Consider the following 57,671-nt stretch of genomic DNA (forward strand, 5'->3'; position numbering starts at 1 on the left):
GGACGGCGCCGATCGCCTCAAGGAAGGCATGACCGTCGAAGCCGTCGATCCGGCCGCACGTGCCGCCGCGGTGGTGCCGGCCAGCCAGCCGCGCGGGCGCGGCCGCCGCAACCGGGACGGCGGTGCCAGCGGCGCGCACGCCGACGCCAGTGGGGCCGCGGCCTCCGGCGCTTCCGGCGTGGCCGGCGAACATCGCCGCCACCGCGACGCCGGCGCCAGCGCGCCGGGCGCCGATGGCCCCCGCCGCCAGCCGCAGTAAGGACCGCGCATGAACCCCTCACGCCTCTTCATCGAGCGCCCGGTCGCCACGGCGCTGCTGATGCTGGCCATCCTGCTGTCCGGGCTGGTGGCGTACCGGCTGCTGCCGCTGTCAGCGCTGCCCGAGGTCGACTACCCGACCATCCAGGTCACCACGCTCTACCCCGGCGCCAGCCCGGACGTGATGACCTCGTCGGTGACCGCGCCGCTGGAGCGCCAGTTCGGCCAGATGCCGGGCCTGAAGCAGATGTCGTCGTCCTCGTCGGGCGGCGCTTCGGTGATCACGCTGCAGTTCGAGCTGACGCTGCCGCTGGACGTGGCCGAGCAGGAGGTGCAGGCCGCCATCAACGCTGGCAGCAACCTGCTGCCGTCAGACCTGCCGATGCCGCCGGTCTACAGCAAGGTCAACCCGGCCGACGCGCCGATCATGACCATCGCCATGACCTCGGACACCATGCCGCTGCCCAAGCTGCAGGACATGGTCGATACGCGCGTGGCGCAGAAGATCTCGCAGATCCAGGGCGTGGGGCTGGTCACCATCAGCGGCGGCCAGCGCCCCGCGGTGCGCATCCAGGCCAACCCGACCGCGCTGGCCTCGCTGGGCATGTCGATCGACGACCTGCGCACCGCCATCGGCGCCTCCAACGTGAACGGCGCCAAGGGCAGCTTCGACGGGCCGGCGCGCGCCTCCACCATCGACGCCAACGACCAGCTGCGCTCGGCCGACGAGTACCGCCAGATCATCCTGGCCTACAAGGACGGCGCGCCGATCCGCATCACCGACGTGGCCGAGATCGTCGACGGCCCCGAGAACAGCCGCCTGGCTGCCTGGGCCAACGACAAGCCCGCGATCGTGCTGAACATCCAGCGCCAGCCGGGCGCCAACGTGATCGAAGTGGTGGACCGCATCAAGGCGCTGCTGCCGCAGCTGCAGAATGCGCTGCCGGCCTCGGTCCACGTGCAGCTGCTGACCGACCGCACCACCACCATCCGCGCCTCGGTCGAGGACGTGCAGTTCGAGCTGCTGCTGGCGATCGCGCTGGTGGTGCTGGTGATCTTCCTGTTCCTGCGCAATATACCGGCCACCATCATCCCGGGCGTGGCGGTGCCGCTGTCGCTGGTGGGCACCTTCGGCGTGATGTACCTGGCCGGGTTCTCGATCAACAACCTGACGCTGATGGCGCTGACCATCGCCACCGGCTTCGTGGTCGATGATGCGATCGTGATGATCGAGAACATCATGCGCTACATCGAGAAAGGCGATTCGCCGATGGCGGCGGCGCTGAAGGGTTCTAAGCAGATTGGCTTCACCATCATCTCGCTGACCTTCTCGCTGGTGGCGGTGCTGATCCCGCTGCTGTTCATGGGCGATGTGGTCGGGCGCCTGTTCCGCGAGTTCGCCATTACGCTGGCGGTGTCGATCCTGATCTCGGCGGTGGTATCACTGACGCTTACGCCGATGATGTGCGCGCGCCTGCTGCACCACGTGCCGGATGAAAAGCTGTCGCGCTTTCACCGCGCCAGCGGCCGCTTCTTCGACAACGTGATCGACCGCTACGGCCGCGCGCTGGAGTGGGTGCTGGACCGCCAGAAGGCCACGCTGGTGGTGGCCGTGGCCACGCTGGTGCTAACCGTGCTGCTGTACCTGCTGGTGCCCAAAGGCTTCTTCCCGGTGCAGGACACCGGCGTGATCCAGGGCATCACCGAGGCCGCCCAGACCACCTCGTTCGACGCCATGGCGCGCCGGCAGCAGGCGGTGGCCAAGGTGGTGATGCAGGACCCGGCAGTGGCAAGCCTGTCGTCGTTCATCGGCGTGGACGGCACCAACACCACGCTCAATGCCGGGCGCATGCTGATCAACCTCAAGCCCAAGGGCGAGCGCGACCCCATCGAAGTGGTCACGCAGCGGCTGCAGCAGGCCGTGCACGAACTGGGCGGGGTGTCCCTGTACACGCAGCCGGTGCAGGACCTGACCATCGAGGACAAGGTCTCGCGCACGCAGTACCAGTTCACCGTCGAGGACCCCGATCCCGCCACGCTGGCCGCGTGGGTGCCCAAGCTGGTGGAACGCCTGCGCCAGGAGCCCGAGCTGCGCGAAGTCACCAGCGACCAGCAGAACAACGGCCTGCGCGCCTATGTCGATATCGACCGCGACGCCGCGGCGCGCTTCGGCATCACCACCGCGGTGATCGACAGCGCGCTGTACAGCGCCTTCGGCCAGCGCCTGGTGTCGACCATCTTCACGCAATCCAGCCAGTACCGCGTGGTGCTCGAGACCATGCCCGAGTTCCGCAAAAGCCCGCAGTCGCTGGCCGACCTGCGCCTGCCCTCCTCTTCCGGCGGCCAGGTGCCGCTGGGATCGTTCGCGCGCATCACGGAGCGCACCGGCCCGTTGGTGATCAACCACCAGGGGCAGTTCCCGGCGGCGACGATCTCGTTCAACCTGGCGCACGGCGAATCGCTGGGTGCCGCGGTCGACAAGATCACCAAGGTGGAACACGAACTGGGCCTGCCGATCTCGATGCAGACCAGCTTCCAGGGTGCCGCGCTGGCCTTCCGCGCCTCGCTGTCGAACACGCTGTGGCTGATCCTGGCGGCGGTGGTGACGATGTATATCGTGCTGGGCGTGCTGTATGAAAGCACCATCCACCCGGTCACCATCCTGTCGACGCTGCCGTCGGCCGGCGTGGGCGCGCTGCTGGCGCTGCTGGTGGCGGACCTGGACCTGGGCATCATCGCGATCATCGGCATCATCCTGCTGATCGGCATCGTCAAGAAGAACGCGATCATGATGATCGACTTCGCGCTCGAGGCCGAGCGCGAGGGCGGCATGCGCCCGCGCGACGCGATCTTCCAGGCCTGCCTGCTGCGCTTCCGCCCGATCATGATGACCACCATGGCGGCGCTGCTGGCGGCGCTGCCGCTGATGCTGGGCTCCGGCATCGGCAGCGAGCTGCGCCGGCCACTGGGCGTGACCATGGTGGGCGGCCTGCTGGTCAGCCAGGTGCTGACGCTGTTCACCACGCCGGTGATCTACCTGGCGTTCGACCGCGTCGCCACGCGCGTGAAGGGCTGGCGCAAGCGCCGCTTCGGCGATCCGGAAGAAGGCGGCACGGGCGAGGAGCCGGTCTAGCAATGAACCTCTCCGCTGCCTTTATCCACCGGCCGGTCGCGACCGCGCTGCTGACGCTCGGCATCCTGCTGGCCGGGCTGGCCGCGCTGCGGCTGCTGCCGGTGTCGCCGCTGCCGCAGGTGGACTTCCCCACCATCTCGGTGTCGGCGTCGCTGCCGGGCGCAAGCCCCGAGACCATGGCCGCCACCGTGGCCACGCCGCTGGAACGCGCGCTGGGCACCATCGCCGGCGTGACCGAGATCACCTCCAGCAGCTCGCTCGGCTCGACCCGGGTGACGCTGCAGTTCGACCTGTCGCGCAATATCGACGGCGCCGCGCGCGACGTGCAGGCGGCCATCAATGCCTCGCGCGCGACGCTGCCGACCAGCCTGCCCAACAACCCGACCTACCGCAAAGTCAACCCGGCCGACGCGCCGATCATGATCATCGCGCTGACCTCGCCGACCATGACGCGCGGGCAGTTGTACGACGCGGCCTCGACCATCCTGGCGCAGAAGCTGTCGCAGGTCGATGGCGTGGGCCAGGTCACCATCGGCGGGGCCTCGCTGCCGGCGGTGCGGGTGGAGCTGAACCCGACCGCGCTGAACAACTACGGCATCTCGCTGGAGGACGTGCGCAACACCATCAGCGCGACCAATGCCAACCGGCCGCTGGGCACGCTGGAGAACGCCGCCAGCAACTGGCAGGTCTACGCCAACGACCAGGCGATGAAGGCGGAAGACTACATGCCGCTGATCATCCGCTATGCCACGCCGGGAACCTTTTCGTCGACGTCGGCGGGCGCGCTGATTGCCAGCACCGCCAACGCCGCCGCCAGCGGCGGCGTCAGCACCAAGGTGGTCAACGGCGTGACCGTGACTACGCTGACCACCAGCAGCGGCACCACCACCATCACCAGCGGCGCCACCGGCGGCACCAGTGCCACCAGCGGGCCCAATTCGTTCGCGGTGCCGGTGCGGCTGCGCGACGTGGCCAACGTGGTGGATTCGGTGCAGGACATCCGCAACGCGGGCTCGGCCAACGGCAAGCCGTCGGTGCTGCTGGTGCTGAACCGCTCGCCCGGCGCCAACATCATCGAGACCGTGGACCGCGTCAACGAGATGCTGCCGCAGCTGCAGAAGATGATCCCGGCGGCAATCTCGATGGACGTGATGATGGACCGCACGCCCACCATCCGCGCCTCGCTGCGCGAGGTCGAGAACACGCTGATGATCTCGGTGGCGCTGGTGATCATGGTGGTGTTCGTGTTCCTGCGCAATGTGCGCGCCACCTTGATCCCCAGCGTGGCGGTGCCGGTGTCGCTGATCGGCACGTTCTCGGTGATGTACCTGGCCGGGTTCTCGCTGAACAACCTGTCGCTGATGGCGCTGACGATTGCCACGGGCTTTGTGGTCGACGATGCCATCGTGGTGCTGGAGAACATCTCGCGCCATATCGAGGAAGGCATGAAGCCGCTCGCCGCCGCGCTGCGCGGCGCGCGCGAGGTCGGCTTCACGGTGCTGTCGATGAGCCTGTCGCTGATCGCGGTGTTCATTCCGCTGTTGATGATGGGCGGCATTGTGGGCCGCCTGTTCCAGGAGTTCGCGATCACGCTGTCGGTGGCGATCCTGGTGTCGCTGGTGGTATCGCTGACCGCCACGCCGATGATGTGCGCGCGCCTGCTGCGCCCGCCCGAGCCGGAAAAGCAGGGCCGCTTCTTCCGCGCCACCGAGCGCATGTTCCAGTGGCTGCACGACGGCTATGCGCGCTCGCTGTCCACGGCGCTGCGCTTCAGCCCGCTGGTATGGCTGGTGCTGATCGCCACCATCGCGCTGAACGTGTACCTGTACGTGATCGTGCCCAAGGGCTTCTTCCCGCAGCAGGACACGGGCCGGCTGATCGGCTTTATCCGCGCCGACCAGGCCACCTCGTTCCAGGCCATGCGCGGCAAGCTCGACAACTTCATCACCATCGTGCGGTCGGATCCGGCGGTGGAGAACGTGACCGGCTTTACCGGCGGCTCGCAGCGCAATACCGGGCAGATGTTCGTCACGCTCAAGCCGCTGTCAGAGCGCAAGGAATCGGCCGACGCCATCATCGCGCGGCTGCGCGGCAAGCTGGCCAAGGAGCCGGGCGCGAGCCTGTTCCTGCAGTCGGTGCAGGATATCCGCATCGGCGGGCGGCAGAGCAGTTCGCAATACCAGTTCACGCTGCAGTCCGACGACCTGGAAGTGCTGCGCGCGTGGGAGCCCAAGGTGCGCGCCGCGCTGTCGAACCTGAAGGGGCTGGAGGACATCGACACCGATACCAACGACAAGGGCCTGCAGACCTCGGTGATCATCGACCGCGACGCGGCGTCGCGCCGGGGCGTGACCGCGCAGCAGGTGGATGCGGTGCTCAACGATGCCTTCGGCCAGCGGCTGGTGTCCACCATCTACCATCCGCTGAACCAGTACCGCGTGGTAATGGAGCTGAGCCAGGAGTACCTGCAGGGACCCGATGCGCTCAAGGACATCTACGTGGTCACCGGCAACGGCAACCGCGTGCCGCTGGCGGCGTTCGCGCGCGTGACGCCGACCAGCACGCCGCTGGGCGTGAACCACCAGGGCCAGTTCGCGGCCTCGACGATCTCGTTCAACCTGGCCGAGGGCACTTCGCTGTCGCAGGCGACCGACGCGATCACGCGCGAGATGGCGCGCATCGGCGTGCCGGAGACGCTGCGCGCCAACTTCCAGGGCGGCGCCAAGGCGTTCCAGGATTCGCTCAAGAGCCAGCCGATCCTGATCCTGGCGGCGCTGATCACGATCTATATCGTGCTGGGCGTGCTGTATGAAAGCTACGTGCATCCGCTGACGATCCTGTCGACGCTGCCGTCGGCGGGCGTGGGCGCGCTGCTGGCGCTGCTGGCATCGAAGACCGACTTCAGCATCATCGCGCTGATCGGCGTGATCCTGCTGATCGGCATCGTGAAAAAGAACGCGATCATGATGATCGACTTCGCCATCGATGCCGAACGGCGCGAAGGCCTGTCGCCGCGCGACGCCATCTACCGCGCCTGCCTGCTGCGCTTCCGCCCGATCCTGATGACTACCATGGCGGCGCTGCTGGGCGCGGTGCCGCTGGCGATCGGCCGCGGCGACGGCGCCGAGTTGCGCGCGCCGCTGGGCATCTCCATTGTCGGTGGCCTGGTGGTGAGCCAGTTGCTGACGCTGTACACCACGCCGGTGGTCTACCTGACGCTGGACCGCTGGCGCCTGAAGGTCAAGGCCTGGCGCCAGCGCCGCCGCGGTACCCGTACACCTGACCAGCCGGCCGCCGTCTAGATTTGCGAAGACTCGACATGACAGTTCTTTCCCGCTTCCTGACCCATACCCTGCCGGTGCCGCTGGCCTGCGCCCTGCTGCTGGCCGGCTGCGCCGTCGGCCCCGACTACCAGCGCCCCGACGCGCCGGTCTCCGCATCCTTCAAGGAGGCCGATGCCGCCACCCCCGCCTGGACCGGCGACTGGAAGCCCGCCGAGCCGCAGGATGCGCTGGCACGCGCCGACTGGTGGACCGTGTTCGGCGATGCGCAGCTCGACGCGCTGATGTCCGAGGTGCAGATCTCGAACCAGAACATCAAGGCCGCCGAGGCGCAGTACCGCCAGGCCGTGGCGTCGCTGCAGGCCGCGCGCGCCGGCTTCTTCCCGACCGTGGACGCACAGGCCGGCGCCTCGCGCGCGCGCGGCGCCAGCGGCAGCACGCTCAACGGGCAGAGCGCGACCCTGGGCGCAACCTGGGAAATCGACGTCTGGGGCCGCGTGCGGCGCCAGGTGGAAAGCAGCGAGGCCAGCGCACAGGCCAGCCAGGCCGACCTGGCGTCGACGCTGCTGTCGACGCAGGCGACGCTGGCGCAGAGCTACTTCCTGCTGCGCGTGGCCGATGCGCAGAAGGCCCTGCTGGACCGCACCGTGGCCGATTACCAGAAGTCGCTGCAGCTGGTGCAGAACCAGTATGCGGCGGGCACCGCGCAGCGCTCGGACGTGCTGCAGTCCGAGACCCAGCTCAAGAGCGCGCAGGCGCAGCAGATCGACATCCAGATCACGCGCGCGCAGCTGGAGCACGCCATCGCGGTGCTGGTGGGCAAGCCGCCCGCGGCGCTGACGCTGGCCGCCGACGACTTCCGCACCGCGCCGCCGCGCGTGCCGGCCGCGGTGCCGTCGCAGTTGCTGGAGCGCCGCCCCGACATCGGCGCGGCCGAGCGCCGCATGGCCTCGGCCAATGCGCAGATCGGCGTGGCGCAGGCGGCCTACTACCCGACCCTGTCGCTGTCGGCCAGCGGCGGCCTGACCGCCAGCACGCTTGCGCGCTGGATGTCGCTGCCGGACCGGATCTGGTCGATCGGCGGCGGGCTGGCCGGCACGCTGTTCGACGGCGGCCTGCGCAGCGCGGCCAAGGCGCAGGCGGTGGCGGCCTACGACCAGACCGTGGCCAACTACCGCCAGACCGTGCTGGGCGCGTTCCAGGAAGTCGAGGACAACCTCGCCGCGCAACGGCTGCTGGAACAGGAAGCGGTGGTGCAGAACGACGCGCTGCGCTCGGCGCGCGAGGCGCTGACGCTGGTGAACAACCGCTACCGCGCCGGCACCGCTGGCCTGCTCGACGTGCTGACAGCGCAGACCAGCGCCTATACCGCCGAGCGCACCGCACTGTCGATCGCCGGCCGCCAGTACACGGCGGCGGTGGTGCTGATCAAGGCGCTGGGCGGCGGCTGGCATGCGCCCGGCGCGGAGGCTGCGCCGGCACAGGCCGCTACCAACCAGGCCGTCAGCCAGCGCTAGCCGCAGGCGCGCGCGGCAGCGGCTGCCGGCAGATGCGCTCGCGCAGCCAGGTGGCGGCCTTGCCCAGCGGCCGCTGCTTGTGCCAGACCAGTTCCATCGCCACCGGCCAGTCCTGCTGCTGGAACGCCAGCGGCGGCGTCACCAGCTGCGCCGCGGCCGGCGAATTGGCCACCACGTGCCACGGCACGAAGGCCCAGCCCAGCCCGCGCTTGACCAGCTCCACGATCACCCACTGGCTTTCCACCCACCACACGTCGGCGGCCACGCGCAGGCGCATCTTCTCTTCGCTGTCTGAGCGGGTTGCGACCATCAGCTGGCGGTAGCGCTTCAGCTCCTCCCAGTCCACGCGCTGGCCAGCCAGCGGATGCTCGGGCGCGCACAGGATCTGCATCGGCACCCAGCCCAGCGCATGGAAGCCCAGCGCCGGCGGCAGCACCTCCTGCCGCCACATGATGCCCAGGTCGGCACCGCCCTCCAGCACCAGCCGGCTGACGTCCTCCATCAACGGAAACAGCAGCTCAAGCTCCACCGCCGGGAAGCGGCTGGAGAATTCCACCAGCAGCATGCCCAGCGTCTCTTCCGGATAAAGCTCGTCCACCGCCAGCACCAGCCGCGTCTCCACGCCTTCGCCCAGGCTCTTGGCCACGCCGCGGAAGTGCTCGCAGCGCTCCAGGATCACGCGCGCCTCGGCCAGCAGCCGCTCGCCCGCGGGGGTCAGTACCGGGTAACGGCCGGAGCGGTCGAACAGCGCGTTGCCGGCGTCGATTTCCAGGTTGGACACTGCCGCGCTGACCACCGACTGCGCCTTGCCCAGCCGGCGCGCCGCGGCCGAGAACGAACCGGTGTCAGCCGCCGCGACGAATGCCTGCAATTGCTCGATGGAGAGGCTCATAAATAACTTTCAACCTTTGTCTATCTGTTTTGCAGATAGTATCCAACTTGGCAATCCCTACGCAGCAGATAGACTAGCTCCCATCGCGTTTGACACGCAAGGAGAACAACGATGCGCAAGACCTGGGACCGGATTCGCCACGCCATCGGCTTCGAGGTGGTCGGCCTGCTGATTTTCGCGCCGCTGGCCAGCTGGGCCTTCGGCTATGAACTGCACGAGATGGGCGTGATCGGCGCGGTCGCCTCGCTGATCGCCACCGGCTGGAATTACCTGTACAACGTGCTGTTCGACAAGGGCATGCTGCGGTTCACCGGCCAGCTGCGCAAGTCGGTGCCGGTGCGCGTGCTGCATGCCGTGCTGTTCGAACTGGGCCTGCTGGTGGTGTTCCTGCCGTCGCTGGCCTGGTACCTGGGCATCAGCCTGGTCGACGCACTCATCATGGACATCGCCGTGGCCGGCTTCTACATGGTCTACGCGCTGGTGTACAACTGGCTGTACGACATTGTCTTCCCGGTGCCTTCGCTGAAGGCACAACCCAAGCCGGAAGGCGCCGCGCTCGGTTGAGCGCGGGTTTTTCCTGACCCCGGAGACGTCACTCCGGGGTCTTCCCCGTCTTGCCGCAACCGGTCGAATTGTTATACTCAATAACAAATTCAATTCGACCGGAGGCAACGCGCGCGCGCTTGCGTACCGGCGCATCCTGCACGCGGGGGAGACACCATGAAGATCGCAATCGCCGGTGGCGGCATCGGCGGACTGACGCTGGCGCTGCTGTGCCACCGCCACGGCATCGAGGCCGAGGTCTGGGAGGCCAGCGAAACGCTGCGCCCGCTGGGCGTGGGCATCAACCTGCTGCCGCACGCCGTGCGCATCCTGTCCGAGCTGGGACTGCGCGACGCGCTGGCGGATATCGCCATCGAGACCTCGTCGCTCTCCTACTACAACAAGCGCGGCCAGCGCATCTGGCATGAGCCGCGCGGGCTGGCGGCCGGCTATGACTGGCCGCAGTTCTCGATCCATCGCGGCGAATTCCAGATGCTGCTGCACCGTACCGTGGTGGAGCGCCTGGGCGCCGGCGCCGTGCATGCCGGCCATAGCTTCGAGACCGTGCTGGACACCGGCGCGGGCGGACAGGTGCGCTTTGGCCTGCGCCGCCGCAGCGACAATGCCGAGGTCGAGGCCAGCGCCGATGTGCTGGTCGGCGCCGACGGCATCCACTCGGCGGTGCGCCGCCACTTCTACCCCACCGGCGACCTGCCGCGCTTTTCGCGCCGCCTGCTGTGGCGCGCGGTTACCGAGGCGCCGCCCTACCTGGACGGGCGCTCGATGTTCATGGCGGGACACCAGGACCAGAAGTTCGTGGCTTATCCGATCTCGGAACCGCTGCGCCGCCAGGGCCGCTCGCTGGTCAACTGGATTGCCGAGCTGCGCGTGCCCGACAGCGTGCCCGACACCCCGCCGCGCAGCGACTGGAACAAGCAGGTCGACAAGTCCGTGTTCTGCGCCGCGTTTGCCGACTGGCGGTGGGACTGGATCGACATCCCCGCGCTGATCGACGGTGCCGGGGCGATCTACGAATTCCCGATGGTCGACAAGGACCCGCTGCCGCGCTGGACCATCAACCGCGTCACGCTGCTGGGCGACGCCGCGCACCCGATGTACCCGATCGGCTCGAACGGCAGCGCCCAGGCCATCCTGGATGCGCGCTACCTGGTCGACAGCCTGCTCGGCACGCCCGACACCGCCTACGCGCTGCGCGAATACGAGGCCGAGCGCCTGCCGCGCACCGCCGGCATCGTGCTGCGCAACCGCATGAACGGGCCCGAGCAGGTAATGCAGTTGGCCGAGGAACGCGCGCCGCAGGGCTTTGCCGATATCGAACAGGTGATCCCGCACGCGGAGCTGGAGGCGATTTCGCTGCGGTACAAACAGCTGGCGGGATTCGACCGGCAGTCGATGCAGGGCAGCCGGTAAGATCCGGCAAGGCTCGAGCTACAACAAGACCATCGAGAGAGGAGACACCATGGCGCCCCTGACCACCACCAAGCTGGCCCGCCTCGCACTGGCCGCGGCCCTCGCCTTCAGCGCCGGCAGCGCGCTGGCCGACATCACCGTCGGCGTCAGCCTGTCCACCACCGGCCCGTCGGCGTCGCTGGGCATCCCGCAGAAGAACTCGCTGGCCTACCTCCCGCAGAAGATCGACGGCGAGGCGGTGCGCTACATCGTGCTGGACGATGCCTCGGACCCCACGCAGGGCGCCAGGGTGGCGCGCCGCTTTGTCTCCGAGGACAAGGTCGACATCATCCTGGGCTCGTCCGCGGTGGCGCCGTCGATCGCCATTGCCGAGGTGGCCGATGAAGCCCAGACCGTGCAACTGGCGTTCTCGCCGATCGAACTCAAACCCGGGCGCGGCGCCTGGACCTTCCGGCTGGCGCAGCCGGTGCGGCTGATGGCCAATGCCGTGGCCGCCACTGCCAAGACCAACGGCGTCAAGACCATCGGCTTTATCGGCTTTGCCGATGCCTACGGCGAGACCTGGCTGAAGGACTTCACCGCCGCCGCCAGTGCCAACGGCATCCGCCTGATCGCCACCGAGCGCTACGGCCGCGCCGATACCAGCGTGACCGCGCAGGCCATCAAGCTGATTGCCGCCAGGCCCGATGCCATCCTGATCGCCGGCGCCGGCACCGGCGCCGCGCTGCCGCACACCACGCTGCGCGAGCGCGGCTACGGCGGCACCATCTACCACACCCACGGCGCGGCCACCAAGGACCTGATCCGCATCGGCGGGCGCATGGTCAATGGCGCGATCCTGCCGGCCGGGCCGGTGATCGTGCCGGAGCAGTTGCCCGCGGGCGACCCGGTGCGCAAGCCGGGGCTGGACTATGTCACCCGGTATGAGAAGCAGTACGGGGCCGACAGCCGCACGCAGTTCGGCGCCCATGCCTACGACGCCGGGCTGGTGCTGGAGCGCATCGTGCCGGTGGCGCTCAGGCACGCCAGGCCGGGGACGCCGGCGTTCCGCCAGGCGCTGCGGCAGGCGCTGGAGACCGAGCGCGACATCGTGGTCTCGCACGGCGTGCTGAATTACAGTGGGCAAGACCACTATGGCTTCGACCAGCGCGGGCGGGTTATGCTGACCATCGACAACGGCAACTGGAAGCTGCTTAAATGAATCCCGACGCATCCGGCACACCGCCCGCCGCGCCCCCGCGCCCGGGCAGCACCACCGCCGCGTCCGCGCGGCGCAAGGCGCGCGACCCGCTTGCGCCGGATCCGGCCGCAAGCGGCGGTGCCGATGCCGGTTTCGACCCGCATGTGCCGAATATCGACTATGGCGTGCTCGACAACCTGATCGGCTACGCCATCCGCCGCGCGCAGATCCGTATCTATGAAGACTTCGTGCTGTCGCTGGCGCAATGGCAGATCACGCCGCCGCGGTTTTCTGCGCTGATCATCATCTCGCGCAACCCGCACCTGAAGCTGACCGAGCTGGCGCAGATCCTCGGCATCGCCCGCTCGGGGGCGGTGCTGCTGGTCGACGCGCTGGAAGAGATGAACCTGGTGGCGCGCCGCCCGGCAGCCGCGGATCGCCGCGCCTACAGCCTGGTGCTGACGGCAGCCGGCCGCCGCACGCTGGAAGCCGCCACGCAGGCGGTGGTGGCCCACGACGCGCACGTCGGCTCGGCGCTGACCGAGGCCGAGCAGGCCACGCTGAAGTCGCTGCTGGCACGGCTGGCGCCGCCGCGCGCCAGCTGAGGGCAGTCGGCAAGACTGTCATCCGCCTGCCAGCGACCATGCGTTAACATGGCCGCCATGCCAAGAACAATCGCCGCGCCTACTGCATCGCGACCCGGCGCCCTGCTGCGCCGCCTGTCGCCACTGCTCTCGCCCATCCTTGCCGCCGTGCTGCTGGCCGGCGCTCCCGCACTCACCCCGGCGCAAGCCAAAGCGCCCGCCAAGGCAGTCAAAGCGGCCAAGGCCACCAAGGCTGCCGCCGCCGCAAGAACCGCTGCCGATCCCGCAGTGGTGCGCGCCGGCGTGCCGGCCCCGGTGGCCGCGGCGCTGCGCCGTGCCGGCGTGCCGGCCTCGGCCGCCAGCTTCTACGTGGTCAGGCTGGGCGCGGGCACCGCCCGCGCCAGCTGGAATGCGCAGCAGCCGATGAACCCGGCCTCGACCATGAAGCTGGTCACCACCTTTGCCGGGCTGCAGCTGCTGGGGCCCGATTACCGCTGGCAGACCTCGCTCTATGCCGACGCCCAGCCCGACTTCGACGGCACCGTCAACGGCAATGTCTACCTGCGCGGCCACGGCGATCCCAAGCTGGTGCCCGAGGAAATGGCCAAGCTGGTGGCGAAGGCGCGCGCCGGGGGCGCCACCGGCATCAACGGCGACCTGGTGCTGGACCGCAGCTACTTTGCCGACGGCCTGGACGGCAACGGCACCATCGACGGCGAGGTGCAGCGCGCCTACAACGTCGGCCCGGATGCGCTGCTCTATGCGTTCAAGACGCTGTCATTCACGCTGACGCCGGACCCGGCCAGCCGGACCGTGGCAGTCAGCGTCACGCCCGAGCTGGCGCAGCTCAAGCTGGACAACCGGCTGACGCTGACCAACGGCCGCTGCGGCGACTGGCAGTCCAGCGCCAGCCCGAGCGTGCTGCCGCAGGCGGACGGCACCGTGCTGGCGTCCTTTTCGGGCAACTATGCCAGCGACTGCGGCGAGCACGTGCTCAATATCGCCACGCTGTCGCACGCGGAATTCACCTGGGGCGGCTTCGTCGCCGAGTGGCAGCGCGCCGGCGGGCGCTTTGCCCATATGCCCGGGCTGCGCAGCGGCAAGGTGCCGCGCGGCGCGGTGCTGCTGGCGCGCCACTACGGCCTGCCGCTGGCAGACATCGTGCGCGACATCAACAAGTTCTCGAACAACGTGATGGCACGCCAGCTGTTCCTGACCATCGGCGCCGAAATGGACCGCGGCGGACCGGCCAGCACCGAGCGCTCGACCCGCGTGGTGCAACGCTGGCTGGCGCGCCAGGGGCTGGACATGCCCGGCCTGGTGCTGGACAACGGCTCGGGCCTGTCGCGCGAGGAACGCATCAGCGCCTATGACATGGCGCGCCTGCTGCAGCAGGCCGCGGCCAGCAACGTGGGGCCGGTGCTGATCGATTCGCTGCCGGTGCTGGGCGTCGACGGCACGCTGCGCAACCGCCTGACACGCGCCAACGCGGCCGGCAACGGCTATCTGAAGACCGGCACGCTGGCCGACGTGCGCGCGCTGGCCGGCTATGTGGATGCTGCCGACGGCGGCCGCTACGTAGTGGTCAGCATGATCAACCACCCCAATGCCGCGCAGGCGCAGGAAGCGCACGACGCCCTGCTGCAATGGGTGTACCGCGGCGCACCCTGAGTCCGCGCCGGGCAGGCCGCGGCACGGCGCCGTGGCCTGGCGCCAACGCCGCGGCCGCATTTTGTTAAGCGGACGCTTACCAGCGCCCGATCCGCCCCTATAATGCCAGGGTGCCGGCCGCGTCCTGCGGCGGCAGCCTTCCGGGCCGGCCCTCGGCCCCGGGCCTGCATTGCCCCCTCGCCCTCTGACATGACTTCCCGACAACCCCCGGTGTGGTTGCGCCTCTGGCATCGCTTCGCACCCGCCGAACGCGCCGGCTTTATCGACGGCGCGCGCTACTTTGCCCCGTCCCTGCCCGCGGTGTTCTCCTGGGGCCTGGTGACCGGCGTGGCGATGAGCAAATCCGTGATGACCGTGCCCGAAGCCATCGGCATGTCGCTGCTGGTCTATGCCGGCTCGGCCCAACTGGCGGTGCTGCCGCTGTTCGCAGCGGGCCTGCCACTGTGGACCATCTGGTTGACCGCGGCCGTGGTCAACCTGCGCTTCGTGATCTTCAGCGCCGGCATGCAGCCGCATTTCAGCTACCTGCCGCTATGGCGGCGCACCATCCTGGGCTCGTTCAACGGCGACCTGCACTTCGTCTACTTCCTGCAGAAATACAGCACGCCCGGCTACGAGCCCGGCAAGGAAGGCTACTTCTGGGGCATGGCGCTGACCAACTTCTGCATGTGGCAGCTGTCGTCGATCATCGGCATCGTGCTGGCCAGCCTGTTCCCCGACAGCTGGGGCCTGGGGCTGGCGGGCACCTTGGCCCTGATCCCTGTGATGATCGCCACCATCAACTCGCGCTCCACGCTGCTGGCGGTGGTGGCGTCGGCGGTGCTGGCACTGCTTTGCTTCGACTTGCCGTACCGCCTCAGCCTGGTGGTGGCGGTGGTGGGCGCGATTGCTGCCGGCATGGCCAGCGACGACCTGGCCGCGCGCGCGGCGCTGCGCGGCATCCGCCGGCGCAAGTCCAAGTTCCCCGAGGTCACGAACGCCGCCGCGCCGGAAACGCCGCCGGGAGACCGCGCATGAGCCATCTTGAAATCTGGATTGCCATCCTGGGCATGGCGGTCGTCACCATCGTCACGCGCGCGCTGTTCCTGATGGCCGGCGAGCATGTCACCGTGCCGGACCGCATTGCGCGGGCGCTGCGCTATGCGCCGGCCGCGGCGCTGGCGGCGATCATCCTGCCGGACCTGATGACCTGGCAGGGGCATTTCACGGTGGCGCTCTCCAACGACAAGCTGATGGCGGGGATTGCGGCTACGCTGTTCTACCTGCTGACCCGGAAGATGGTGGGGATGATCATGGTGGGGATGGCGGTGTATACGACGTTGCGGCTCCTGGGGGGGTAAGGGACCCTCACCCCTCAAACGCCGCCGCCGCCCGCTCCAGCCGATCCCGCACCCCAGCCCAATCCTGCCCTTCAGGCAGCACCTCGAACATCAGCTGCGTATAGCCCTGCTTGTCGAGCTTGCGCAGCAAGCGGTAAAGCTCACGCGCATAGGCCGCCGCATCCGCAGGCGCCGGCACCCAGGTACAACGCTGGTCCACCAGCGGCGCCCGGCCAACCCACGCCACGCGTGCATCGTCCGGCAGCGATGCCAGCTGCGCCGAAGCCGCTTGTGCATCGGCCAGCAGCAGCGGCGTATGCGGTGCGTAATGGGCCTTGAGCGTGCCTGAAGCCCGCGGCGCGGCCGCATCGGGCGGCAGCGGGGCCGCGCCCAATACCTGCGCCAGCATCGCCGCGGTGATCGCCCCCGGCCGCAGCAGCACCGGGCCGATGCCCTGGTCCAGCCGCGACAGGTCGACGATGGTCGATTCGATACCGACCTCCACGCCATCGCCTTCCAGCACATAGACCGCATCGCCGAACTCGTCGCGCACATGCTGCGCGGTGGTCGGGCTGACCTGGCCGAACTTGTTGGCCGACGGCGCGGCAATGCCGCCGCGGCCGCGCTTGAAGCGCGCCAGCAGCGCCTGCGCCACGGGGTGCGAGGGGCAACGCACGCCGATGCTGTCCTGGCCGCCGGCGACGGCCGGATGGATATGCGCGGCGCGCTTCAGGATCAGCGTCAGCGGGCCGGGCCAGAACGCGTCGATCAACTGCTGCGCGGCCTCGGGGACCTCGTCGGTCCAGTAGCCGATATCGGCACCGTCCACCACGTGGACGATCACCGGATGGTTCGACGGCCGGCCCTTCAGCGCGAAGATGCGGGCGACCGCCTCGGGGTTCTCGGCATCCGCACCGAGGCCGTAGACGGTTTCGGTGGGAAAGGCGACCAGTTGCCCGGCCTCGAGCAGGCGGACGGCTTCGTCCAGTTCAGCGGCCGTGGGCATGCGCGGCGACATCGTGTTCCTTGGAGCTATGGCTTCAGAGCGGGATATGCAGCGCCTGCGCGGCGGCGGCAAAGGCGGCGTCGACCGCTTCGGCATGCTCGCCCACGCAGTTGACGTGGCCCATCTTGCGCGACGGGCGCGCATCGCCCTTGCCGTACAGGTGCAGCTTGGCACCGGGTTGCGCCACCACTTCGTCCCAGGACGGCGTGCGTTCCAGGCCGAACTCGAACCACACATCGCCCAGCAGGTTCAGCATCTTGCCGGCCGAGTGCTGGCGCGTGCTGCCCAGCGGCAGCCGCGCCATGGCGCGCACCTGCTGCTCGAACTGGCTGGTCTCGCACGCATCCATGGTGATGTGGCCGGAGTTGTGCGGGCGCGGCGCCATCTCGTTGGCGACCAGCGAGCCGTCGGTCAGCACGAAGAACTCGATGCACAGCACGCCCACGTAGCCCATCTCCGTAGCGATGGCAGCCGCTGCGGCACGCGCGCGGTCGGCGATGTCGGGCGACACGCTGGCCGACGGCATTTCCGTCGAGAACAGGATGCCGTCGCGGTGCACGTTCTCGGCCAGCGGCCAGGTGGCAGTGGAGCCGTCCGCGGCACGCGCGGCCAGCACCGAGACCTCATAGGCCAGCGGCAGCATCTGCTCCAGCACGCACGGGACGTGCTGCATCGCCTTCCAGGCGGCGCGCACGTCGTCGCGCGTCTTCACGCGCGCCTGGCCCTTGCCGTCGTAGCCCATGCGCGCGGTCTTGAGGATGCCGGGCAGCACGTTGTCGGGCAGCTGGTCGACATCGGCATCGTGCTGGATCACCCAGTGCGGGGCCGGCGAAACACCGGTGCGCTCGGCGCACGCGGCAAAGAACTTCTTCTCGCCGATGCGGTTCTGCGCGATCGACACGCAGTAGCCGCGCGGCGCGACAAAGGCGCCCAGCTGCTCGAGCCGGTCCAGCGACAGCGACGGCACGTTCTCGAACTCGGTGCTTACCGCCTGGCACAGCTTGCCCATCTCGGCGAGTGCGGCCTCGTCGGTGTATTGCGCACAGATATGCTTGTCCGCCACCGAGCCGGCCGGGCTGTCCTGGTCCGGATCGAGCACGCATACGCGATAGCCCATCGCCTGCGCCGCATGCGTGAACATGCGGCCGAGCTGGCCGCCGCCCAGCATGCCGAGCCACGCACCGGGCAGAATGGGCGCGTCGGCACGGTCGACGCCGAACTCGGCGCGCGACTCCGGCGTGTGGGCTTCGGAGAGGTAGGGATGGATATCGGTAGGCATTGCTAGGTTCCGTGGGATGTCCGGATGATTACAGCGGCAGCGTCATCGCGCGCGCGGCTTCGGTCTGCTTGGCGCGGAACGCTTCCAGCGCGCCGGCCAGCGCCTCGTCGGTGGTGGCCAGCGTGGCAATCGCGTGCAGCGCGGCATTGGCGGCACCGGCCTCGCCGATGGCGAAGGTGGCCACCGGCACGCCCTTGGGCATCTGCACGATCGACAGCAGCGAATCCTCGCCGCGCAGGTACTTGGACGGCACCGGCACGCCGAACACCGGCACGATGGTCTTGGCGGCGATCATGCCGGGCAGGTGCGCGGCCCCGCCGGCACCGGCGATGATGGCGCGGATGCCGCGGCTGCGCGCGGTCTCGGCATAGCGGAACATGTCGTCCGCCATGCGGTGCGCGGACACCACCTGGGCTTCGAACGGTACGCCGAAATCCTTCAGCATGGCCACTGCGTGCTGCATCACGTCCCAGTCGGAACTGCTGCCCATCACCACGCCGACCAGCGGCTTGTCTTGCTTGCTCACTTTGTCTGTTCCTTCGTTGGCCGTTCCCGCACGCGCGGGAACGGCGCCCTGCATTACTGCAGTTCTTCGCCCGTCAGGCGCGTCAGCGCTTCACGGTACTTGGCGGCGGTCTTTTCGATCACGTCGTCCGGCAGTTGCGGCGCCGGCGCGGTCTTGGGCCAGGGCTTGCCATCGATACGCACGGCTTCCAGCCAGTCGCGCACAAACTGCTTGTCGAACGACGGCGGGTTGGTGCCCACCTGGTACGAATCGGCCGGCCAGAAGCGCGACGAATCGGCGGTCAGCACTTCGTCCATCAGCGTCAGCACGCCATTGTCGTCCAGGCCGAACTCGAACTTGGTATCGGCGATGATGATGCCGCGCGTGGCGGCAAACTCGGCCGCTTCCTTGTACAGGCGGATCGAGATCTCGCGCATCTGGCGCGCCAGCGCGATGCCGATGCGGGTCTCGACTTCGGCGAACGAGATGTTCTCGTCGTGCTCGCCCATCTCGGCCTTGGCGGCCGGGGTGAAGATCGGCTCGGGCAGCTTCTGCGCGTTCTGCAGGCCGGCGGGCAGCTCGATGCCGCACACCTTGCCGGTGGCCTGGTAATCCTTCCAGCCGCTGCCCGCGAGATAGCCGCGCACCACGGCTTCGACCAGGATCGGCCTCAGGCGCTTGACCACCACGGCGCGGCCCTTGACCTGCTCCACCTCCTCCGGCGCGACCACGGTCTCGGGCGCGATGCCGGTCTCGTGGTTCGGCACGATGTGCGCGAGCTTGCGGAACCAGAAGTTCGCCATCTGGTTCAGCACGCGGCCCTTGTCAGGGATCGGCTCGCCCATGATGACGTCGAACGCCGACAGGCGGTCGGTGGTGACGATCAGCAGCTTGTCGTTGCCGACGGCATAGTTGTCGCGCACTTTGCCGTGGCCCAGCAGCGGCAGCGAGTTGATGGAGGACTGGTAGAGAGCGTTGGACATGATGGTTCCGATAAAACGGCGAAGCCGCCGGGCGCTGGATGCGTGCCGCGGCGGCCGGAACTGCAATCCGCCTTCCCCTTGCGCGGAAGGCGGACTAGGGACATTTACTGCACAACCTGCGACAGCTTGCCCGCCTTGTACTGCTGCGCGATGTCGGTCAGGCCGATCGGCTTGATCTTGCCGGCCTGGCCTTCGCAGCCGAAGGCGATGTAGCGCGCCTTGCACACCTGCTTGGCGGCTTCGCGGGCCGGCTTCAGGTATTCGCGCGGGTCGAACTTGCTCGGGTTCTCGGCGAAGAAGCGGCGGATCGCGCCGGTCATGGCCAGGCGGATGTCGGTGTCGATATTGATCTTGCGCACACCGTACTTGATCGCTTCCTGGATTTCCTCGACCGGCACGCCGTAGGTTTCCTTCATGTCGCCGCCGAACTTGCGGATCTCTTCCAGCAGTTCTTGCGGCACCGACGACGAGCCGTGCATCACCAGGTGAGTGTTGGGGATGCGGGCGTGGATTTCCTTGATGCGGCTGATCGCCAGGATGTCGCCGGTGGGCTTGCGGGTGAACTTGTAGGCGCCGTGCGAGGTGCCGATGGCGATGGCCAGGGCGTCCAGCTGGGTGGCCTTGACGAAGTCGGCGGCCTGCTCCGGATCGGTCAGCAGCTGGGAGTGGTCCAGCACGCCGACGGCGCCGATGCCGTCTTCTTCGCCGGCTTCACCGGTTTCCAGCGAGCCCAGGCAGCCCAGTTCGCCTTCCACGGTCACGCCGACGGCGTGGGCCAGCTGCACCACCTTGCGGGTGACGTCGATGTTGTAGTCGTACTCAGCCGGGGTCTTGCCGTCTTCGCGCAGCGAGCCGTCCATCATCACCGACGAGAAGCCCAGGTCGATCGCGCCCTGGCAGATCGCCGGCGACTGGCCGTGGTCCTGGTGCATCACCACCGGAATGTGGGGATAAGCCTCTACCGCGGCTTCGATCAGGTGGCGCAGGAAATGCTCACCGGCGTATTTGCGCGCGCCGGCCGAGGCTTGCATGATCACCGGAGCGTTGACCTCGTCGGCGGCCTGCATGATGGCCTGCACTTGCTCGAGGTTGTTGACGTTGAAGGCCGGCAGGCCGTAGCTGTTCTCGGCAGCGTGGTCCAGCAGCTGGCGCATCGAAACGAGTGGCATGTCTAACTCCTAATAAAAAATGGGGTGTCTTCCGCGTATTCTTCTGTTGGCGCTTACGTAGTGCATCGACTTACGTAGCGCATCGCCCGTGCCTGCCGGCGCCGTCAGCCTTGCGCATTCCGCGCGGGCGCTCCGTCCGGCATGGCACGCATTGCCTCATCTCACCTTCAGATGCCCACCCTGACGATCTTCAGGGTGTTGGTGCCGCCCGGCTGGCCCATCGGCTCGCCAATGGTCAGCACGATGAAATCGCCGCGCTGCACCACGCCCTGCGCCAGCAGCAGTTCTTCTGCCTGCTCCAGCGCGGTGTCGCGGTCGGCGCTGGACTGCAGCGGCAGCGGCACCACGTTGCGGTACAGCTGCATCTTGCGCTGCGAGGCCAGGTTGGGCGTCATCGCATAGATCGGCACATGGATGCGGTGACGGCTCATCCACAATGCGGTGGCACCGGAATCGGTCAGCGCGGCAATCGCCTTCACCTGCAAATGATAGGCCGTGAACAGCGCACCCATCGCCACCGACTGGTCGATGCGCGAAAAGGTCTGGTTCAGGAAATCGGTGTCGAGCTGCACCACCTCGGACTTCTCGGCTTCGACGCAGACCGCGGCCATGGCCTCGACCGTCTCCACGGGGTAGCGGCCAGCGGCGGTTTCGGCCGACAGCATCACCGCGTCGGTGCCGTCCAGCACGGCGTTGGCCACGTCCGAAACCTCGGCGCGCGTGGGCACCGGGTTGACGATCATGCTCTCCATCATCTGCGTGGCGGTGATGGTCAGCTTGTTGGCCTCGCGCGCCAGCTTGATCATGCGCTTCTGCAGCGCCGGCACGGCGGCATTGCCCACTTCCACGGCCAGGTCGCCGCGCGCCACCATGATGCCGTCGGAGGCCTGCAGGATCTCTTCCAGCACGCCCGGGCGGATCGCCTCGGCGCGCTCGATCTTGGCGATCATGCGGGCCTTGTGGCCGTGCGGCTGGCCGGCCACGGCGGTCAGCTGGCGCGCCATTTCCATGTCGGTCGCGTTCTTGGGGAAGCTGACGGCGACGTAGTCGGCGCCCAGGGCCATGGCGGTCTTGATATCGTCCATGTCCTTGGCGGTCAGCGCCGGCGCCGACAGCCCGCCGCCCTGGCGGTTGATGCCCTTGTTGTTGGACAGCTCGCCGCCCACGCGCACGGTGGTGAAGATCTCGGTACCGAACACGCGGTCCACCACCAGCACGATCAGGCCGTCATTGAGCAGCAGCAGGTCGCCCGGGCCGACGTCGCGCGGCAGGTCCTGGTAGTCCAGGCCGGCGCGCTGCTCGTTGCCGAGCTGGCAGTTGGAATCGAGGATGAAGGGATCGCCCGGCTTCAGCGTGATCTTGCCGTGCTCGAACTTGCCGACGCGGATCTTGGGGCCTTGCAGGTCGGCCATGATGGCGACTTCGCGCCCGCACGCCTGCGCGGCCTCGCGCACCATGCTGGCCCGGTCGATATGGTCCTGGGCGGTGCCGTGCGAGAAATTCAGCCGCACCACGTCGACCCCCGCCGCGATCATGCGCGTGAGCACCTCCAGCGAGCTGGAGGCGGGGCCGATGGTGGCAACGATCTTGGTAGAACGAGTCATGCGCGGAATTCCTTGTTCAGAGCTCGATGTCCCGGGAGGCGCGGGGATGTGGCATGCCGCCGGGGCCGGCGGATGCGTCAGCCTGCGGCGCGCTGTTCCAGCACTTCGAACGCGGGCAGCTTCTTGCCTTCCAGGAATTCCAGGAACGCGCCGCCGCCTGTGGAGATATAGCCCACGCGGTCGGCAATGCCGTACTTGGCAATGGCCGCCAGCGTGTCGCCGCCGCCGGCGATCGAGAACGCCTTCGATTCAGCGATGGCCTGGGCCAGCACCTTGGTGCCGTTGCCGAACTGGTCGAATTCGAACACGCCCACCGGGCCGTTCCAGACGATGGTGCCGGCGGCCTTCAGTTGCTCGGCCAGCATCGCTGCAGTCTTGGGGCCGATGTCCAGGATCATGTCGTCGTCGGCCACGTCCTTGACGTCCTTGACGGTGGCCGCGGCGGTGGCGCTGAATTCCTTGGCGCACACCACGTCGACCGGGATCGGCACCGAGGCGCCGCGGGCGGCCATGATGTCGATGATGGTCTTGGCGTCGCCGACCAGGTCGGCTTCGGCCAGCGACTTGCCGATCTTCAGGCCGGCGGCCAGCATGAAGGTATTGGCAATGCCGCCGCCCACGACCAGGTTGTCGACCTTGTCGGCCAGCGACTTCAGGATGGTCAGCTTGGTCGAGACCTTGGAGCCGGCCACGATTGCCACCAGCGGACGCGCGGGCTGGCCCAGCGCCTTGCCCAGCGCGTCGATCTCGGCGGCCAGCAGCGGGCCGGCGCAGGCGATCGGGGCGTACTTCGCGATGCCATGCGTGGTGGCTTCGGCACGGTGGGCGGTGCCGAAGGCATCGTTCACGTAGACGTCACACAGCTTGGCCATCTTCTGCGCCAGCTCGTCGCTGTTCTTCTTTTCACCCTTGTTCACGCGGCAGTTTTCCAGCAGCACCACCTGGCCCGGTGCCACCTCGACGCCGTCGACCCAGTTCTGCACCAGCTTGACCGGCTTGCCCAGCAGCTCGGACAGGCGCGTGGCGATCGGCGCCAGCGAGTCCTCGGGCTTGAACTCGCCCTCGGTCGGGCGGCCCAGGTGGGACGTGACCATCACCGCCGCGCCGCCAGCCAGGCAGGCCTCGATGGCCGGCACCGAGGCACGGATGCGGGTGTCCTCGGTGATATTGCCGGCGTCGTCCTGCGGCACGTTCAGGTCGGCGCGGATAAACACCCGCTTGCCGGAGATTTTGCCTTGGGAAATCAGGTCGGAAAGACGCAGGACAGAGGTCATGGCGATGGATGGCGCGAGATTTCGCTGGAATTCGGGGAAACGGGCATTTTACCTGATCGTGGTCAACGCTTTGCCGATTCCGGACCGTTACGCACTTGCGATATGGCCCTTGAAGCACATTAAGGGCGACGCGACAGGGTGCTTGTGACATACCTCCCCACGAAAGAAGGGTCAGCTCCATGCCCCTCTTGACCCCCGAGTGCGGTAATGTATGCAACGTCTGCTACAACAGACACGCAAAAAGCGCCAGAGCCGGTCTTGAAACGGCCATGACAACAGGCGGCCAAAATAACAAGCAGCCAAAAAGAATGCAGCCGGTGTGCGACCAGACGCACCGCCGGCGCCGCGCATTTCCTTGTCGCGAATGCAGGGGGTGAGTCAGATGAAAGAAGCCGACATGCACGGAGCGATCCGTGGCTTGTATGAGGGCATTCTCGATCCCGGTGCCTGGCAGCAGAGCCTGCGCACCCTGACGGAACTGGCGGGCACGGCACACGCCTCGATGATGGTCTGGGACACCGTCCGCGACCAGGTCACCGTCAATGAGATCGTCAATCCGGTGGTGGAACTGTTTTCCGAGTACGAATCGGACTACCAGGCCATCGATCCGGCCAAGCAGTTCGCGCCGCGCCTGCGGCCGGGCGACTGGTATATCGACGCGCGCGAGCTGGGCGAAGGCACCATGGCCCGCCATCCGTTCTACCGCGACTTCTTCCACCGCTACGACCTGCGCTCTTACGTGGCCTGCCTGGTCGAGCGCCAGCCCCACTACGAAGTCTATTTCTCGATGCAGCGCGCGCGCACGCAGCCGCTGTTCTCGACCGACGACACCCGCGGCATGGAATGGATCATCCCGCATATGCGCAGCGCCATGGCCATGCGCGACCGCACCCTGGGGCTGACGGTGCTGGCCAGGCTGTCGACGCAGCTGGTGGAGCGGCTCAATTTTGCGCTGCTGGTGTTCTCGCCGCAGCGCCAGGTGCTGCTGAGCAACCGCGCCGGCGAGCGCTGGGCGCGGCGCCTGGACCCGGCCGGCAAGGTGTCGGACTGGACCCTGTCGCGCCCGTTCGCCGACATGGTGCAGGCCGCCTGCGACCCGCAGCGCGCGGTCGCGGCGCAGGCCGCCCGCGCCACCGACGGCAGCGGCGCCGGCGCGCAGGTGATCGTGCTGCCGCTGCCGCCCTCGCACGCCTTTGCCGCGCAATGGCAGGAACCGGCGGCGCTGGTGATCGTGCATGAGCAGGACAGCGCGCCGCTGTTGCTGGCGCCGGTGCTGCGCGACCTGTACGGACTGACCCCGGCGGAGACCCGGCTGACCACCCAGCTGGCCACCGGCCAGGGCCTGCCCGAAGCCAGCCAGCAGCTGAATATCCGCCACGAAACCGCGCGCACCCAGCTCAAGGCCGTATTCCACAAGACCGCCTGCAACAGCCAGGCCCAGCTGACGCATCTGCTCTCGCGCCTTGGCGCGGCGCTGGACGGGGCCTGAACACCACGCGCCCGGCATCGGGCCGGGGCCGCGCCTGCGGCCCGCCCGTTGCCCCGCGAAGAAAGTGCTAAAAATACAAGAAGTAAAAAGAAGGGAAGCCATGAGCGACACACAGATGCACGACACCATTCGCGCGCTGTACGAGGGGATCTTCGATGCCGACGCCTGGCAGCGCAGCCTGGGCGCGCTGTGCCAGGCCAGCGGCAGCACGCATGCCCATCTGCTGGTGCTCGACACGGTCCACGAGCGCGTGCTGGTGAACCAGGAGGTCAACCCCATGCCGGAGGCGGTGGCCGCCTACAGCGAACAGTACGTAGCCATCGACCCGGCCCTGCCGTTCGCCAGGCGCATGTCGGTGGGCAACTGGTATATCGATTCACGCGAGCTGGGCGTGCCGGCGATGCGCAGGTCGCCCTTCTACGGCGAGTTCCTGCAGCAATTCGAACAGTCGTCGGTGATGGCCTGCCTGATCGAGCGCCAGCCGCACTACGACGTGTTCCTGTCGCTGCAGCGCCCGCAGGGCCACGACCACTATTCGCCCGAAGACGCGCGCGCGCTCGACTGGGCCATCCCGCACGTGCGCAATGCGATGGCGCTGCGCGACCGCACCCACCAGGTGTCGGCACTGGCGCATGCGTCGGCGCAGCTGATGGAGCGGCTGCCGTTCGGCGTGATCGTGTTCCGCGACGACGGCAAGCCGCTGCTGGCCAACAGCATCGGCGAGGCCTGGGTGCGCCGGCTGCTGCCGGCGGTGTCGATCGAAACCAGCGCCGTGGCGCCGCCTGCCGCAGCCGTGCGCGAGGAAGCCGGCTGGCAGCTGTCGCGCCCGTTTGCCGAAGCGCTGCGGGCAGCATGCAACCCCGCCAACCCGCAGCCGGCGCAGGCGCTGCGCGCGGCCGACAGCGCCGGCCGCCAGGCCCAGGTCATCCTGCTGCCGCTGCCGCCCGCGCACCATCTGGCGATGGACTGGCAGCGCCCTAGCGTGCTGGTGGCGATCCACGAGCCCGGCACCGCGCCGATGACGCTGCCGGCCGTTTTGCGCGACCTCTACGGCCTCACGCCGGCCGAGACCCGGCTGGCATTGCAGCTGTCATCGGGCATCGGCCTGCCCGAGGCGTGCGAGCTGATCGGCATCCGGCGCGAGACCGGGCGCACGCAACTCAAGGCGATCTTCACCAAGACCGGGACGGGCACGCAGGCGCAACTGGCGCACCTGCTCACGCGGCTGGGGGTACGGACCTGACCGAGGCCAGCGCGCGTCAGTCGATCGACGCCCCCACGGTCTTAACCACCCCCGCCCACTTCTGCCGATCCCCCTTCACCGTAGCCTTGAACTGATCCACGGTCTCGACCCGCGGCGTGTTGCCGGCATCGATCAGCTTCTGCCGGATCGCCGGCGTTTCCAGCGCCACCTTCACCGCATCGTTGACCTTGCGCGCGATCTTCGGGTCCAGCCCCTTCGGCCCGAAGAAGCCGAACCAGATGGTGCTGTTGAAGCCGGGCAGGCCGCTCTCGGCAATGGTCGGCACGTCGGGAATCACTTGCACCCGCTGCTTGGTGGTCACGCCCAGCAGGCGCACCTTGCCGGCGCGGTACTGCGGCAGCACGCTCTGCACCTGGTTGAAGATGCAGCAGACCTCGCCCTTCACCACCGCCTGCAGCGCGTCAGGGCCGCCCTTGTAGGGCACGTGGACCATGTCCAGGCCGGCGCGCGCGTTGAACTCGGCAAAGGCCAGGTGCGTGCCGGTGCCGTTGCCGGTGGACGCGAAATTGTACTTGCCCGGGTTGGCCTTGACCTTCTCGATAAACTCCTTGACCGACTTCACATCCAGCACCGCCGGATTGACGGTCAGCACGTTGGAGACCTCGACCAGCGGCGCGATCGGGGTGAAATCGGCCTCGGCGTCGAACGGCAGGCTCTTGTACAGCGCCGGGTTGATGCCGTGCGTGGCGGCGGTGCCCAGCAGCAGCGTGTAGCCATCCGGCTTGGCATGCGCGACCACCTCGGAGGCGACGTTGCCGCCGGCGCCCGGCCGGTAGTCGTAGATGATGGTGGTCTTCAGCGACTTCTGCAGCGATTCCTGCAGCGTGCGGCCGACGATGTCGACGCCCGAGCCGGCAGTAAAGCCCATCAGGATCGTCACCGGCTGCGTCGGCCACTCCCCTTGCGCGCGGACGGGCATGCTGACCGTGCTGATGGCAGCGGCGGCGCACAGCACGGCCAGGCCGGTAGCGGAACGGAAGGACAAGCGCGGAAGCAGGCGGGACGAGTTGGGCATGGGGGCACCGTCGGTAAAATTCAGCAAGGGGAGACCCGGCGCGGCGGGCCGGGTCGGCACGGTGGCCGGGATCTGAGCCCCGGGCCAGCGCAACAAGATAGCAAGGTTCCTGCCAAAACCAAACGACCGTGTTCGCTTGAAGGTATTCCATCGGGGCATATGTACCCCCCCTCGGCATCGCCTCAGCGCCGCAGCAACCCCACCAGCTCGTCCACGTCCGGCAGCGGCGCGCCGGTTCCCGCGGTGCTGTCGTCGTCGGCCTCCAGCAGCCCGTCGGCCAGCGCGCGCTTGTCGCGGTGCAGGTCGACGATGCGCTCTTCGATGGTGCCCGCATTGATCAGCCGGTACACCGTCACCGGGCGCTGCTGGCCGATGCGGTGCGCGCGGCCCATGGCCTGGTCTTCGGCGGCGGGGTTCCACCAGGGGTCGGCAATGATCACGTAGTCGGCCGCGGTCAGGTTCAGGCCGAAGCCGCCGGCCTTCAGGCTGATCAGGAAGACATCGCCCTCGCCCGCCTGGAAGGCGGCCACGCGGCGGGTGCGCTCGGGCGCTGGGGTGGCGCCGTCCAGGTACTGCAGCGCCAGCCCGGCACGCTCCAGCCCCTGGCGCAGCAGCTGCAGGAAATCGACAAACTGGCTGAACACCAGGGTCTTGTGGCCGCTCGCGGCAAGCTCGCTGGCCAGCTCGACAAAGGCGCGCACCTTGGCGCCTTCGGACAGCTGGCCGCTGAGTTCCGGCGTGACCAGGCGCGGATCGCACGCGGCGCGCCGCAGCCGCATCAGCTGCGCCAGCACGTGGATGCGCGCCTGCGCCTGGTGCTGGGCCTGCGCCAGGGCGCGCGCACGGGCCCCGGCCGGCGCGCCTTTGGTGGCCTTGCGTGCCGCTTCCACGCGCGCCAGCGCGGCCTCGGCCTCGGTCTGGGCCTGGCGGCGCAGGGCCTCGTAGTGCGCGGCTTCGACCGGCTCGGACTCGACGCGGATCACCAGCTCCGTGCGCGGCGGCAGTTCGTCCAGCACCTGCGCCTTGGTCCGGCGCAGCACGAACGGCGCGATCATGCGGCGCAGCCGCTGGCGCGCCTCGCGCACGCCGCCGCGCTCGATCGGGTTGGCAAAGTGTTCGTTGAAGCGGGCCAGCGAGCCCAGCAAGCCCGGATTGCAGAACCGCATCACCGACCACAGCTCGGCCAGCCGGTTCTCCACCGGCGTGCCGGTCAGCGCCATGCGGAAGCCCGACGGCAGCGCGAACATCGCCTGCGCCCGCCGCGTGACCGCGTTCTTGAAGGCCTGCGCCTCGTCCGCGACCACGGTATGCCATTCGCGCGCGCAGAACGCCTTGCTGGCCTGCTGCAGCAGCGTGTAGGAGACGATCACCAGGTCATGCGGGCCGGCCTGCGCGAGCAGCGTCTCACGATCGCCCTCGGCATAGACATGGACGTTGAGCGTGGGCGCAAAGCGCCGCGCCTCGGCCGCCCAGTTGCCGCACACCGAGGTCGGCGCGATCACCAGCGCGCCGCCGCCGCCGGCGCGCGCCACCAGCACCGCCAGCGCCTGCAGGGTCTTGCCCAGGCCCATGTCGTCGGCCAGGCAGGCACCCAGGCCCGAGGCCGCGAGCGTCATGGCCCAGCGGTAGCCGGCCTCCTGGTAGGGCCGCAGCTCAGCCGCCAGCGTGGCAGGCAGCGCAATATCCGCCTCGCGCGCGGCGCGCAGCCGGGCGATGCGCTGGCGGAAATGCGCGTCGGGATCGACGCCCGCGCCGGCCAGCACGTCATCCAGCCACGGCGTGGCCATCTGCGGTACGCGAATGCCGTCGGCCACATGCTCACCGACGCCGGCCAGATCGCGCAGCCGGCCGCGCAGCGTGCGCGTCAGCGCCACGTAGACGCCCTGCCCCATCGGCACGAAGCGCCCGGCGTGGCTGCCGGTCCAGTCGATCAGCTTGCCCAGCTCCAGCACCAGCCCCTCGGCCACGCGCAGCTCGCCGGCCAGCCGGTACCAAGCGCCGCGGCTCTCGATCTGCACGCCCAGCTGCGGCAGGTCGGCCGGCAGCACCCGCAGTTCCTTGCCGCGCGGCCATTCCACAGCCTGCACCGCAGGCAGGCCGGGCAACGCCTCCACTACGGCGAGTGCGTCCTCCGGATCGTCCAGCATCCAGGTGTATTCGCCGCCCGGCGGCGACAGCGCCACCAGCTGCGGCAATGCCGCGAAGACCTCGGCCACGCTGGCCAGCTCGGCATCCAGGTCGCGTTGCGTGGCCAGGGTCTCGCCGCGCACCGCGGCCATCAGGCGCTCGCGCCCGGCGCCGGGCGCCAGCCGCGGCCCGAGCGGCCCCAGCGGCGTCACCACCAGCCGCAGCGAAATGCCGCGCCCTGCCAGCCCGCCCAACGGGGCCACCTCGGCGCGCAGGCGCGCGTCAGCCTCTACCGCACGCGATCCGCCCGCCTGGTCGGCCTGGACCTGGAACTGGCCGGCCAGCGCGCGCAAGGTCTGGTCGAGCTGGGCGTGGCCGTCCTCCGGGATCGCCAGGCCATCGCCGATCAGCCGGGCGGCCTCGAACTGCGCCGGCGTAAAGCGGATCAGCCGCAGACGGTGCGGGCCGTCGCGCACCACCGTGAGCTGGCGCAGCGCCTCGGCCTCCTGGCGCGCGGCGGCGGGCAGGAAGGCTTCCATCGCCGGCGCCTCGCGCACCGGCGGGAACATGCGCAGCACGTAGCGGCCGGCGCTGTGCACCGCTTCCAGCGCGGGCGCGTCCTCCACCACCTCCAGCGTCTGCGACGGCGCGTGCGCCAGCACCACGCCCGGGTGCCCCACCAGCGCCATCGCCGCGGCGGCACGGTCGAGCACGTAGCGCCGGTTGTGCGACTGGTCGCGGCGGATGGCGCGGGCCACGCGGGCGTCCCAGGGCTCCAGACGGTCGTCCTCGGCCACGCGCGCCAGCGGCACCGGCCTGGGCTTGCCCCAGCCGCGCGCGCCACGCGCCTGCTCCAGCGGCTCGATCGTGCCGGGCACGCCGTCGGCATCCAGCGTCAGCGCCCACAGCAGGCGCCTGCCGCCTTCGGCCCCGGCGGCAGGCTCGGTGCCGGCGAGCGCGCGCAGCGCGTCCAGCGCCTGCTGCCAGCCAGCCTGCGGCGCGGACGCGCCGCAGGGGTCGGAAGCCCTGTCAGGCGGGACATCAGGTCCGGGATGTGGGGTCAAAGGCACGGCGAGTGTGGGGATCAAGGCAGCCAGCGCGGCGGCACAGTGCTCGGAACAGGGCAAGAATGCCCGAAAAAGAGGATTCTAGACCGCAGCGGCGCCCGCGCCGCGTTGTGACCCATGCCCCCCGGGCTTACAATATCGTTTTTGCTATTTCCACGGCGCAGGGAGAACAGACATGTCGATGGCGGATCGCGACGGCAAGATTTGGATGGACGGCAAGCTGATCGAATGGCGCGACGCCAAGATCCACGTGCTGACGCATACGCTGCACTACGGCATGGGCGTGTTCGAAGGCGTGCGCGCCTACAAGACCCCCGAAGGCACCGCCATCTTCCGCCTGCACGAGCACACCCGGCGCCTGTTCAACTCGGCCAAGATCTTCCAGATGGTCATGCCCTTCGACGAGGCCACGCTGGAAGCGGCGCAGCGCGAAGTGGTGCGCGCCAACAAGCTGGAATCCTGCTACATCCGCCCGATCGTGTGGGTCGGCGACGAGAAACTGGGCGTCTCGGCCAAGGGCAACACCATCCACGTGGCCATTGCCGCCTGGCCTTGGGGCGCCTACCTGGGCGAGGAAGGCATGGAGCGCGGCATCCGCGTGAAGACCTCGTCGTTCACGCGCCACCACGTCAACGTGTCGCTGGTGCGCGCCAAGGCGAGCGGCTACTACATCAACTCGATCCTGGCCAACCAGGAAGCCACCGGCCTGGGCTACGACGAAGCCCTGCTGCTGGACACCGAGGGCTACGTCAGCGAAGGCTCGGGCGAAAACGTCTTCATCGTGCGCAACGGCGTGATCTATACGCCGGACCTGGCCTCGTGCCTGGACGGCATCACCCGCGACGCCACCCTGACCATCGCGCGCGACCTGGGCATCGAGGTGCGTGAAAAGCGCATCACCCGCGACGAGATGTACTGCGCCGATGAAGCCTTCTTCACCGGCACCGCCGCCGAAGTCACGCCGATCCGCGAACTGGACGACCGCGTCATCGGCGAAGGCCGCCGCGGCCCGGTGACCAAGCAGATCCAGGACACGTTCTTTGCCGCCGTGGGCGGCACCAACGAAAAGTACAAGAAGTGGCTGACGCTGGTCTGAGCACCGGCCGCCAGCCCCTTTTGCGCGCGCCCGGTACTGCCGGGCGCGGCACACCCGCTGTTTTCATCGAACAATAAGCATCACTCCCTGCAACACCATGACGCAAACCGCCACCATCATCGAAATCGGCGCTGAAGACATGCCGCTGCACTGCCCGACCGCCAACACCCCGGCATGGAACTACCATCCGCGCGTGTTCCTCGACGTGGCAGACACCGGCGAAGCCAGGTGCCCCTACTGCGGCACCGTCTACAAGCTCAAGCCGGGCACCGTGCTGAAGGGCCACCACTGACCCGAGCCGCCCGTTTTCGCACGATCCTGACGCTCCGGGCCGCTTGCAGGCGCCCCGGAGCGTCGGTGTTCCCGGCGTCCGCGCCGGCGTGCCGGCTCCAAGCGCCCCGCCCATGAAGAAAGCCCTCGTCATCGCCCCCAACTGGATCGGCGACGCCCTGATGGCGCAGCCGCTCTTTGCGCTGCTCAAGGCGCGCCATCCGCGCCTGGTCATCGACGCACTCGCGCCCAAGTGGGTCGCGCCCGTGCTCGCGCGCATGCCGGAGATCGGCCGCGTGTTCCCGTCCGACCTCGCGCACGGCAAGCTGCAGCTGTCGGCACGGCTGATGTTCGCGCAGCAGCTCAAGAACGAAGGCTACGATCTCGCCTACGTGCTGCCGAACTCGCTCAAGTCGGCACTGGTCCCCTGGCTGGCCGGCATCCCGCTGCGCATCGGCTACCGCGGCGAAGCCCGCTTCGGCCTGCTCAACGTGCGCCACGCCAACCCGCCGCGCGACAAGCGCCCGCCGATGGTGGAGCACTACGCCCGCCTGGCGCTCAAGCCCGGCGCGCGCCTGCCCGAAGACCTGCCCGAGCCGCGCCTGCGCGTCGACCCGACGCGCATGGCGGCCACCGCCGAGCGCTTTGGCATCGCCCCGCACACGCGCGTGATCGCGTTCTGCCCGGGTGCCGAGTTCGGCCCGGCAAAGCGCTGGCCGGCCGGGCATTTCGCCAGGCTCGCGCAGATGCTGCGGCGTTCCTACCCGTATGCGCAGATGATCACGCTGGGCTCGGCCAAGGACGCCGAGATCGCCGCCGAGATCGTCAGCGAGGCCCCGTTCGTGCGCAACCTGTGCGGCCAGACCTCGCTGGATGACGCCGTGGACCTGCTGGCGCTGTCCGAAGCCGCGGTCTGCAACGACTCCGGCCTGATGCACGTCACCGCGGCGCTGAACCGGCCCCAGGTGGCGGTGTTCGGCTCGAGCGACCCGCGCCACACGCCGCCGCTGTCACAGGCAGCGAGTATCATGTGGCTGCAGCTGGAGTGCAGTCCCTGCTTCAAGCGCGAGTGTCCGCTGGGCCACCTGCGCTGCCTGAAAGAGATCGAACCTGAAATGGTGTTCGTCGAGCTGCGCAAGCTGCTGCACCGGCCCTGACTTCACTGCCCTCGCCACTTCTACTGCCACCATGCCTCGCTTTGCCCGCCTGTTCGATTCCGCCGAAGACATCGTCGAAGCCTTTCGCGAAGCACTGAAGCTGCGCGACGCCGACGGCGCGCTGCGCCTGTGGCTGGACGAAGACTCGATCACCTGCGTGCTGCCCGACGGCCAGCGCCTGATCGGCCACGAACAGCTGCGCCAGGCCTTCCTGCAGCTGCTGGAAGAACAGCCGGTGCTGGTCGATGTAATCGAGACCAGCAGTCATGCGTCGATGGCCGTGTCGATCTTCGATGTGACCGAGGCGCTGCGCTTCGGCAACGACCGCGTAGACGCCGACCTCTACGTGCACACCACCTATGTGCTGATGCAGAACCACGAAGGCTGGCGCCTGGCACATATCCACTGCAGCCCGGCCAACGCGGTGCAGGTTGCCGCCGTGGCCGCCGCGCCGGGGCAGGCGCTGCACTGAACCCGCATGGCCGCCGCGCCGCGGCCTGCTGCAACACCACGCCGGCATGACGCAGCTTCCGCACCACCGCCTTCCCCAGGCCGTCCACGCCGCCCAGGCTGATCTCGCCACGGCAGCTGGCCATGGCTACGGCGAAGGCGTGCCGATGCCCTGGTGGCTGCGCGGCGGCCATGCCCAGACCATCATCCCCGCGCGCTTTACGCGCCGCCCGCCGCGCGTGAGCTTCCGCCGCGAGCGCTGGGACACCCCCGACCAGGACTTCATCGACCTCGACTGGACCACCCACCCGGTGCGCCCGGACACGCCGCTGGTGGTGATGTTCCACGGCCTGGAGGGCGATTCCGGCAGCCATTACGCGCAGGCGCTGATGCATGCGCTGTCCCTGCGCGGCTGGCAGGGCGTGATCCCGCATTTCCGCGGCTGCTCGGGCGAGCTAAACCTGGCGCCGCGCTTCTACCACTCGGGCGATTCGGCCGAGATCCGCTGGGTGCTGGAGCGCATGCGCCAGCGCCACTGCGCCGACGGGCGCAAGCTGCTGGTGGTGGGGATCTCGCTGGGCGGCAACGCGCTGCTGCGCTTCCTGGGCGAAGACGGCACCAGCGCCGGCCACGTGCATGCGGCCGCGGCGATCTCTGCGCCGCTGGACCTGGCTGCCGGCGGCGCGGCGCTCTCGGCCGGCTTCAACCTGGTCTACACGCGCATGTTCCTGCAGACGCTCAAGCGCAAGTCGCTGGCCAAGCTGGGGCAGTTCCCGGGGCTGTTCGACCGCGACACGATGCTGGCCAGCCGCGACCTGTACGCCTTCGACAACGTCGTCACGGCGCCGCTGCACGGCTTTATCGATACCGACGACTACTGGCGCCGCGCCGCCAGCAAACCCGTGCTGCGCGACATCGCCGTGCCCACGCTGGTGCTCAATGCGCGCAACGACCCCTTCCTGCCGGCCCGGCACCTGCCCGGCCCGACCGACGCCAGCCCCCAGGTATGGCTGGAACAGCCCGAGCACGGCGGCCATGTCGGCTTCATGACCCCGCCCGAGGGCTGGCGCCGGCACCTGCCGGTGCTGCCCGACGGGCGCTTCAGCGGCGATATCGAATGGCTGCCGGCACGGATCCTGAGATTTTTTGACAGCATGATGTAGGCGGGCGCAGCGGTACGATAAGCCACCGGCCCGCCGAGGAGACAGACATGGACGAGATCGTCAGGCAAGCAATGGCACGCTGGCCCAACGTGCCCAATGCCTACGGCTGGCTGGCACTGGACCGCCGCGGCCAGTGGCGCCTGCGCAATGAATACGCCCAGCAGCACGGGCTGTCGGGCGACCCCATCCGCCATGAAGCGCTGATCGACTTTATCGAACGCAACTACCTGTGCGACGAGCGCGGCGCCTGGTACTTCCAGAACGGTCCGCAAAGGGTGTTTGTATCGCTGGGCTATGCACCGTGGATCGTGCGGCTGCATGAAGGCGCGTTGCGCACGACCACGCAGCAGGCCTTCACGCTGCAGGCCTGCTACGCCGACGAGCACGGCAACGTGGTGCTGGCCGGCGCGGTCGAGGGCATGGCGCAAGGCAGCCCGCCGGCACAGCAGGCCGCCCTGCTGCACGACCACGACCTGGAACTGTTCAGCGGCGCCAGCACCTGGCATGGCGAAGCGTGCGGCACTGACCTGGGCGTATTCCACCACGATGGCCGCGACATCCCGATCGAGCCGATTGCCGAGAGCGAGGTGCCGAAGCGCTTTGGCTTCGTGCGCCAGCCGGCGGCGTGAAGCATCCGCGCCGTGGCGGTCAGAAGTACCTGGCCACCCTGAGCATGCCGCTCTGGTCCAGATAGTCCCTGGCGCCGCGCAGGCGGTACTCTGCCCGTACCGTCCATCCACCCTGGGTCAGCAGTTCGAAACCGGCCGTCGCGTCGCCGTACCATTTCGGCATGCGCGTCGTGATCTGGAACGGTGCCGCCGAGAACTCCGCCAGGCTGACACTGGCAGTGGCGTCGCCGCTCAGCAAGGCGCTGGCGCCCAGGGCCAGGTAGGGACGCAGGGTCGCCCCTGCAAGCTCAACCCGGCCGCCCACCTCGAGACCCGGCGTCACCATCCAAGCGGTGCGCCCGCGCGCGCCGTAGGCCAGGTTGAAGACACCGGCCCCGGACTCTCGATAAGCGGGCGTGTGGTCGTAGGTGACATCGAGATCGGCGAACGGCTTGAGGTACCACGCCTGGAACGGCACCTGGTATGAGGCGCGGGCGCGGGCCCCGAGGAAGTACGTGTCGGGCTTGCTGTTCGCGGTGGCGAACATGCGTGGCAGCGCGATGTCCCGCCGCTGCGTCGACGCTTCATAGCCGCCGAACAGCGCCCCGGCGAACAGCCAGTTGCCAAGCTGCCGCTTGAGCGTCAGGCCGGCCTGGCCGCCGTCGCTCGAGGCCCGCATGGCGCCATCGGCGGAGCGGGTGCTGGTATGCGCGTAGCTGAACGAGCCGCCCAGGTACCAATCGGGCGCGATCGCCTTCTGCACGCCAAACTGGACGCCGCCCTGCGTGCTGCGATAGCCGGCATCCTCACCGGTGGCGGTGCGCTCGACACTGCCGCCAATCGCACGGCCCCACGCACACTCGCCCTCCGCCTGGCGGGCATCGCCCTCGCTGAAGTAGGGGCAGCTCATCAGGCGGTTCAGGAAGGCGTAGCTTTCGTGGCGGCGGCTGCTCGCGCGGGCCAGCGCCACGTCGGACGCGATGGTGTTGAGGGCGCGCGCATAAGAGGACGGATCGGCGATGGCGGCGAGCGGGTCGAACACGGCCGCCGCCTTGGCATCGGCCGTGTCCCACAAGGCCTGCAGATGGTTCGCCACACCCGCCTGGTCGCGGTTGAGCGCGACACCCTGGGACTGGAAGTGGGCATCGACCGAGACCAGCACATCGCGCTTGTCCTCGCTCTGGCGCAAGGCGTAGGCAAAGACGGGCGACGCGCTGGCGATGCCTAGCTGCACCGCCTCGCCAGCCAGCGGCTGGTCCGAATGGATGATCGCGAGCGCCGTGCCGCGCACGGGATACCTGGTGAGGGGCGTGACGGTGCCCGCGAAGCGGGACCCCCCGGCATTCGAAAGCTGGTCGCTGGCCTTGCCGGCGAAATCGAGATCGGCGGCAAAGGTGCCCGAGGCAAGCTGGTTGAAGCTGCCGAAGCTCAACCGCGTGGTCGTCATGACACCCGGGCCGCCGGGGTTGAGGGTGCCGGCATTGTTCAGCGTGCCATTGTTGATGTACAGCGCATTGCCGCTGTAGAAGGTGCCGCCGGCACGGTTGTTGAACGCGCTGGCCAGGCCGGAATCGCGGCCGATGTCGACGTTGCCGCGGATGGTGCCGGTGTTCTCGACCACGGCCTGCCGCTTTGCGCTGATCGCCGTGTCGGCGTCAATCAAGCCCGCGTTGCGGATCGTGGCCATGGACTGGGCGTATGCCAGCACGCCGGTGCCAGAGCGGCCGTTCGCGCTCACGCTGGCGCCCTTGTCGACGGCGATGTCGACCGTGGCGGCGCTGTCGCCCGTGGCCGCGCCCCAGCTGACCGCGGCGATGGCGGGGGAATTCGCCCCCTGCGTGCTGACCGCTCCGTTCGCGGCAAGATGGACCGACACCGGGCCGCCGGCCGCGCTGGCCGACGTTTGGCCGTCCTTCATGTAGATGCCGCCGTCCTTGAAGACGGCGCCGCCGCCAAGGCTCATCGCCAGGATGCCCGGGGCGTTGTCCCCGGAGGTGTAGACCATGCCTTGCCCGCCCACCTCGACCGTGACCGGGCCGCCCCTGCCCGAGCCGCCCGGGATGCCAGCGCTCCGGACCAGGCCCAGGCCGTAGCTGACCGCCGACAGGTCGCCGGCCAGCCCGCCGCCCCCGCCAACGCTTTGCGCGAGCACGCCCACCCCGCCGCTGCCGGTCGTCTGGAGGTCGCCGTCGACCACCGCGCGCACCGGGCCGCCATCGCCGCTGCCGTTCGAGGCCGTTGCCGCGAGCGTGACCAGGCCCGGCCGGGTGCCGAGCGCGGCAATGCCGCCGCCGCCGCCGATGCTCTGGCCGAGCATGCCGACGGCATTCTGCCCGCCGGTCGTGATGCTGGCGCCGGCACCGAGCGTGAGGCTGACTGCCCCGCCGCCGCCGGCAACGCCATCGCTCGCGTTCAGTGACAGGGTGACCGGCAGCGCCGCCGTCTCCCCGCTGGTAAGCGCAACATAGCCGCCACCGGCCCCCACGCTTTGCGCCATCATGCCGAACGCCAGTGCACCCGTGGTGACGATGGTGCTTGCGCCATCGCTGGTGCCCGCACTGTCGATGCTGACCGGGCCGCCATCCGTCTGGATGCTGCCCCCCGCCACGCCGCTCGCGCCCAGCGTGATGCGGGCGGGGCCCGTCAGCGCAAGTGCGGTCGGACTGATCGCCAGGCTCGCTGCGCCGCCACCGCCACTGATGCTCTGCGCCAGCACCCCATGGGACAGCAGGCCGGCAGTCCGGACCGTGCCGTTCTGCGTGATCGCCACACCGCCGGCACGGATCCCGCTGAAGCCGATAAGCCCGGTCATCGTCGCGCCGAGGGAGATCTCCGGAGCCTGCGGGGCCTGGCCCTGGCCCAGCCGCGCCGCATCCGTGCCAGCAATGCTGACCGAGGTGGCACCGCCGCCGCCGCTGATGCTTTGCGCGAAGATGCCAACCGCGTTGCGGCCCTGGGTGCGCACATTGGCGCCGTTTGCCGCCGTCACCTGGCCGCTGCCGGTCGCAAGGGTGACGCCCGTGAAGATGCTGGTCGCGCCCAGCCGGATCGCCAGCGGGTGCGCGGCGGTGCCGGCCAGCGCGGCAAGGCCACCGGCGCCGAGCAGGCTGCTCTGGACGTCGGCCGTGCCGCCGCCACCCCCGATGCTTTGCGCCAGGATCGCCGGAGAGCTGTCGCCCGCCGTTTCGATGCGGCTGGCGATGCCCGAGGCATCTACCGTCACCGCACCGCCGACGCCCGGGGGACCATCCGAGCGGCCCAGGCTGACATCGATGCTGCTGGTGATGGACAGGCCTTTGCTGGCCAACAGCCCGAGGATCCTGTTGATGCGCGCCAGGATCTCCGGCGCCGCCGCGCCGGCCTGCTTGCGCACCAGGTCTTCAAGGCTCTGCTCGGTGATGGTGCCGCGCCCGCCGCCGCCGCCAATGCTCTGTGCCAGGATCGCAGGCGAGGCAGTTCCTGCCGTGGCGAGGTCGCCGATGTTGGCGACGTGCACGGCCGCGCCATCGCCGCCCGAGCCACCGCCGCCGCCCACGGCCAGGTTGACGCCGATATCGGGCGCCAGCGCGAACGCCCCGCTGACGCCCCCGCTCACGGTGGCGATCATGCTGTCCAGGCTGGACAACAGGCTCGACGCGCCGGTGGCATGGACCGCCCCGCCCCGGCCGCCGCCGCCGCCGATGCTCTGCGCGACCAGCGCCGGCGCACTGCCGCCGCCGGTGGTGATGGAACCCTCGTTGGAAACTGTGACCGCGCCGCCGTTGCCACCGCTGCCGCCCTGGCCGCCGATGCGCATGTCGAACGCGTTCGAGAAGCCGCCAAGCTTCATCTCCGGCGCTTTCTCCAGCCATTCCACCACCTTGCCCAGCACACCAGTGAGCGCAGCCGGCGAGCCGAGCGTCGAGAACGAGCGGCCGGTCTCCTGCTGGACGCTGCCGCCGCTGCCCCCGCCTCCGCCGATACTCTGCGCCAGGATGCCGATCGCATGGTCGCCTTCGGTGCGGATGCTCCCTGGGTAAAGGTTGTCGACCGTGACCGTCGAGCCGTTGCCGGCCCCGCCGCCATTGCCGCCCACCGTTGTGCCGTAGCTGATGGTGATATCCGATTCCCCGACCGTGGTCGGCCGCAGCGGCGCCGCGGCGGTGCCGCCGTTGCCGCCGCCGCCGCCGATGCTCTGCGCCAGGATGCCGTCGGCACGCGCACCGGTCGTCGCCAGTTGCGCGCGACTGGCGATGCCGATCGTGCCGCCACTGCCGCCGGCACCGCCCGTGCCGCCCACCGTGTGCCCGATGCTGGCAGCCCCGCTGGGCAGGTCGGGGCCGAGCACCGGCGCGATGGTGACCTGGGTTGAATCGGCGAAGGCGCCATTGCCGCCACCGCCGCCAATCGTCTGCGCGACTACCGCGTTCGCCAGGGCGCCGCTGGTCGCCACGCGCGCACCCTGCCCCAGGTTCACCGCAACCGCGCCGGCCGAGCCGCCTGCCCCGCCATCGCCGCCAACGCTCATGGACACCCCCAGCAGCACGCCGGCGGACGTCGCGCGTGCCGACCCGCCCAGCCCGCCGCCACCGCCAATGCTCTGCAACGTCAGGCCCGACGACGACGCCCCCGCCGTAGCGATATCGCCGGACGTGCTCAGGGTGATGTTGCCGCCGTCACCGGCCGCGCCGCCACGCCCGCCGACGGCCAAGGCAGTGATGATGCCAACGCTGTCGGCATCGCCACCCGCGCCGCCGCCACCGCCGATGCTCTGCAGCAAGACGGCCTGGCTGTGGTCGCCGGCGGTCCGGATCGTGCCCTGGTTGCTGGCGGCCAGCACGCCGCCGTTGCCACCATTGCCGCCGTTGCCGCCCCCGACCCGAAACACCCCGTGGCTGGCGGTGCCTGCCCCGCCGCCACCGCCGACCGCATGGGCAAAGATGCCGGCGGCATCCTGTCCCTCCGTGACAATGATGCCGCTGTTGTCAATCTGTACGGCGATCGCACCGGTACCCGCGCCGGCGCCGCCGTTGCCGCCCCGGCCGAAAGTCCCGGCGGGACCGGCAGCGCCACCGCTGCCGCCGATCACCATGGCCGAGATGCCATTCGCATTGGCGCCGTGCGTGGTGATCGAACCCGTGTTGGTAATGGCAACCCCGCCGGCCCCACCACCTTCGCCGCCATCGTGCCCGTCGAGCCAGCTGCCCTTCCCGCCGTCTGAGCCGTTCCCGCCGATGCTCGCGGCAAGAATGCCAGGCGAGCGCGCCCCATCGGTCGTGAGCGCCGCGCCGTTGACCACCGTCACATGGCCAGCATTGCCTCCGTCGGCCGCTTTGACGTTTACCAGGGGAATGGGCAGGCCGTCGGCGTCCACACCATGCCAGGTCCGCGCCGTGCCGCCGATCGAGCGCGCCAGGATGCCCGCCACCCTGCCACCATGGGTCGTGATGATGCCGTCCGCCGCAGTCACCGTGACGTCGCTCGCGGAACCACCCTGGCCTGAATTGGCGTGGCCACCGAGCTCACTTTCGTTGTGCCCCCCGCCGCCCTGGCCGCCCAGCGCCTGGGCGCGTATGCCCGCACCCATTTCCCCCGGGAAGACGCCAACGCCGCCCGCCTGCACGGTGACGGTGGATTTGCCGTCCAGGGTGACACTGACCGGCCCGACGGCGTTGCCGCCGGCCCCGGCATCCCGCTCCGCAGCACCAAACTTCGGGATCGCGCTGTCCTGCCCGTTGCCGCCGATCGTTTGCGCCGAGATGCCGTAGCCGACCGCGTCGATGGTCGACCCCGTGACCGCCAGCACCACGGCATGGCCATCGCCGCCGCTGCCCCAGGGTGGGTGGCGCCCGGCGTCTCCCCACTTGCCGCCGTCGCCGCCCCTGGAGATGGCGGAAATGCCGGCGCCCCCGGTACTGACAATGGCGCTGCGCTGGACCGTGTACTCGATGATCCGGCCCATGCCGCCCTTGCCGCCCCAGTGATTCTGGCTGGCGACATCGTCGCCGTCGCCACCATTGCCGCCGCTCACATCGAGCGTCACGGCGGTGCCTGCTGTCTTGATGTTCAGGCCCGATTGGGACAGCACCAGGTTGTCTTTGGCGTCTTCGCCGTCGCAGCCATTGCTGCCAGCGCAGTGGCCGCCGTCGGCCCCGCGCAAGTCCTGCACCACCGGTCCCGATTGCGCAAGCACCGGCGTGCCGAGCATCAGGTGGGGAACGCCGAGCGCCAACGCGAGCGGCAGGGGGGAAATCCGTGGATTCATGACACGCAGGCCGGTGCGTCAGGCCTTGGCGGCCTTTGCCGCCTCGCCCAACACGTCGGCCGCCGCGCGGATGAACTCGCCGGTGCGTTCGGTGCTCAGCGGTCCGCCGTTCCAGTTCAGCGTCAGGCAGAAGGTCACCGGCACCGCGCCCACCAGCATCTGCCCGGCGAAGCACAGGCAATGGAAGCTTTCCCAGTCGATGCTGCCGCCCTTGCCGAAGCCCTGCGCACCGGCCGGCACGGCCATCCACACCGCATCGGCCATGGCCTGGATGCGCCTGAATTCCGTCAGCGTTGCCGGCTGCGCGAAGAACTTGCCCGCCAGCGCTTGCCGGTACCAGTTCACCATCTCGGTCGCGGTGCTCAGCATGGCCTGCTTGTCGTTGATGACATTGGTGCGCGACGTGAGGCCAAGATCCTCGCCGTTGTCCATCCTGACCATGCCGTCCCAGCCGAGGTCGACGCCGGATTCCGCCCCGGCCAGGTAGGAGAACAGCTTGCGGGTCGAATCCGGGATGCGGGTCTGGACCAGGCCCGCTTCGGCGATCAGCGCGCGCACGCGGTCGGGGCTGACGGCGGCGAGCGCGATATCGGTACCGGTGTTGTCGCTGTGCGTGATCATGGCCTCCAGCGCATTGCGGTACGGCGTCTTGCCGGTCAGCCCCAGGAACACCGGACTGCCGGGGGAACGGAAGGTATCGCTGACGTCGCAGGCCAGGTTCTCGCTCAGCCCGCCGCGGCCGGCTTCGGCGTCGCGCAGGAACTGCGCCAGGATGAAGGTCTTGACGGCACTGCCGACGAACAGCTGGCGGTCCGGATTGTAGCCAGCCGACCATGCATTGGCGCCGCCGCCAGCCGGCTCGGCGCGCACCAGGCAGTTGGCGGTATCCGGCGCCAGCGCGGCAAAGCGCGCGATCGCGGCTTCCACGTCCGGCGGCGCGGCAGCTTCGGCGCTGCCGCCGCAGGCGGCGATGGCGGGCAATACCAGGGACGTGGCGGCGAGCTTGAGCGTGCGCCGCTTGGCGGGCTGGAAGGCAGACATGCGAAGGTTCCCGTACTGAAAAGACTGGCCGGCGGCGCCGGCACGTTGATACGGCCTGTGTCAGCACGGTGTTGCCGCGCTGCACAAGCTGGCTGATTTTGGGGCGAGTTTATGCCAGAATCAGCCATCAAAAGTAGTCAACGGGTCTCGAGGTCTGGTCAAAGCGTCGCAAAGGCATGCAAGGCACGCGCCACCGCTGCATGGGTTGCCACGCCATGGTGGTTTCTTGTTCGGGGGCAGGGTCATGACAACGACAAGCCGCGACGCGCATGCCGTCATGCCGAAGCGACGCGCAGGTACGGAAGACACGTTCCGCAGTTTCTCCACCAGCGACCAGGCCGAGTCCGACCGTCTCGACTTCTGGATGGCTAGTGCCTATCGCTCGGTCGAGGCGCGCCCCGACCCGGACGTTGCGCTGTACGGCAGCGTCGCGAGCTGCGAAGGCGCCGGCGCCCAGTTTATCCACTGCACCAGCTCGGCCGTTCGCACCTGGCTGACGCCGCAGCGCGTGCGCAGCACCGACGAGCACATCGCCATCTGCCTGCTTGACCGCGGCGAGTACCGGGTGGAGCAGCAGGACGGCATGCGCACCGTCGTGCGTGCCGGCGAACTCTTCATGTTCGATTGCGGCCAGCCGATGTCATCGGACTGGACCGAGTCCTCCACCTGCTATCTGCGCCTGCCGCGCGAGACCGTGCGCCAGGCGCTTGGCCACGATCCCGCGAATCTGGGCCGTATCGCCACGCTGCTGACGGCGTCCCCGCTTGCCCCGTTTGTTTCCATGCAGCTGCGCATGCTTGCCGCTCACGGCCCCCGGCTTGACCGCGCCGCCCTTGGCGTGGTCATGGAGAGCACGGTCGGCATGGCGTTGCAGCTTATCGCCACGCATCCGGGCATCGCCAGAGCGGATGCCGGGAATGCTCAGTGGCGCTCCGGCAAGCTGCAGCTGCAGGCCGCGTATCGCTTCATGGAGCAGCATGCGCACCAGCACGACCTCACGCCCGACCGGATTGCCGCGTTCCTGCACTGCTCGCGCGCACAGTTGTACCGGCTGTTCGAGGGAGAGCCCCTGCGCGTCATGGCGGCCCTGCGCGAGATTCGCCTGCGCCGCAGCCGCGAATACCTGGAGCGGGCCGGCAAGTCCGCGCACATCGGCGCGATCGCGCATGACTGCGGCTTTGCCGACCCGTCGGCGTTCGGCAAATTGTTCCGGGAGCGTTTCGGCATGACGCCGCGGCAGGCCCTGGCCGGCGCCATCGAGCCGCCCCGGCTTGCAGAGTGAATGGAAGGGGGGAGTCCCCGGCTGCACGCGGGGACGACGCTGGTGCTCGCGATGACTTCGTGACAACAAGTGCAGCGTGCCTCAGTTAGGCATGCCCTTGCTGTCCTGCTTGTCCTCGCGGTACTGGCGCTCCAGCTGGTGCAGGCGCGCATCGACCTCGGACAGCGTGTAGAAGTCGCCGTCGCCGGCCTTGCGCGCGATCTGCAGCTGCTCGATCGCGGCCTGGTAGGCGCCGTCCATCGCATACTTCTCGGCCAGCGCCTGGTGCTGCTGCAAGCGCTTGCCCTGGCCCGCGTAGGCGCGCGCCAGCAGCTCCCACCAATCGCTGCGGCTGGTCTCCTGGCGCGTGCGTTCGCGCAGGAAGCGCACGGCTTCTTCATAGCGGCCTGAGCCGACCAGGGTATCGGCATAGGCAATCGCCACCGCATGCGACAGCGGGAACGCCTTCATCGCGGCAGTGGCCTGGGACAGCGCATCGGGCACGCGGCCCTGGGCGCGCGCCAGTTCCACCGCCATCACGTCCAGCATGGGGCTGCCCGAAGTGGCGCCGGGAATATTGCCGTAGAGACGGCGCGCCTCACCCAGCGCCTGCTCGGCGGCGGCGTAGCGGCCCAGGCGCTGCTCCGTGAACGCGATCCCGTAATACACCGCCGGCAGGCGCAACGCCGAGGCCCCGGACATCTGCGCCTGCAATGCGGCGCGCAGATTCTGCAAGTCGCTGGGCGAGCTCTCCTGGATCGCGCGAGCCCGCATGCGGGCGAATTCATACTCCGGCGTGTTGGACACCTTGCGCGCCGCGACGTGCCTGACGCGATCCTGCATGTCGGCAATCCGCTCGGAGGTCAGCGGGTGGGTCCGCACATAGGACGGCACCGAGTTTTCAGCAGTCCCCAATGCGCGCTGCAGCCGCATGAAGAAGTCCGGCATGCCCTGCGGGTCGAACCCCGCCGCGGTCAGGATCTGGAAGCCGACCCGGTCGGCCTCGCGCTCGGCCCCGCGCGAGAACGACAGCTGGTTGGCGATGGCCGCCCCCTGCCCGCCCATGGCCAGCGCCGCCGCCGCATCCGGGCTGCGCGTGGCGGCCAGGCCCGCCAGCACCATCGAGGCCAGCGCGATCCACATCGACTGGTCCTGCGAGGTGATGCCGCGCGCGATATGCCGCTGCATCACGTGGCCGATTTCATGGCCCAGCACCGAAGCCAACTCAGATTCCGTATCGGACTGCACCAGCAGCCCGGTATGCACGCCGACATAGCCGCCCGGCAGCGCAAACGCGTTGATGCTGCGGTCACGCACCGCGAACAGGTCAAAGCCGGTGGCAAAGGTGCCCGCACCGGTCGAGCCGGAGATATTCTGGCGCCGTGCCGCCTGCACCAGCCGGTAGCCCAGCGCGTTCAGGTAATCGGACAACAGCGGATCCGGCACGTACAGCGGGTCGCGGCGGATATCGCGCATGATGCGGTCGCCCAGGCGCTTTTCCATGTCGGGCGACAGCGACGCCGTGGACGGGTCGCCCAGATCCGGCAGCTGCACGCCGCCGGCCTCCACCACCGCGTTGTTGGTACGCAGGCCGAACTCAGACTTCTGGCCCGCCTTCACGCTGCGGTTCAGGTTGTCATAGACCTGGTCGCTGGCCTCGCCCGAGATGGCGGGCACCGGCTGCGACGGCCTGGCCGCCGGCGCAGCCGCCACCGGCGTGGCTGGCGCCGTGGTCGTGCGCGGCGTACCCTGGGGCCAGGCCGGCGCCGCGAACGTCAGCGCCAGCAGCGCCGCCAGCGGCCGCCGCCATGGCGTCCATGCGCCGCCAGCGCGGCAATGGCTGTCGTCGCCGGGATGTGACGCGGAACCGGCAGGAACAGCGTCCGCCACGGCGCCAGGGCCGCGTGCGGCAGACCTGCGAAGCGATGGGTGTTTTGGCATGTTGCTATGATAGCGGCCTCCCGTGGCCGTTCCCATCGGATGCTTCCCAAGGACGCTGGCGGCCACCTGCACGCAGTTCGCACTGAAGCTCTCGATCATGACCCAGCTCACCCATTTCGATACCGCCGGACAAGCCCACATGGTCGACGTCGGCGACAAGGCCAGCACCCACCGCGTCGCCGTGGCCACCGGCACCATCACCATGGAGCCCGCCACCTTCGCGCTGGTGCGCGACGGCAGCGCCAGGAAAGGCGACGTGATCGGCATCGCCCGCGTGGCGGCGATCATGGCCACCAAGCGCACCGCCGACCTGATCCCGCTATGCCACCCGATCGGCCTGACCAAGGTGGCGGTCGAGTTCGCGCTGGACGAGGCCACGGCCACCGTCGCCTGCACCGTGCGCACCGAAACCCGCGGCCAGACCGGCGTGGAGATGGAAGCGCTGACCGGCGTGCAGGTGGCGCTGCTGACGATCTACGACATGTGCAAGGCAGTGGACCGCGGCATGGTGATCGGCAATGTGAAGTTGCTGGAAAAGCATGGGGGCAAGTCGGGGGATTGGGTGGCGGCCGGCTGACCTCCCCACGTGACGCCTGCAACACGCGCCGCGATGGGCTGTGTCACGACGTCTTACGCCAACGTCGTTCCCCGGTAATAAAGGTAACGCCGCATTTCCAGCCGCGCCGCCGTGGCGCCGGCGCGGGACAATTTGGTATTCAATACGATTGCAGGCCCGCGCTGGTTGCGGCCTGCTGACCCTGTCCGTGGCGTGCCATGCGGTGCGCGCGGGGATGAGGTGGATACCATGAACGGGCGCATGCTCTGCCAGATCGCCCTGGCACTGGCGGCCACGGCCGCAGGCGGCGCCGCCCTCGCCGGGCGGGCCGATCTCCACGATGCCGCTTTACACGATAGCGACGCACGCGACGGCTTTATCAAGACGCGCACGCGCGTCGGCGTGGGCCTCTATTTCGGGCCCGGCGTGTTCTACGGCGGCTACCCGTATGGCTACCCCGCCCCGTACTACTACCCGCCCGCCGTGGTCACCGCACCCGCGGCGCCGCCGCAGTACATCGAACAGGGACCGAACGGCCCCGTGCCGGTCCCCGGCCCGGACGGCGTAGCGCCGCAGCAAGGCTGGTGGTACCACTGCAACCAGCCCGAAGGCTACTACCCCTATGTGCAGGCCTGCCCCGACGGCTGGCAGCGCGTACCGGCACAGCCGCCGCCCAACTCCTGATGCGGGGTGACACCATGCATGCCCTGACCCGCGCCACGCTGGCCGTGGCCACCCTGACCCTCGGCGCCTGCGCCGTGATGCCTGCCGGCCCCAGCGTGATGGTGCTGCCGGGCACCGGCAAGAGCTTCGACCAGTTCCGCGCCGACGACTACAACTGCCGCCAGTTCGCCCTCGGGCGGGTGGGCGGTGTCTCATCCTCGCAGGCCGCCAACAATGCTGCCGTCGGCAGCGCCGTGGTCGGCACCGCGCTGGGCGCAGCGGCGGGCGCGGCGTTCAATGGCGGTTCGGGTGCGGCGGTGGGTGCAGGCGTCGGCCTGCTGACTGGCGCGGCGGTCGGCGCGGGCAATGCCCAGTACGCGGGTTACGGCACGCAACAGCAATACGATGCCGCCTACGTTCAGTGCATGTACGCCAGCGGCAACCGCGTGCCGGCCCCCGGGCGCGTGGCCGCCGCGCCGCCGCCGGCGCCGCGGTACTACTACTATCCGCCGCCCCCGCCGCCGGTCTATTACAGCCCGTATCCGTACTATTAGGTCAGTCCCGGGGCCATTCGGAGTACCGACGCGAACGGTCGCCAACCCATGCGCAGAATGCCTGCGGGCGTTCGTCTGGTGCCAGGTCGCGGCATGCCTTCGCAATCGCAGCGTATTGCGCAACTTCATCGCCAAGGTAGTACCAGCGCAGCCGTTCCATCCACTGGCGGCCTTGCGCAGGATCGCCGGTCAGCGCCAGCAACCATGCGGTGCGCGCGATCATGGTCGGCGTAGGCAGCAGGTGGACGGCGGCGATGTGGGCGGGCAACAACTCTGCCGCATTGGCCGGCGTAATGGTGGCCTGGCCGGCAGCATCGGCGTGCGCATGCTGGCGGAACCAGAAGCGCGGCATCGGCAAGGCGTTGCGGCCTTCGCTGCTAGCATATTCGCGGGCTTCGGCGCGGCGGTAGTCTTGCCACATGGTGGCCAGTACGACCGCAGCCACCACGACAAACGCGATCGCCAGCCCCCGTGCCACTGGCATCGGCACGCGCCAACGCCCGAAGCCCGACGGCTCCAGCCAACCGAGCATGAAGCAGAACGGCAGGAAGAAATAGAGGTAATGCAGCGGGTATTCGAGCATCGAATGCGCGCACAGCATGGCCAGCCAGGTGAGTATCAGCACGGTCTGCTTGCGCTCTTCGCTATCGCCGTGCCACAGGCGAACGCGAACCACGCGCCATAGCCAGGCCAGCAGGATCAGGCCGACGCCTGCGGTGCCGACGATGCCCGTCTTCGCAAGCAGGTCGAGGATGGCGTTGTGGGCGTGCAGGGACATCTCCACCTTCACGCCGACTTGCTGCATCTGCTGGAATTGCGCCCAGCCGAACTCGCCCCAGCCGACGCCGAACCAGGGGTGAGCACGGAACATTGCCAGCGCATGCGTCCACAGCGCGCCGCGCGCGGACATCTGGTCTTCGGCTTCGAGTTGCGCGATGGTGTCGAACAGGCGCCAGTCGAACGCTTGTCCTGCCGCGCGGATCGTAGGCTGCAGGATCAGCAGCATCGCCACCATCGCTACTGCAGCTACGACCAACCCGACCGGACGTTGCATAGGATCCGAGTCACGTCGAGCGCCTCGCGCCAGCCACGCCGCGGCCAGCGCGTAGAAGGCAGCCAGGCCAACATGCAGCACGCCGGTGCGCGAGCCGGACAGCACGATGCCGCTTTCCAGCAAGGCCACGGCGGCGAGCCACATCGGGAAACGCAAGCGGCCACGCGAGGCCAGCCACACTGACGCCACCAACGCCAGGCCTTCAACGGTGGCCTGGTGGTTGGGCTGGTTCAGGTTGCCCCACAGGCGGCGGTTGTTGTCGTAGAAGTAGGTGGAGACTAAGCCGAAAGCGCGGGGCTCGAGGTGGAAAAGCTGCACCCATTGCGTGACGGTGCCTAGCAGACCGGCGATTAGGAAGGCCGTGGCGAGGGTGTCGCCGATGTTCTGAGTGGATGCCGCAGGCGTGCCTCGGTACGACCATACCGCGCATGTCACCGTTGCGCCTAAGAACAGCGTGAGGATGGTGGTAACGCGGCTACCGGTGATGTCGTGGTGGCCAGTGGCGCCCAATACAAGGCCGACGGCGACCAGCCAGAGAAACAGCAGTGACACCCACGGCAGCGACACGGCAGGCGATGCCCCGGGGCGGCGACGCACATGGATCGCGAGGACGGCGAGCGCGCAGAGCGCGGCTGTCCATTCGCCATAGAACGTCGCAAGCGGTAGCGTGTGCCGGGAGACTAGCAGCGGGACGACGATTGCTGCGATGAGGGCGGCCGACGGTAGGAAGGGCCTGGACGGCTGCATCGGGGCGCCTGTTTAGGGGAAAAGGCGCATGATAGCTTGGGGCGTAGACAAGGAAAAAGCGCCCGAAGGCGCTTTTTCTACGCAAGCCAGCACGTGCGATCAGGGGCAATCGCCCGAACCCGGCTTGAAGGCACGCGAGATATTCGCTGCAGTGCAAGTCGAACCCGAATTCGTCCACGTCAAAGCGTTGCTGTTAGCGACGTACGTGGGCGTATCAACGATAGTAAGAGCAACGCCTGCTGCGTCGGTGGCGCCTGTGGTCACTGTGATAGCGCCATCGACGACCGCCGTCGCAGTTGCCACGGTGATATTCTTCGTTACGTTGATACTGGGGATACCGTTGGCGCCCGAATCGCAAGCCGTAAGAGCCCCCAGTTCTTGGTAGCACATTGAGACGGCAGTTTTGACAGCAGCCAGTTCCGACATTGCACCGGACGCACGAGTGCGCGAAGTGTAGTCACTGTATTGCGGAATAGCGATAGCAGCCAAAATACCAATGATCGCCACCACGATCATCAGTTCGATCAGCGTAAAGCCCTTCTGGACACGACGGCCCAGTTTCTTCAGTTGTTGTACCCGTTGCATGATTTGACCCCTCGAAGAGATTTTAGTTGAGCGTTGCACGTCTTCGGTTTCGTGACGCGGGGACTATTGAGCAGTAAGCGTGCCAGCAGCATCCCCCATCCGTAGGGGGTGAAAAGCGACAAATTTCGTCACCCATCAGGGGGATGCTCGCCAGTTGCGCCAAAATTTGTCACTCAGGCCCGCTATCACAGGTCAAACCGACAAAATGTGCGATCACTCACATGAGTTAGTTGGCTAAGGCACCGACGGCCGCCGTGCCGGCGCGCCAACGAAAAAGGGCGGCCAGATGGCCGCCCTTCTCGCTTGGGCGGAACCTCGTCAGGCTGCCTGTACCGACCGGCGACGCAGCAGCTTGCCCATGATCACCACCAGGATCGCGCCGGCGGCGCCGAATACCAGGTGGGCGTGCGGCACGTGGACTTCGAACCAGGCGGCGTCGACCGGGTCGCTGACCAGCATTTCGCCGGCCAGGTAGCCCAGCAGCGCGGCGCCCAGCACGATGATGACCGGGAAGCGCTCCATGACCTTCAGCAACAGCGTGCTGCCGAACACGATCAGCGGGATCGACAGGCCCAGACCGATGATCAGCAGCATCAGCTGGCTGCCCTCGGGACCCTTCTGCGCAGCGGCGGCCACGGCCACCACGTTGTCGAGCGACATCACCAGGTCCGCGATCAGGATGGTGCGGATGGCGGCCCAGATATTGTCCTTGCCGTCGTGACCTTCCTCGTCGTCATCGCCGGTCAGCAGTTGCACGCCGATGTAGACCAGCAACAAGGCGCCGACGATCTTCAGGTACGGCAGGCTCAGCAGCTTGACCGCGGCCACGGTCAGCACCACGCGCATGATGATGGCGGCGGCGCTGCCCCAGAAGATGGCTTTCTTCTGCTGGGCGGGCGGCAGGTTGCGCGAGGCGAGCGCGATCACCACCGCGTTGTCGCCGGACAGGATGATATTGGTCAGGATGATCGATCCCAACGCAATCCAGAAAGTGGTGGAAGACAGCAGTTCCACAGCAGGGCTCCTCGATTTTTTTAGGTGGCAACCCCGTCATCTGACGGGGTTTCGGATGTCTCAAAACACGAACATGACTGTTTACCTGACGAACCTTTCGATTGGATTTCAATCTTGTAATGTTTCGCCTAGGGGTATCCCTGAACCTGTCCGCCAGAAAGACAATGCCCCCGCGCGGGCGGGGGCATTGAGATGCTTGTCATTCCCGCGCAGGCGGGAACGGCAGGCCTGGTTACAGCATTGCCTTCAGCAGGCGGCCCATCTCCGACGGGTTCTTGGTCACCTTGATGCCGCAGGCTTCCATGATTTCCAGCTTGGCCTGGGCGGTATCGGCACCGCCCGAGATCAGCGCGCCGGCGTGGCCCATGCGCTTGCCCGGAGGCGCGGTCACGCCAGCGATGAAGCCAACCACCGGCTTCTTCATGTTTTCCTTGATCCAGTAAGCCGCGTTGGCTTCGTCCGGACCGCCGATCTCACCGATCATGACCACGGCGTCCGTTTCCGGATCGTCGTTGAACATCTTCATCACGTCGATGTGCTTCAGGCCGTTGATGGGGTCGCCACCAATGCCGACAGCCGACGACTGGCCCAGGCCCAGCGCGGTCAGCTGGCCCACAGCTTCGTACGTCAGCGTGCCCGAGCGCGACACCACGCCGATGCGGCCCTTCTTGTGGATGTGGCCCGGCATGATGCCGATCTTGATTTCGTCCGGCGTGATCAGGCCCGGGCAGTTCGGTCCCAGCAGCAGGGTCTTCTTCTTCTCGCGGCGCATGCGGTCCTTGACTTCCATCATGTCGCGCACGGGGATGCCTTCGGTAATGCAGACCACCAGGTCCAGGTCGGCGTCAACGGCTTCCCAGATCGCGGCAGCGGCGCCTGCGGGCGGCACGTAGATGACCGACACGGTGGCGCCGGTCTGGGCCTTGGCGTCCTTGACGCTGGCGTAGATGGGAATGCCTTCGAAGTCTTCGCCGGCCTTCTTCGGGTTCACGCCTGCTACGAAGGCGTTCTTGCCGTTGGCGTAGTCGCGGCAGCCACGGGTGTGGAACTGGCCGGTCTTGCCGGTGATGCCCTGGGTGATGACCTTGGTGTCTTTGTTGATCAGAATCGACATGCTGTAATCCTTTGCTTGGCTACGAGCGGCGCGCGCAAGGGCGCATCAAAGCGCCTGCGCACCGCCCGCGTTCGCGTATGGTTGCGTTCGTGCGACGGCTTACTTGCCAGCGGCAGCGGCCACCACCTTCTGGGCGGCTTCTTCCATCGTGTCGGCCGAGATGATGGGCAGGCCCGAGTCGGCCAGCATCTTCTTGCCGAGGTCTTCGTTGGTGCCCTTCATGCGCACGACCAGCGGCACCGTCAGGTGCACGGCCTTGGAAGCGGAGATCACGCCTTCGGCGATCACGTCGCAACGCATGATGCCGCCGAAGATGTTGACCAAGATGGCCTCCACGTTCGGGTTGCTCAGCATCAGCTTGAAGGCTTCGGTCACCTTCTCGGTGGTGGCACCGCCGCCCACGTCGAGGAAGTTGGCCGGCTCGCCGCCGAACAGCTTGATGGTGTCCATGGTGGCCATGGCCAGGCCGGCGCCGTTCACCAGGCAGCCGATGTTGCCGTCCAGCGAGATGTAGGCCAGGTCGAACTTCGAGGCTTCGATTTCGTTGGCGTCTTCTTCATCCAGGTCGCGGTAGGCAACGATTTCCGGGTGACGGAACAGCGCGTTCGAGTCGAAGTTGAACTTGGCGTCCAGCGCGATGACCTTGCCGTCGCCGGTCAGGATCAGCGGGTTGATTTCAGCCAGCGAAGCGTCGGTTTCATAGAACGCCTTGTACAGGCCTTGCAGGGCCTGGCGGGCTTGCGCCACGCTCGCGTCGGGCACGCCGATCTTGCGGGCGATGTCGTCGGCTTCAGCGTCGGTCAGGCCGACCGACGGCTCGATGATCAGGGTGTGGATCTTTTCCGGGCTGTGGGCAGCGACTTCTTCGATGTCCATGCCGCCTTCGCTCGAGGCCATCAGCGCGACCTTCTGCGAAACACGGTCCACCACCAGCGAAACGTACAGTTCCTTCTTGATGTCGGCGCCTTCTTCGATCAGCAGGCGGTTGACCTTCTTGCCTTCCGGGCCGGTCTGGTGCGTGACCAGCTGCATGCCCAGGATGTTCGAGGCGTAGGTCTTGACGTCGTCGATGCTCTTGGCAACCTTCACGCCGCCGCCCTTGCCGCGGCCACCCGCATGAATCTGGGCCTTGACGACCCACACCGGGCCGCCGAGCGTTTCTGCGGCCTTCAGGGCCTCGTCAACCGAGAACGCGGGGATGCCGCGCGGAACCGGCACATTGTATTTGCGCAGGATTTCCTTGCCTTGATACTCATGGATATTCATGCGTGTTTCCTTTCGGGTAGGCGTAAAAGGTAGAAGGGAAGAATCTGAAAGAAGACGAACTCTCTCGTCAGGCTGGCCAATCCTGAGAATCAGCCGGAGGTGCCGGTCGGCCGCTCGGCCGGGACAGCGTCGTTGCCATCATTGCCACGGTCGCCATTGGCCGCGGCAGGCGCCTGAGGCGCAGTTGCGACGGCAGGCGCTGCCTCGGCCCGTACCTTGGGCGTCGGCTGGTGACCATACCAGCGCGGGTAAAACTGACGAACCACCTCGCCATCGAAACGCAGGGCGTGGCAGCCATTCAACTGATAGGGCGGCTCCGGATTCTGGTCGTCCTCGCCGTTGTCGCGGATATTGATGACTTCACCGGCAAAGGCCTGGATCGCGGTGCTGGGCAGCACGCCAGCGGCCTCGGTCAGGTGCGAGCAACCGTGCATGCCGCCCAGGCGCTCGCGCACGGCCTTGCGAAAGCCCTTGCGCAGGTTCAGGCCGATCAGCTTGCGGTAAGCCGGGCCGATCGTGTCGCAATGGGACGGATACGGCACCCAGTCCGAGCAGGCCTCGGCATCCAGCACCGTCATTTCCTCATTGATCGTGACGCGCAGCCACAGGTCGTGCAGGGGCTGGCCTACCGGGCGGACGCGGTCGCCGGCCAGTTCGATGTCGCGAGGTTTGGTGTCGGTCAGGCGCACCTCGATATCCCACAAGCCGTCCTCTCTCTGGTACGCCTCGGCCGTAATGGCGCGACGGTGACGCTGGGAGCGGTTGACGGGCTGGGACAGAGGCATGGCCAGGCTGGAAATACGGGGGCTGGGGAACGGCGGTGCCGGAGCACCGAAAACCGGGGGAGTTTAACATGCCGCGCCGCTTTGGCCGGGAACATCCTTGCGCAGCAACTGTCGCGGCGGGATTGTCGGCCAACCATGGCGCATCAGGCCTCGCCACCCTCGTCGCCGTAGTCTTCGTCCGCACCCTGGATGATTTTGCCCACCACCGAACGCGAAAACCCGCGCGCCACCATGAAGCGGATCTGCTTGGCCCGCGCCTCGGGCGTGTCGGGTGGTGCTCCGAACCGCTTGCGCCAGACCTCACGGGCGCGCGCCACTTCCGTGGCGCGCAGCCGCTCCTGCAGATCACCCAGCTGCTCGCTGCCGAGCTTGTGGGTCTTGGCTTCCTGCATCACGCGCGCGGTGCCGTAGCGGGCGCCGCGGCGGTGCGCCAGGCTGTCGGCAAAGCGCTGATTCGACAGCCAGTTCTCGCGTTCCAGCGCGTCCAGCAACTGCTCCAGCTGCTCGGCCGACTCGGCATGCGGCGCCAGCTTGCGCGCCAGCTCGGCACGGCTGTGCTCGCGGCGCGACAGGTAGCCGACGGCACGGGCCTTCAGCGAAAGCGGGGGACGGGTTGCCATGGGTTGCCGGAATCTGTGAATGGGGGGCCCGCGCCAAGCAAAAAGGCCGGGGCATCGGCGATGCCCCGGCCTTCCGGATGGCGCAATGGCCGCTGGCGCGGTCAGTCCTCGACCGCTACTGCCGTGGCAGCCGCCGCCGTGGGGTTCATGGCCACCACGCCCAGTGCCGCGCGCACCTTGTTCTCGATCTCGTCGGCAATATCCGGGTTCTCGCGCAGGTATTCGCGCGCGTTGTCCTTGCCCTGGCCGATCTTGTCGCCGTTGTAGCTGTACCAGGCGCCGGATTTTTCAACGATCTTGGCGTCCACGCCCAGGTCGATGATCTCGCCCTGGCGCGAAATGCCCTGGCCGTACAGGATGTCGAAGAAGGCTTCGCGGAACGGCGGCGAGACCTTATTCTTGACCACCTTGACCTTGGTCTCGTTGCCGATCACGTCGTCGCCCTTCTTGATCGAGCCGATGCGGCGGATATCCAGGCGCACCGAGGCGTAGAACTTCAGCGCATTGCCGCCGGTGGTGGTTTCCGGCGAGCCGAACATCACGCCAATCTTCATGCGGATCTGGTTGATGAAGATCACCAGGCAGTTGGTGCGCTTGATGGTGCCGGTCAGCTTGCGCAGCGCCTGGCTCATCAGGCGGGCCTGCAGGCCGGGCAGGGAATCGCCCATTTCGCCTTCGATTTCGGCCTTGGGCACCAGCGCAGCCACCGAGTCGATCACGATCAGGTCGATCGAGCCCGAGCGCACCAGCGCGTCGGTGATTTCCAGCGCCTGCTCGCCGGTGTCCGGCTGCGAGATCAGCAGGTCGCCGACATTGACGCCCAGCTTGTTGGCGTAGCTGACGTCCAGCGCGTGCTCGGCGTCGATAAAGGCGCAGGTGCCGCCCAGCTTCTGCATCTCGGCCACGACCTGCAGCGTCAGCGTGGTCTTGCCCGAGGATTCCGGACCATAGATCTCGACCACGCGGCCGCGCGGCAGGCCGCCGACGCCAAGCGCGATGTCCAGGCCGAGCGAACCGGTGGATACCACCTGGATGTCCTTCTCGACCTCGCCGTCGCCCAGGCGCATGATCGAGCCCTTGCCGAACTGCTTCTCGATCTGGGAGAGCGCGGCGGCAAGCGCCTTCTGCTTCTCGGCGCTCACGCCGGCACCTGCCTTCTTGTCGTCCATGGTCGTCCTTGAATCAATGGTGTATAAATAGGCCGCATGTGGCGCGGCACCGGCATTTTCCGGCTCCAGCGCCGGCCCGGCTGTCTGCGCGGCCGCTCTCCAGGGGGTCTCCCCGGGCAGCCCCAGCGGAACGTGCGGGTACTGTATAAAAAAACAGTATGCTTGGCAAGCCCCATCGCGCCGCTTGCGCTGATTGCGCGCCGGCGCCGGCTATGCCGGCCACGGTGGAGACAACCATGCGCATTCTGATCGCCGAAGATGACGACGTGCTGGCCGACGGCCTGACGCGCTCGCTACGCCACTCTGGCTATGCCGTCGACCACGTCACCAACGGCCTGGAAGCCGATTCCGCGCTGTCGACCCAGACTTTCGACCTGCTGATCCTGGACCTGGGCCTGCCGCGTATGTCCGGGCTGGAAGTACTCAAGCGCCTGCGCGCGCGCGGCGCCATGCTGCCGGTGCTGATCCTGACCGCTGCCGACAGCGTCGACGAGCGCGTCAAGGGCCTGGACCTGGGGGCCGACGACTATATGGCCAAGCCCTTTGCCCTGTCCGAACTGGAAGCGCGCGTGCGCGCGCTGGTGCGGCGCGGCGCCGGCGGCGGCGCCACGCTGATGCGGCACGGGCCGCTGGCCTACGACCAGGTCGGGCGCATCGCCTATCTCAACGACCAGATGCTGGACCTGTCCGCGCGCGAGATCGGGTTGCTGGAGATCCTGCTGACACGCAGCGGCCGCCTGGTATCGAAAGAGCAGCTGGTGGACCACCTGTGCGAGTGGGGCGAGGAAGTCAGCAACAACGCCATCGAGGTCTACGTGCACCGGCTGCGCAAGAAGATCGAAGTCGGCGGCATCCGCATCGCCACCGTGCGCGGGCTTGGCTACTGCCTGGAGAAATTCCAGCCGGCGGTGGCCGCGCACGACTGATCCCCGCCCGACGCCACCGCAGGCCAAGCGACCGACCTGAGCGCAAACCGCCGAGATGAGCCTGCTGCGACTGCCCTGGCGGCGCGTGCCCCGCGCCGCGCCACCCCCTCCTTCCGCCGCCCCGCCCCCGGGCGCCGTCGACCAGGACCTGGCCGACGCACTGCCGCACCTGGAGGACGGCACCGCGCATCCGGCGCCGCGTTCGCTGTTCGGCGAGATCCTCGACTGGATGCTGGCGCCGCTGCTGCTGCTCTGGCCGATGAGCATCGCGGTGACCTACCTGGTGGCCAAGTCGATCGCCAACGGGCCCTTCGACCGCGCGCTGGAAGCCAGCGCCATCGTGCTGTCGCAGCAGGTGCGCGAGGTCAACGGGCGCATCACGCTGCAGCTGCCGCTGTCGGCGCGCGAGATCCTGCGCGCCGACGAGACCGACAACATCTATTACCAGGTGGTCGGCAAGCGCGGCGAATACGTCGCCGGCGACCACGACCTGCCGCTGCCGTCCGAAGAGGACCAGGGCCATGCGGGCCTGGTGTCCCTGCGCGATGACCGCGTGGCCGGCAACGACGTGCGCGTGGCCTACACCTATATCGACCTGAAGCAGGTCAGCGGCACCCAGCCGGTGCTGGTGCAGGTGGCCGAGACCCTGGACAAGCGCGCGCGCCTGGCCAACGAGATCATCAAGGGGGTGATCCTGCCGCAGTTCGTGATCCTGCCGCTGGCGGTGGTGCTGGTGTGGTTCGGGCTGTCGCGCGGGCTGGCGCCGCTGACCGCGATCCAGCAGCGCATCCGCGCG

At 68.4% G+C, this 57,671-nt stretch carries 46 protein-coding genes (2 of these 46 only partly in view); 25 read left to right on the plus strand and 21 right to left on the minus strand.

The genetic code is table 11. The features are described 5' to 3' along the window. The 4 genes in view from ACW4E8_RS02495 to ACW4E8_RS02510 are tightly spaced (at most 17 nt apart) and all read left to right on the plus strand, a layout consistent with a single transcriptional unit that may run on beyond the window. Positions 1–259 carry the 3' portion of an MdtA/MuxA family multidrug efflux RND transporter periplasmic adaptor subunit gene (locus ACW4E8_RS02495; RefSeq protein ID WP_456803078.1) on the plus strand. 1,199 nt of this gene lie to the left of the window's left edge, so 259 of the gene's 1,458 nt are visible here — the last part of the coding sequence; its start codon lies off the left edge, out of view; its stop codon occupies positions 257–259. 9 nt (positions 260–268) lie between these two features. Continuing rightward, complete coding sequence (locus ACW4E8_RS02500) at positions 269–3,391, plus strand: MdtB/MuxB family multidrug efflux RND transporter permease subunit (protein ID WP_456803079.1); 3,123 nt, start codon at positions 269–271, stop codon at positions 3,389–3,391. A gap of 2 nt (positions 3,392–3,393) precedes the next feature. Beyond that, entirely contained in the window at positions 3,394–6,693 is a 3,300-nt protein-coding gene (locus tag ACW4E8_RS02505; RefSeq protein WP_456803080.1) for an efflux RND transporter permease subunit, read from the plus strand. Between the two features lie 17 nt (positions 6,694–6,710). Continuing rightward, positions 6,711–8,189, plus strand: coding sequence for an efflux transporter outer membrane subunit (locus tag ACW4E8_RS02510; protein WP_456803081.1), 1,479 nt, complete (start codon positions 6,711–6,713; stop codon positions 8,187–8,189). On the opposite strand, the gene ACW4E8_RS02515 is transcribed toward ACW4E8_RS02510, so the two are convergent. Further along, the gene (locus tag ACW4E8_RS02515) at positions 8,176–9,081 is read right to left on the minus strand and encodes a LysR family transcriptional regulator (protein ID WP_456803082.1); all 906 of its coding nucleotides are present in this window, start codon (positions 9,079–9,081) and stop codon (positions 8,176–8,178) included. The genes ACW4E8_RS02510 and ACW4E8_RS02515 overlap by 14 nt on opposite strands. A 111-nt stretch (positions 9,082–9,192) precedes the next feature. Between ACW4E8_RS02515 and ACW4E8_RS02520 the strand changes: the two genes are divergently transcribed. From ACW4E8_RS02520 to ACW4E8_RS02550, 7 genes are all read left to right on the plus strand, one after another. After that, positions 9,193–9,645: a PACE efflux transporter gene (locus tag ACW4E8_RS02520; RefSeq protein ID WP_456803083.1), complete on the plus strand. Its 453-nt coding sequence runs from the start codon at positions 9,193–9,195 to the stop codon at positions 9,643–9,645. Between the two features lie 156 nt (positions 9,646–9,801). Further along, on the plus strand, positions 9,802–11,055 hold the full coding sequence (locus tag ACW4E8_RS02525) for a flavin-dependent oxidoreductase (RefSeq protein ID WP_456803084.1): 1,254 nt from the start codon (positions 9,802–9,804) through the stop codon (positions 11,053–11,055). A 49-nt stretch (positions 11,056–11,104) separates the two neighbouring features. After that, positions 11,105–12,256 carry an ABC transporter substrate-binding protein gene (locus tag ACW4E8_RS02530; protein ID WP_456803085.1) on the plus strand — a complete coding sequence of 384 codons (1,152 nt, stop codon included), beginning with the start codon at positions 11,105–11,107 and terminating at the stop codon, positions 12,254–12,256. Then, complete coding sequence (locus tag ACW4E8_RS02535) at positions 12,253–12,840, plus strand: MarR family winged helix-turn-helix transcriptional regulator (RefSeq protein ID WP_456803086.1); 588 nt, start codon at positions 12,253–12,255, stop codon at positions 12,838–12,840. Before ACW4E8_RS02530 ends, ACW4E8_RS02535 begins: the two co-directional genes overlap by 4 nt. Before the next feature lie 48 nt (positions 12,841–12,888). Then, complete coding sequence (dacB, locus tag ACW4E8_RS02540; protein WP_456803087.1) at positions 12,889–14,490, plus strand: D-alanyl-D-alanine carboxypeptidase/D-alanyl-D-alanine endopeptidase; 1,602 nt, start codon at positions 12,889–12,891, stop codon at positions 14,488–14,490. Between the two features lie 189 nt (positions 14,491–14,679). Continuing rightward, entirely contained in the window at positions 14,680–15,507 is an 828-nt protein-coding gene (locus ACW4E8_RS02545; RefSeq protein WP_456803088.1) for an AzlC family ABC transporter permease, read from the plus strand. Further along, complete coding sequence (locus ACW4E8_RS02550; protein ID WP_456803089.1) at positions 15,504–15,830, plus strand: AzlD domain-containing protein; 327 nt, start codon at positions 15,504–15,506, stop codon at positions 15,828–15,830. The genes ACW4E8_RS02545 and ACW4E8_RS02550 overlap by 4 nt, the downstream gene beginning before the upstream one ends. A 7-nt stretch (positions 15,831–15,837) precedes the next feature. Here ACW4E8_RS02550 and ACW4E8_RS02555 read toward each other — a convergent pair whose 3' ends face one another. From ACW4E8_RS02555 to ACW4E8_RS02585, 7 genes are all read right to left on the minus strand, one after another. Next, positions 15,838–16,827 (minus strand): L-threonylcarbamoyladenylate synthase, encoded by a 990-nt coding sequence (locus ACW4E8_RS02555; protein ID WP_456803090.1) that lies wholly within the window; start codon positions 16,825–16,827, stop codon positions 15,838–15,840. A 22-nt stretch (positions 16,828–16,849) separates the two neighbouring features. Beyond that, positions 16,850–18,094 carry a 5-(carboxyamino)imidazole ribonucleotide synthase gene (locus ACW4E8_RS02560; RefSeq protein ID WP_456803091.1) on the minus strand — a complete coding sequence of 415 codons (1,245 nt, stop codon included), beginning with the start codon at positions 18,092–18,094 and terminating at the stop codon, positions 16,850–16,852. 28 nt (positions 18,095–18,122) lie between these two features. Beyond that, complete coding sequence (purE, locus tag ACW4E8_RS02565) at positions 18,123–18,620, minus strand: 5-(carboxyamino)imidazole ribonucleotide mutase (protein ID WP_316153130.1); 498 nt, start codon at positions 18,618–18,620, stop codon at positions 18,123–18,125. Positions 18,621–18,673: 53 nt separating this feature from the next. Beyond that, complete coding sequence (locus tag ACW4E8_RS02570; RefSeq protein ID WP_035817679.1) at positions 18,674–19,582, minus strand: phosphoribosylaminoimidazolesuccinocarboxamide synthase; 909 nt, start codon at positions 19,580–19,582, stop codon at positions 18,674–18,676. A gap of 104 nt (positions 19,583–19,686) precedes the next feature. Then, positions 19,687–20,751: a class II fructose-bisphosphate aldolase gene (gene fba, locus ACW4E8_RS02575; RefSeq protein ID WP_035817682.1), complete on the minus strand. Its 1,065-nt coding sequence runs from the start codon at positions 20,749–20,751 to the stop codon at positions 19,687–19,689. 167 nt (positions 20,752–20,918) lie between these two features. Next, positions 20,919–22,355, minus strand: coding sequence for a pyruvate kinase (gene pyk, locus ACW4E8_RS02580; RefSeq protein ID WP_456803092.1), 1,437 nt, complete (start codon positions 22,353–22,355; stop codon positions 20,919–20,921). Positions 22,356–22,432: 77 nt separating this feature from the next. After that, on the minus strand, positions 22,433–23,629 hold the full coding sequence (locus ACW4E8_RS02585; RefSeq protein WP_013955645.1) for a phosphoglycerate kinase: 1,197 nt from the start codon (positions 23,627–23,629) through the stop codon (positions 22,433–22,435). Positions 23,630–24,011: 382 nt separating this feature from the next. Here ACW4E8_RS02585 and ACW4E8_RS02590 point away from each other — a divergent pair, with 382 nt between their 5' ends. Together ACW4E8_RS02590 and ACW4E8_RS02595 are read left to right on the plus strand one after the other, a co-directional pair. Then, positions 24,012–25,118 (plus strand): helix-turn-helix transcriptional regulator, encoded by a 1,107-nt coding sequence (locus tag ACW4E8_RS02590; RefSeq protein WP_456803093.1) that lies wholly within the window; start codon positions 24,012–24,014, stop codon positions 25,116–25,118. Positions 25,119–25,218: 100 nt separating this feature from the next. Continuing rightward, positions 25,219–26,361: a helix-turn-helix transcriptional regulator gene (locus ACW4E8_RS02595; protein WP_456803094.1), complete on the plus strand. Its 1,143-nt coding sequence runs from the start codon at positions 25,219–25,221 to the stop codon at positions 26,359–26,361. A 16-nt stretch (positions 26,362–26,377) separates the two neighbouring features. Here ACW4E8_RS02595 and ACW4E8_RS02600 read toward each other — a convergent pair whose 3' ends face one another. After that, complete coding sequence (locus ACW4E8_RS02600) at positions 26,378–27,397, minus strand: Bug family tripartite tricarboxylate transporter substrate binding protein (protein WP_456803095.1); 1,020 nt, start codon at positions 27,395–27,397, stop codon at positions 26,378–26,380. 182 nt (positions 27,398–27,579) lie between these two features. Continuing rightward, the gene (locus ACW4E8_RS02605; protein ID WP_456803096.1) at positions 27,580–30,594 is read right to left on the minus strand and encodes an SNF2-related protein; all 3,015 of its coding nucleotides are present in this window, start codon (positions 30,592–30,594) and stop codon (positions 27,580–27,582) included. Positions 30,595–30,766: 172 nt separating this feature from the next. On the opposite strand from ACW4E8_RS02605, the gene ACW4E8_RS02610 reads away from it, so the two are divergent. The 6 genes from ACW4E8_RS02610 to ACW4E8_RS02635 all read left to right on the plus strand — a co-directional run bounded on the left by ACW4E8_RS02610 (position 30,767) and on the right by ACW4E8_RS02635 (position 35,356). Beyond that, positions 30,767–31,687, plus strand: coding sequence for a branched-chain amino acid transaminase (locus ACW4E8_RS02610; protein WP_436220889.1), 921 nt, complete (start codon positions 30,767–30,769; stop codon positions 31,685–31,687). Positions 31,688–31,784: 97 nt separating this feature from the next. Beyond that, the gene (locus ACW4E8_RS02615) at positions 31,785–31,979 is read left to right on the plus strand and encodes a zinc-finger domain-containing protein (protein WP_456803097.1); all 195 of its coding nucleotides are present in this window, start codon (positions 31,785–31,787) and stop codon (positions 31,977–31,979) included. A 112-nt stretch (positions 31,980–32,091) separates the two neighbouring features. Further along, the gene (gene waaF, locus ACW4E8_RS02620) at positions 32,092–33,114 is read left to right on the plus strand and encodes a lipopolysaccharide heptosyltransferase II (protein WP_010812206.1); all 1,023 of its coding nucleotides are present in this window, start codon (positions 32,092–32,094) and stop codon (positions 33,112–33,114) included. A 31-nt stretch (positions 33,115–33,145) separates the two neighbouring features. Further along, positions 33,146–33,586: a YybH family protein gene (locus ACW4E8_RS02625; protein ID WP_456803098.1), complete on the plus strand. Its 441-nt coding sequence runs from the start codon at positions 33,146–33,148 to the stop codon at positions 33,584–33,586. A 46-nt stretch (positions 33,587–33,632) separates the two neighbouring features. Beyond that, on the plus strand, positions 33,633–34,727 hold the full coding sequence (locus ACW4E8_RS02630) for a YheT family hydrolase (protein WP_456803099.1): 1,095 nt from the start codon (positions 33,633–33,635) through the stop codon (positions 34,725–34,727). 47 nt (positions 34,728–34,774) lie between these two features. Beyond that, positions 34,775–35,356 (plus strand): DUF2946 family protein, encoded by a 582-nt coding sequence (locus ACW4E8_RS02635; protein ID WP_456803100.1) that lies wholly within the window; start codon positions 34,775–34,777, stop codon positions 35,354–35,356. Between the two features lie 19 nt (positions 35,357–35,375). Here ACW4E8_RS02635 and ACW4E8_RS02640 read toward each other — a convergent pair whose 3' ends face one another. Both ACW4E8_RS02640 and ACW4E8_RS02645 read right to left on the minus strand, forming a co-directional pair. After that, positions 35,376–41,579 (minus strand): autotransporter domain-containing protein, encoded by a 6,204-nt coding sequence (locus ACW4E8_RS02640; RefSeq protein ID WP_456803101.1) that lies wholly within the window; start codon positions 41,577–41,579, stop codon positions 35,376–35,378. 18 nt (positions 41,580–41,597) lie between these two features. Continuing rightward, entirely contained in the window at positions 41,598–42,620 is a 1,023-nt protein-coding gene (locus tag ACW4E8_RS02645) for a serine hydrolase (protein WP_456803102.1), read from the minus strand. A gap of 244 nt (positions 42,621–42,864) precedes the next feature. Here ACW4E8_RS02645 and ACW4E8_RS02650 point away from each other — a divergent pair, with 244 nt between their 5' ends. After that, positions 42,865–43,902 carry a helix-turn-helix domain-containing protein gene (locus ACW4E8_RS02650; protein ID WP_456803103.1) on the plus strand — a complete coding sequence of 346 codons (1,038 nt, stop codon included), beginning with the start codon at positions 42,865–42,867 and terminating at the stop codon, positions 43,900–43,902. An 81-nt stretch (positions 43,903–43,983) separates the two neighbouring features. Here the strand turns inward: ACW4E8_RS02650 and ACW4E8_RS02655 are convergent, their stop codons facing one another. Further along, complete coding sequence (locus tag ACW4E8_RS02655) at positions 43,984–45,822, minus strand: beta-barrel assembly-enhancing protease (RefSeq protein ID WP_456803104.1); 1,839 nt, start codon at positions 45,820–45,822, stop codon at positions 43,984–43,986. A gap of 97 nt (positions 45,823–45,919) precedes the next feature. Here ACW4E8_RS02655 and moaC point away from each other — a divergent pair, with 97 nt between their 5' ends. The 3 genes from moaC (at position 45,920) to ACW4E8_RS02670 (ending at position 47,595) form a co-directional block, all read left to right on the plus strand. After that, complete coding sequence (gene moaC, locus ACW4E8_RS02660) at positions 45,920–46,399, plus strand: cyclic pyranopterin monophosphate synthase MoaC (protein WP_456803105.1); 480 nt, start codon at positions 45,920–45,922, stop codon at positions 46,397–46,399. 228 nt (positions 46,400–46,627) lie between these two features. Further along, the gene (locus tag ACW4E8_RS02665) at positions 46,628–47,062 is read left to right on the plus strand and encodes a hypothetical protein (protein ID WP_456803106.1); all 435 of its coding nucleotides are present in this window, start codon (positions 46,628–46,630) and stop codon (positions 47,060–47,062) included. 14 nt (positions 47,063–47,076) lie between these two features. Continuing rightward, positions 47,077–47,595 carry a hypothetical protein gene (locus ACW4E8_RS02670; protein WP_456803107.1) on the plus strand — a complete coding sequence of 173 codons (519 nt, stop codon included), beginning with the start codon at positions 47,077–47,079 and terminating at the stop codon, positions 47,593–47,595. 1 nt (position 47,596) lies between these two features. On the opposite strand, the gene ACW4E8_RS02675 is transcribed toward ACW4E8_RS02670, so the two are convergent. The 8 genes from ACW4E8_RS02675 to recA form a co-directional block, all read right to left on the minus strand. Then, positions 47,597–49,396 carry a PglL family O-oligosaccharyltransferase gene (locus ACW4E8_RS02675; RefSeq protein WP_456803108.1) on the minus strand — a complete coding sequence of 600 codons (1,800 nt, stop codon included), beginning with the start codon at positions 49,394–49,396 and terminating at the stop codon, positions 47,597–47,599. Between the two features lie 99 nt (positions 49,397–49,495). After that, positions 49,496–49,981 carry a pilin gene (locus tag ACW4E8_RS02680; protein WP_456803109.1) on the minus strand — a complete coding sequence of 162 codons (486 nt, stop codon included), beginning with the start codon at positions 49,979–49,981 and terminating at the stop codon, positions 49,496–49,498. A 318-nt stretch (positions 49,982–50,299) separates the two neighbouring features. Continuing rightward, a complete protein-coding gene (locus tag ACW4E8_RS02685) occupies positions 50,300–50,995 on the minus strand; it encodes a TerC family protein (RefSeq protein WP_456803110.1) in 696 nt (231 codons plus the stop codon). Between the two features lie 232 nt (positions 50,996–51,227). Continuing rightward, complete coding sequence (gene sucD, locus ACW4E8_RS02690) at positions 51,228–52,109, minus strand: succinate--CoA ligase subunit alpha (protein ID WP_439671270.1); 882 nt, start codon at positions 52,107–52,109, stop codon at positions 51,228–51,230. Between the two features lie 99 nt (positions 52,110–52,208). Then, on the minus strand, positions 52,209–53,375 hold the full coding sequence (gene sucC, locus ACW4E8_RS02695; protein WP_013955623.1) for an ADP-forming succinate--CoA ligase subunit beta: 1,167 nt from the start codon (positions 53,373–53,375) through the stop codon (positions 52,209–52,211). A gap of 89 nt (positions 53,376–53,464) precedes the next feature. Then, complete coding sequence (locus ACW4E8_RS02700; protein WP_456803111.1) at positions 53,465–54,160, minus strand: DUF2889 domain-containing protein; 696 nt, start codon at positions 54,158–54,160, stop codon at positions 53,465–53,467. Positions 54,161–54,303: 143 nt separating this feature from the next. Further along, entirely contained in the window at positions 54,304–54,780 is a 477-nt protein-coding gene (recX, locus tag ACW4E8_RS02705) for a recombination regulator RecX (RefSeq protein ID WP_456803112.1), read from the minus strand. 101 nt (positions 54,781–54,881) lie between these two features. Beyond that, complete coding sequence (gene recA, locus ACW4E8_RS02710; RefSeq protein WP_414219176.1) at positions 54,882–55,949, minus strand: recombinase RecA; 1,068 nt, start codon at positions 55,947–55,949, stop codon at positions 54,882–54,884. A 236-nt stretch (positions 55,950–56,185) separates the two neighbouring features. Between recA and ACW4E8_RS02715 the strand changes: the two genes are divergently transcribed. Together ACW4E8_RS02715 and ACW4E8_RS02720 are read left to right on the plus strand one after the other, a co-directional pair. Further along, positions 56,186–56,875, plus strand: coding sequence for a response regulator (locus ACW4E8_RS02715; protein WP_456803113.1), 690 nt, complete (start codon positions 56,186–56,188; stop codon positions 56,873–56,875). 55 nt (positions 56,876–56,930) lie between these two features. Continuing rightward, positions 56,931–57,671, plus strand: partial view of a sensor histidine kinase N-terminal domain-containing protein gene (locus ACW4E8_RS02720; protein ID WP_456803114.1) — the 5' portion only. 816 nt of this gene lie beyond the right edge of the window; 741 of the gene's 1,557 nt are visible here — the first part of the coding sequence; the start codon lies at positions 56,931–56,933; the stop codon falls past the right edge of the window.

It is taken from the genome of Cupriavidus sp. CP313, assembly GCF_054072015.1.

Bases quoted from the DNA above. Each gene is read 5' to 3' on its own strand.
- ACW4E8_RS02595 (WP_456803094.1), top strand. From the start codon at position 25,219: ATGAGCGACACACAGATGCACGACACCATTCGCGCGCTGTACGAGGGG.
- ACW4E8_RS02560 (WP_456803091.1), bottom strand. From the start codon at position 18,094: ATGCCTACCGATATCCATCCCTACCTCTCCGAAGCCCACACGCCGGAG.
- sucC (WP_013955623.1), bottom strand. From the start codon at position 53,375: ATGAATATCCATGAGTATCAAGGCAAGGAAATCCTGCGCAAATACAAT.
- ACW4E8_RS02545 (WP_456803088.1), top strand. From the start codon at position 14,680: ATGACTTCCCGACAACCCCCGGTGTGGTTGCGCCTCTGGCATCGCTTC.
- moaC (WP_456803105.1), top strand. From the start codon at position 45,920: ATGACCCAGCTCACCCATTTCGATACCGCCGGACAAGCCCACATGGTC.
- fba (WP_035817682.1), bottom strand. From the start codon at position 20,751: ATGCCACTCGTTTCGATGCGCCAGCTGCTGGACCACGCTGCCGAGAAC.
- recX (WP_456803112.1), bottom strand. From the start codon at position 54,780: ATGGCAACCCGTCCCCCGCTTTCGCTGAAGGCCCGTGCCGTCGGCTAC.
- ACW4E8_RS02550 (WP_456803089.1), top strand. From the start codon at position 15,504: ATGAGCCATCTTGAAATCTGGATTGCCATCCTGGGCATGGCGGTCGTC.
- sucD (WP_439671270.1), bottom strand. From the start codon at position 52,109: ATGTCGATTCTGATCAACAAAGACACCAAGGTCATCACCCAGGGCATC.
- ACW4E8_RS02680 (WP_456803109.1), bottom strand. From the start codon at position 49,981: ATGCAACGGGTACAACAACTGAAGAAACTGGGCCGTCGTGTCCAGAAG.
- ACW4E8_RS02645 (WP_456803102.1), bottom strand. From the start codon at position 42,620: ATGTCTGCCTTCCAGCCCGCCAAGCGGCGCACGCTCAAGCTCGCCGCC.
- ACW4E8_RS02675 (WP_456803108.1), bottom strand. From the start codon at position 49,396: ATGCAGCCGTCCAGGCCCTTCCTACCGTCGGCCGCCCTCATCGCAGCA.
- ACW4E8_RS02610 (WP_436220889.1), top strand. From the start codon at position 30,767: ATGTCGATGGCGGATCGCGACGGCAAGATTTGGATGGACGGCAAGCTG.
- ACW4E8_RS02700 (WP_456803111.1), bottom strand. From the start codon at position 54,160: ATGCCTCTGTCCCAGCCCGTCAACCGCTCCCAGCGTCACCGTCGCGCC.
- ACW4E8_RS02600 (WP_456803095.1), bottom strand. From the start codon at position 27,397: ATGCCCAACTCGTCCCGCCTGCTTCCGCGCTTGTCCTTCCGTTCCGCT.
- ACW4E8_RS02570 (WP_035817679.1), bottom strand. From the start codon at position 19,582: ATGTCCAACGCTCTCTACCAGTCCTCCATCAACTCGCTGCCGCTGCTG.
- ACW4E8_RS02525 (WP_456803084.1), top strand. From the start codon at position 9,802: ATGAAGATCGCAATCGCCGGTGGCGGCATCGGCGGACTGACGCTGGCG.
- ACW4E8_RS02665 (WP_456803106.1), top strand. From the start codon at position 46,628: ATGAACGGGCGCATGCTCTGCCAGATCGCCCTGGCACTGGCGGCCACG.
- waaF (WP_010812206.1), top strand. From the start codon at position 32,092: ATGAAGAAAGCCCTCGTCATCGCCCCCAACTGGATCGGCGACGCCCTG.
- ACW4E8_RS02630 (WP_456803099.1), top strand. From the start codon at position 33,633: ATGACGCAGCTTCCGCACCACCGCCTTCCCCAGGCCGTCCACGCCGCC.
- ACW4E8_RS02650 (WP_456803103.1), top strand. From the start codon at position 42,865: ATGACAACGACAAGCCGCGACGCGCATGCCGTCATGCCGAAGCGACGC.
- ACW4E8_RS02590 (WP_456803093.1), top strand. From the start codon at position 24,012: ATGAAAGAAGCCGACATGCACGGAGCGATCCGTGGCTTGTATGAGGGC.
- ACW4E8_RS02670 (WP_456803107.1), top strand. From the start codon at position 47,077: ATGCATGCCCTGACCCGCGCCACGCTGGCCGTGGCCACCCTGACCCTC.
- ACW4E8_RS02715 (WP_456803113.1), top strand. From the start codon at position 56,186: ATGCGCATTCTGATCGCCGAAGATGACGACGTGCTGGCCGACGGCCTG.
- ACW4E8_RS02640 (WP_456803101.1), bottom strand. From the start codon at position 41,579: ATGAATCCACGGATTTCCCCCCTGCCGCTCGCGTTGGCGCTCGGCGTT.
- ACW4E8_RS02585 (WP_013955645.1), bottom strand. From the start codon at position 23,629: ATGACCTCTGTCCTGCGTCTTTCCGACCTGATTTCCCAAGGCAAAATC.
- ACW4E8_RS02615 (WP_456803097.1), top strand. From the start codon at position 31,785: ATGACGCAAACCGCCACCATCATCGAAATCGGCGCTGAAGACATGCCG.
- ACW4E8_RS02520 (WP_456803083.1), top strand. From the start codon at position 9,193: ATGCGCAAGACCTGGGACCGGATTCGCCACGCCATCGGCTTCGAGGTG.
- ACW4E8_RS02510 (WP_456803081.1), top strand. From the start codon at position 6,711: ATGACAGTTCTTTCCCGCTTCCTGACCCATACCCTGCCGGTGCCGCTG.
- ACW4E8_RS02515 (WP_456803082.1), bottom strand. From the start codon at position 9,081: ATGAGCCTCTCCATCGAGCAATTGCAGGCATTCGTCGCGGCGGCTGAC.
- ACW4E8_RS02655 (WP_456803104.1), bottom strand. From the start codon at position 45,822: ATGCCAAAACACCCATCGCTTCGCAGGTCTGCCGCACGCGGCCCTGGC.
- ACW4E8_RS02625 (WP_456803098.1), top strand. From the start codon at position 33,146: ATGCCTCGCTTTGCCCGCCTGTTCGATTCCGCCGAAGACATCGTCGAA.
- ACW4E8_RS02500 (WP_456803079.1), top strand. From the start codon at position 269: ATGAACCCCTCACGCCTCTTCATCGAGCGCCCGGTCGCCACGGCGCTG.
- pyk (WP_456803092.1), bottom strand. From the start codon at position 22,355: ATGACTCGTTCTACCAAGATCGTTGCCACCATCGGCCCCGCCTCCAGC.
- ACW4E8_RS02555 (WP_456803090.1), bottom strand. From the start codon at position 16,827: ATGTCGCCGCGCATGCCCACGGCCGCTGAACTGGACGAAGCCGTCCGC.
- ACW4E8_RS02535 (WP_456803086.1), top strand. From the start codon at position 12,253: ATGAATCCCGACGCATCCGGCACACCGCCCGCCGCGCCCCCGCGCCCG.
- ACW4E8_RS02505 (WP_456803080.1), top strand. From the start codon at position 3,394: ATGAACCTCTCCGCTGCCTTTATCCACCGGCCGGTCGCGACCGCGCTG.
- ACW4E8_RS02635 (WP_456803100.1), top strand. From the start codon at position 34,775: ATGGACGAGATCGTCAGGCAAGCAATGGCACGCTGGCCCAACGTGCCC.
- ACW4E8_RS02530 (WP_456803085.1), top strand. From the start codon at position 11,105: ATGGCGCCCCTGACCACCACCAAGCTGGCCCGCCTCGCACTGGCCGCG.
- dacB (WP_456803087.1), top strand. From the start codon at position 12,889: ATGGCCGCCATGCCAAGAACAATCGCCGCGCCTACTGCATCGCGACCC.
- recA (WP_414219176.1), bottom strand. From the start codon at position 55,949: ATGGACGACAAGAAGGCAGGTGCCGGCGTGAGCGCCGAGAAGCAGAAG.